The 57,671-nt window shown below is 45.6% G+C and carries 51 protein-coding genes and 1 other RNA gene (1 of these 52 only partly in view); 38 read left to right on the top strand and 14 right to left on the bottom strand.

The genetic code is table 11. The annotated features are described in order from the left end of the window. Together glnE and hldE are read left to right on the top strand one after the other, a co-directional pair. Positions 1 to 65, top strand: the final stretch of a protein-coding gene (glnE, locus tag AB4138_RS00475) for a bifunctional [glutamate--ammonia ligase]-adenylyl-L-tyrosine phosphorylase/[glutamate--ammonia-ligase] adenylyltransferase (RefSeq protein ID WP_372304643.1). The gene continues 2,785 nt to the left of window position 1, outside the view; 65 of the gene's 2,850 nt are visible here — the last part of the coding sequence; its start codon lies off the left edge, out of view; the stop codon is at positions 63 to 65. 121 nt (positions 66 to 186) lie between these two features. Continuing rightward, entirely contained in the window at positions 187 to 1,617 is a 1,431-nt protein-coding gene (gene hldE, locus AB4138_RS00470) for a bifunctional D-glycero-beta-D-manno-heptose-7-phosphate kinase/D-glycero-beta-D-manno-heptose 1-phosphate adenylyltransferase HldE (RefSeq protein WP_017069485.1), read from the top strand. A gap of 121 nt (positions 1,618 to 1,738) precedes the next feature. Here hldE and tolC read toward each other — a convergent pair whose 3' ends face one another. Continuing rightward, complete coding sequence (gene tolC, locus AB4138_RS00465; RefSeq protein WP_132762217.1) at positions 1,739 to 3,058, bottom strand: outer membrane channel protein TolC; 1,320 nt, start codon at positions 3,056 to 3,058, stop codon at positions 1,739 to 1,741. A gap of 227 nt (positions 3,059 to 3,285) precedes the next feature. Between tolC and nudF the strand changes: the two genes are divergently transcribed. From nudF to parC, 6 genes are all read left to right on the top strand, one after another. Then, positions 3,286 to 3,915, top strand: coding sequence for an ADP-ribose diphosphatase (gene nudF / locus AB4138_RS00460; protein ID WP_017061425.1), 630 nt, complete (start codon positions 3,286 to 3,288; stop codon positions 3,913 to 3,915). Between the two features lie 4 nt (positions 3,916 to 3,919). Then, positions 3,920 to 4,360, top strand: coding sequence for a DUF1249 family protein (locus AB4138_RS00455; protein WP_008222561.1), 441 nt, complete (start codon positions 3,920 to 3,922; stop codon positions 4,358 to 4,360). A gap of 59 nt (positions 4,361 to 4,419) precedes the next feature. Next, positions 4,420 to 5,244, top strand: a complete 825-nt coding sequence (gene cpdA / locus AB4138_RS00450; RefSeq protein WP_372304641.1) for a 3',5'-cyclic-AMP phosphodiesterase — start codon at positions 4,420 to 4,422, stop codon at positions 5,242 to 5,244. 15 nt (positions 5,245 to 5,259) lie between these two features. Next, positions 5,260 to 5,865, top strand: coding sequence for an esterase YqiA (gene yqiA / locus AB4138_RS00445; protein ID WP_017061427.1), 606 nt, complete (start codon positions 5,260 to 5,262; stop codon positions 5,863 to 5,865). Between the two features lie 239 nt (positions 5,866 to 6,104). Beyond that, entirely contained in the window at positions 6,105 to 7,985 is a 1,881-nt protein-coding gene (gene parE, locus AB4138_RS00440; RefSeq protein ID WP_017061428.1) for a DNA topoisomerase IV subunit B, read from the top strand. 3 nt (positions 7,986 to 7,988) lie between these two features. Further along, positions 7,989 to 10,247 carry a DNA topoisomerase IV subunit A gene (parC, locus tag AB4138_RS00435; RefSeq protein WP_017067236.1) on the top strand — a complete coding sequence of 753 codons (2,259 nt, stop codon included), beginning with the start codon at positions 7,989 to 7,991 and terminating at the stop codon, positions 10,245 to 10,247. A gap of 102 nt (positions 10,248 to 10,349) precedes the next feature. Here the strand turns inward: parC and degS are convergent, their stop codons facing one another. The 3 genes from degS to zapG form a co-directional block, all read right to left on the bottom strand. Next, a complete protein-coding gene (gene degS / locus AB4138_RS00430; protein WP_017061430.1) occupies positions 10,350 to 11,414 on the bottom strand; it encodes an outer membrane-stress sensor serine endopeptidase DegS in 1,065 nt (354 codons plus the stop codon). A gap of 158 nt (positions 11,415 to 11,572) precedes the next feature. After that, positions 11,573 to 12,928, bottom strand: coding sequence for a Do family serine endopeptidase (locus tag AB4138_RS00425; RefSeq protein ID WP_017061431.1), 1,356 nt, complete (start codon positions 12,926 to 12,928; stop codon positions 11,573 to 11,575). Between the two features lie 126 nt (positions 12,929 to 13,054). Continuing rightward, a complete protein-coding gene (gene zapG / locus AB4138_RS00420) occupies positions 13,055 to 13,510 on the bottom strand; it encodes a Z-ring associated protein ZapG (protein WP_017061432.1) in 456 nt (151 codons plus the stop codon). A 219-nt stretch (positions 13,511 to 13,729) separates the two neighbouring features. On the opposite strand from zapG, the gene zapE reads away from it, so the two are divergent. From zapE to sspB, 8 genes are all read left to right on the top strand, one after another. Then, positions 13,730 to 14,833 (top strand): cell division protein ZapE, encoded by a 1,104-nt coding sequence (gene zapE / locus AB4138_RS00415; protein ID WP_017061433.1) that lies wholly within the window; start codon positions 13,730 to 13,732, stop codon positions 14,831 to 14,833. Positions 14,834 to 15,080: 247 nt separating this feature from the next. Continuing rightward, complete coding sequence (gene rplM, locus AB4138_RS00410; RefSeq protein ID WP_010434689.1) at positions 15,081 to 15,509, top strand: 50S ribosomal protein L13; 429 nt, start codon at positions 15,081 to 15,083, stop codon at positions 15,507 to 15,509. Between the two features lie 13 nt (positions 15,510 to 15,522). Beyond that, a complete protein-coding gene (gene rpsI / locus AB4138_RS00405) occupies positions 15,523 to 15,915 on the top strand; it encodes a 30S ribosomal protein S9 (RefSeq protein ID WP_004740758.1) in 393 nt (130 codons plus the stop codon). A gap of 330 nt (positions 15,916 to 16,245) precedes the next feature. Further along, positions 16,246 to 16,836 carry a ubiquinol-cytochrome c reductase iron-sulfur subunit gene (petA, locus tag AB4138_RS00400; RefSeq protein WP_017061434.1) on the top strand — a complete coding sequence of 197 codons (591 nt, stop codon included), beginning with the start codon at positions 16,246 to 16,248 and terminating at the stop codon, positions 16,834 to 16,836. Then, complete coding sequence (locus AB4138_RS00395) at positions 16,836 to 18,101, top strand: cytochrome bc complex cytochrome b subunit (RefSeq protein ID WP_017061435.1); 1,266 nt, start codon at positions 16,836 to 16,838, stop codon at positions 18,099 to 18,101. The genes petA and AB4138_RS00395 overlap by 1 nt, the downstream gene beginning before the upstream one ends. Continuing rightward, a complete protein-coding gene (locus tag AB4138_RS00390; RefSeq protein ID WP_017061436.1) occupies positions 18,098 to 18,835 on the top strand; it encodes a cytochrome c1 in 738 nt (245 codons plus the stop codon). The genes AB4138_RS00395 and AB4138_RS00390 overlap by 4 nt, the downstream gene beginning before the upstream one ends. A 97-nt stretch (positions 18,836 to 18,932) precedes the next feature. Continuing rightward, positions 18,933 to 19,568, top strand: a complete 636-nt coding sequence (gene sspA, locus AB4138_RS00385; protein ID WP_009848943.1) for a stringent starvation protein SspA — start codon at positions 18,933 to 18,935, stop codon at positions 19,566 to 19,568. Between the two features lie 6 nt (positions 19,569 to 19,574). After that, complete coding sequence (sspB, locus tag AB4138_RS00380) at positions 19,575 to 20,069, top strand: ClpXP protease specificity-enhancing factor (protein ID WP_017072808.1); 495 nt, start codon at positions 19,575 to 19,577, stop codon at positions 20,067 to 20,069. A gap of 254 nt (positions 20,070 to 20,323) precedes the next feature. Here sspB and AB4138_RS00375 read toward each other — a convergent pair whose 3' ends face one another. The 4 genes from AB4138_RS00375 to AB4138_RS00360 are packed head-to-tail and all read right to left on the bottom strand — an operon-like array spanning position 20,324 to position 23,741. Beyond that, positions 20,324 to 20,929 carry a BON domain-containing protein gene (locus tag AB4138_RS00375; RefSeq protein ID WP_017062905.1) on the bottom strand — a complete coding sequence of 202 codons (606 nt, stop codon included), beginning with the start codon at positions 20,927 to 20,929 and terminating at the stop codon, positions 20,324 to 20,326. A gap of 16 nt (positions 20,930 to 20,945) precedes the next feature. Beyond that, complete coding sequence (locus AB4138_RS00370; protein WP_004729817.1) at positions 20,946 to 21,536, bottom strand: phosphoheptose isomerase; 591 nt, start codon at positions 21,534 to 21,536, stop codon at positions 20,946 to 20,948. 2 nt (positions 21,537 to 21,538) lie between these two features. After that, a complete protein-coding gene (locus AB4138_RS00365; RefSeq protein ID WP_017059277.1) occupies positions 21,539 to 21,937 on the bottom strand; it encodes a YraN family protein in 399 nt (132 codons plus the stop codon). After that, the gene (locus AB4138_RS00360; protein ID WP_372304639.1) at positions 21,924 to 23,741 is read right to left on the bottom strand and encodes a penicillin-binding protein activator; all 1,818 of its coding nucleotides are present in this window, start codon (positions 23,739 to 23,741) and stop codon (positions 21,924 to 21,926) included. Before AB4138_RS00360 ends, AB4138_RS00365 begins: the two co-directional genes overlap by 14 nt. A gap of 61 nt (positions 23,742 to 23,802) precedes the next feature. On the opposite strand from AB4138_RS00360, the gene rsmI reads away from it, so the two are divergent. The 22 genes from rsmI to AB4138_RS00250 all read left to right on the top strand — a co-directional run bounded on the left by rsmI (position 23,803) and on the right by AB4138_RS00250 (position 52,803). Continuing rightward, positions 23,803 to 24,669 carry a 16S rRNA (cytidine(1402)-2'-O)-methyltransferase gene (gene rsmI, locus AB4138_RS00355; protein WP_017066241.1) on the top strand — a complete coding sequence of 289 codons (867 nt, stop codon included), beginning with the start codon at positions 23,803 to 23,805 and terminating at the stop codon, positions 24,667 to 24,669. 176 nt (positions 24,670 to 24,845) lie between these two features. Continuing rightward, an RNA gene (gene rnpB, locus AB4138_RS00350) (RNase P RNA component class A) lies at positions 24,846 to 25,285 on the top strand. 228 nt (positions 25,286 to 25,513) lie between these two features. Further along, the gene (rsmH, locus tag AB4138_RS00345; RefSeq protein ID WP_017066240.1) at positions 25,514 to 26,464 is read left to right on the top strand and encodes a 16S rRNA (cytosine(1402)-N(4))-methyltransferase RsmH; all 951 of its coding nucleotides are present in this window, start codon (positions 25,514 to 25,516) and stop codon (positions 26,462 to 26,464) included. A 3-nt stretch (positions 26,465 to 26,467) separates the two neighbouring features. Beyond that, positions 26,468 to 26,785: a cell division protein FtsL gene (gene ftsL / locus AB4138_RS00340; protein WP_017062901.1), complete on the top strand. Its 318-nt coding sequence runs from the start codon at positions 26,468 to 26,470 to the stop codon at positions 26,783 to 26,785. Beyond that, positions 26,782 to 28,539, top strand: coding sequence for a penicillin-binding transpeptidase domain-containing protein (locus AB4138_RS00335; RefSeq protein WP_136982232.1), 1,758 nt, complete (start codon positions 26,782 to 26,784; stop codon positions 28,537 to 28,539). The genes ftsL and AB4138_RS00335 overlap by 4 nt, the downstream gene beginning before the upstream one ends. 18 nt (positions 28,540 to 28,557) lie before the next feature. After that, entirely contained in the window at positions 28,558 to 30,042 is a 1,485-nt protein-coding gene (murE, locus tag AB4138_RS00330; protein ID WP_017059282.1) for a UDP-N-acetylmuramoyl-L-alanyl-D-glutamate--2,6-diaminopimelate ligase, read from the top strand. Continuing rightward, entirely contained in the window at positions 30,042 to 31,415 is a 1,374-nt protein-coding gene (gene murF, locus AB4138_RS00325; protein ID WP_017070828.1) for a UDP-N-acetylmuramoyl-tripeptide--D-alanyl-D-alanine ligase, read from the top strand. Before murE ends, murF begins: the two co-directional genes overlap by 1 nt. After that, entirely contained in the window at positions 31,412 to 32,494 is a 1,083-nt protein-coding gene (gene mraY, locus AB4138_RS00320) for a phospho-N-acetylmuramoyl-pentapeptide-transferase (RefSeq protein ID WP_017059284.1), read from the top strand. Before murF ends, mraY begins: the two co-directional genes overlap by 4 nt. A 57-nt stretch (positions 32,495 to 32,551) precedes the next feature. Further along, a complete protein-coding gene (gene murD / locus AB4138_RS00315; protein WP_065584710.1) occupies positions 32,552 to 33,868 on the top strand; it encodes a UDP-N-acetylmuramoyl-L-alanine--D-glutamate ligase in 1,317 nt (438 codons plus the stop codon). Positions 33,869 to 33,890: 22 nt separating this feature from the next. Next, a complete protein-coding gene (ftsW, locus tag AB4138_RS00310) occupies positions 33,891 to 35,087 on the top strand; it encodes a cell division protein FtsW (RefSeq protein WP_065584711.1) in 1,197 nt (398 codons plus the stop codon). 12 nt (positions 35,088 to 35,099) lie between these two features. After that, positions 35,100 to 36,161, top strand: coding sequence for an undecaprenyldiphospho-muramoylpentapeptide beta-N-acetylglucosaminyltransferase (gene murG / locus AB4138_RS00305; RefSeq protein WP_017062898.1), 1,062 nt, complete (start codon positions 35,100 to 35,102; stop codon positions 36,159 to 36,161). A 13-nt stretch (positions 36,162 to 36,174) separates the two neighbouring features. Then, a complete protein-coding gene (gene murC, locus AB4138_RS00300) occupies positions 36,175 to 37,635 on the top strand; it encodes a UDP-N-acetylmuramate--L-alanine ligase (protein ID WP_017059288.1) in 1,461 nt (486 codons plus the stop codon). Between the two features lie 278 nt (positions 37,636 to 37,913). Continuing rightward, positions 37,914 to 38,606: a cell division protein FtsQ/DivIB gene (locus tag AB4138_RS00295; protein ID WP_017059290.1), complete on the top strand. Its 693-nt coding sequence runs from the start codon at positions 37,914 to 37,916 to the stop codon at positions 38,604 to 38,606. Further along, a complete protein-coding gene (ftsA, locus tag AB4138_RS00290; RefSeq protein ID WP_010434747.1) occupies positions 38,599 to 39,867 on the top strand; it encodes a cell division protein FtsA in 1,269 nt (422 codons plus the stop codon). Before AB4138_RS00295 ends, ftsA begins: the two co-directional genes overlap by 8 nt. A gap of 31 nt (positions 39,868 to 39,898) precedes the next feature. Then, complete coding sequence (gene ftsZ / locus AB4138_RS00285; RefSeq protein WP_017059291.1) at positions 39,899 to 41,128, top strand: cell division protein FtsZ; 1,230 nt, start codon at positions 39,899 to 39,901, stop codon at positions 41,126 to 41,128. Between the two features lie 96 nt (positions 41,129 to 41,224). Beyond that, the gene (lpxC, locus tag AB4138_RS00280; RefSeq protein ID WP_010434751.1) at positions 41,225 to 42,142 is read left to right on the top strand and encodes a UDP-3-O-acyl-N-acetylglucosamine deacetylase; all 918 of its coding nucleotides are present in this window, start codon (positions 41,225 to 41,227) and stop codon (positions 42,140 to 42,142) included. 390 nt (positions 42,143 to 42,532) lie between these two features. Beyond that, positions 42,533 to 45,259 carry a preprotein translocase subunit SecA gene (secA, locus tag AB4138_RS00275; protein WP_017066234.1) on the top strand — a complete coding sequence of 909 codons (2,727 nt, stop codon included), beginning with the start codon at positions 42,533 to 42,535 and terminating at the stop codon, positions 45,257 to 45,259. A 348-nt stretch (positions 45,260 to 45,607) separates the two neighbouring features. Next, entirely contained in the window at positions 45,608 to 46,006 is a 399-nt protein-coding gene (mutT, locus tag AB4138_RS00270) for an 8-oxo-dGTP diphosphatase MutT (protein ID WP_017062897.1), read from the top strand. Between the two features lie 92 nt (positions 46,007 to 46,098). Continuing rightward, positions 46,099 to 46,923, top strand: coding sequence for a 4-hydroxy-tetrahydrodipicolinate reductase (dapB, locus tag AB4138_RS00265; protein WP_020628676.1), 825 nt, complete (start codon positions 46,099 to 46,101; stop codon positions 46,921 to 46,923). A gap of 503 nt (positions 46,924 to 47,426) precedes the next feature. Then, positions 47,427 to 48,581 (top strand): glutamine-hydrolyzing carbamoyl-phosphate synthase small subunit, encoded by a 1,155-nt coding sequence (gene carA / locus AB4138_RS00260; protein WP_010434758.1) that lies wholly within the window; start codon positions 47,427 to 47,429, stop codon positions 48,579 to 48,581. 16 nt (positions 48,582 to 48,597) lie between these two features. After that, a complete protein-coding gene (gene carB / locus AB4138_RS00255; RefSeq protein ID WP_017059294.1) occupies positions 48,598 to 51,828 on the top strand; it encodes a carbamoyl-phosphate synthase large subunit in 3,231 nt (1,076 codons plus the stop codon). 195 nt (positions 51,829 to 52,023) lie between these two features. Beyond that, a complete protein-coding gene (locus tag AB4138_RS00250; protein WP_017059295.1) occupies positions 52,024 to 52,803 on the top strand; it encodes a TSUP family transporter in 780 nt (259 codons plus the stop codon). Here AB4138_RS00250 and AB4138_RS00245 read toward each other — a convergent pair. The 6 genes from AB4138_RS00245 to AB4138_RS00220 all read right to left on the bottom strand — a co-directional run bounded on the left by AB4138_RS00245 (position 52,754) and on the right by AB4138_RS00220 (position 57,582). Beyond that, entirely contained in the window at positions 52,754 to 53,599 is an 846-nt protein-coding gene (locus AB4138_RS00245) for a LysR family transcriptional regulator (RefSeq protein WP_372117793.1), read from the bottom strand. The two genes, AB4138_RS00250 and AB4138_RS00245, sit on opposite strands and share 50 nt — an antisense overlap. A 204-nt stretch (positions 53,600 to 53,803) precedes the next feature. Beyond that, positions 53,804 to 54,421: a TRIC cation channel family protein gene (locus AB4138_RS00240; protein ID WP_017062893.1), complete on the bottom strand. Its 618-nt coding sequence runs from the start codon at positions 54,419 to 54,421 to the stop codon at positions 53,804 to 53,806. Between the two features lie 74 nt (positions 54,422 to 54,495). Further along, entirely contained in the window at positions 54,496 to 55,365 is an 870-nt protein-coding gene (gene btuF / locus AB4138_RS00235; RefSeq protein WP_372102404.1) for a vitamin B12 ABC transporter substrate-binding protein BtuF, read from the bottom strand. 1 nt (position 55,366) lies between these two features. Beyond that, on the bottom strand, positions 55,367 to 56,320 hold the full coding sequence (locus AB4138_RS00230) for a cobalamin biosynthesis family protein (RefSeq protein ID WP_372051999.1): 954 nt from the start codon (positions 56,318 to 56,320) through the stop codon (positions 55,367 to 55,369). Between the two features lie 10 nt (positions 56,321 to 56,330). Beyond that, complete coding sequence (mtnN, locus tag AB4138_RS00225) at positions 56,331 to 57,026, bottom strand: 5'-methylthioadenosine/S-adenosylhomocysteine nucleosidase (protein ID WP_012603226.1); 696 nt, start codon at positions 57,024 to 57,026, stop codon at positions 56,331 to 56,333. A 127-nt stretch (positions 57,027 to 57,153) separates the two neighbouring features. After that, positions 57,154 to 57,582 (bottom strand): DUF1499 domain-containing protein, encoded by a 429-nt coding sequence (locus AB4138_RS00220; RefSeq protein ID WP_017070085.1) that lies wholly within the window; start codon positions 57,580 to 57,582, stop codon positions 57,154 to 57,156. Positions 57,583 to 57,671: the final 89 nt, after the last annotated feature.

The following is a 57,671-nucleotide window of genomic DNA, read 5'->3' as shown; positions in this document are numbered from 1 at the left end:
TTGAAAAGTTCGAAATGGAAAGAGAACATGTTGTTCAGGCATGGAAGCAGTGGATGGAAGCATAATTCAGTCATAGCGTAGCGAGTGCTATGTTTATCTTGATAGGCTTTTACTCATTTATCTGTAGTTTAGCCACTGTAATCAGTGTGCTAGACTCTAGCCAGATTCGATTTTTGGAGCTCAACAATGAAACCAATTCTACCTGACTACAGCCAATCAGGTGTTCTTATTGTCGGTGACGTAATGCTTGACCGTTACTGGTATGGCCCAACTGGCCGTATTTCACCAGAAGCACCAGTCCCCGTTGTGAAAGTAGAAAATAACGAAGAGCGTCCTGGTGGTGCTGCCAACGTAGCAATGAACATTGCCTCTCTTGGTGGGCATGCTCATGTTGTTGGTTTGACTGGTAAAGATGAGCCTGCTGAGGTGTTGAAAAGCACTTTAGGTGCTCTGAAGGTTAAGTGTGATTTCGTTGAGTTAGAAGACTATCCAACCATCACCAAACTACGAGTGATGAGCCGTGGTCAGCAGTTGATTCGCTTGGATTTTGAAGACAAATTCGAAAACACCAACCCAGAGCTTATTCTGTCTCGCATGGAGCAAGCCCTACCAAATGTACGTTCGGTTATCTTGTCAGATTACGCGAAAGGTGCATTAGAGCATGTACAGAGCTTCATTCAAAAAGCACGCGCAGCCAATGTTCCTGTATTCATCGATCCCAAAGGCGCGGATTTAGAGCGCTACCGTGGTGCGACATTACTTACACCAAACATGGCAGAGTTTGAGCTGGTTGCAGGTAAAGTGAAATCAGAAGAAGATCTTATCGAGAAGGGTATTGCCTTGATCGAGAAGTATGACTTTGAAGCTCTATTGGTGACTCGCAGTGAAAATGGTATGACTTTATTACGTAAAGGTCAGGCACCATTCCACTTGCCAACCCAAGCGAAAGAAGTGTACGACGTAACTGGTGCTGGTGATACGGTTATCTCAGTACTGGCTGCGTCTGTTGCAGCTGGTAAGCCATTGGATGAGGCGTGTGCACTAGCGAACGCTGCAGCTGGTGTCGTTGTTGGTAAGCTAGGTACGTCAACGTTATCCACGATAGAGCTAGCTGAAGCGATTCACGGCAGTCAAGACACAGACTACGGTGTGATCTCAGAAGCGGCACTGGTTGAAGCGGTGAAGCGTGCTCGTGCGAAAGGCGAGAAGGTAGTTATGACCAATGGCTGCTTTGATATTCTACATGCTGGTCATGTTTCTTACATGAATCACGCGGCTGAGCTGGGCGATCGTTTGATCGTTGCGGTAAATACCGATGAATCAGTGAAACGCTTGAAAGGCCCTGGTCGCCCTGTGAACCCAACTGATCGTCGTATGGCGGTATTGGCTGGCTTAGGTGCAGTTGATTGGGTTGTGCCATTCTCTGAAGATACCCCTCAACGTTTAATCTCTGAGGTACTGCCAAGCATTCTTGTGAAAGGTGGTGATTACAAGCCTGAAGAGATTGCTGGTGGTGCGGAAGTGATTGCTGCTGGTGGTGAAGTGAAAGTACTTAACTTTGAAGATGGTTGCTCTACCACTGAAATCATTAAAGCGATTAAAGGTGGTCGAGGCTAGTTTTTAGTTTTTAGTTTTTGGCGTTAAGCTTTTAGTTAGGCAGTAAATCTCGCTTTAATCGATAATAAAAATGCCGCTCAATGAGCGGCATTTTTGTAACGGTAACTTGAGTAATTAAGAGTTACTTACTTGCTACTTTTAGACCTGCGTTTACATCAACAATGTCTTGTTCGCTTAGCGTACCAACTGCTTGACGAAGCTGAAGTACACTTAGGATGTAGTTGTAACGAGCATCTGAAAGGTTTTTGTTCGCATCATATAGACGACGAGTCGAATCTAGTACGTCAACGATAGTACGAGTACCTACATCAAAACCAGCTTCTGTTGCTTCTAGAGCAGACTGAGCAGAAACTACAGACTGTTCGTAAGCGCGTAGAGCACCGATCGAAGCGCTGATGTTGTTGTTGAATGCACGTACGTCTTTTACAACGCTACGGTAAGTTGCTTCTAGATCTTCACTTGCTGCAACGTAGTTGTATTCAGCCTGTTTAGTCAATGAAGTTGTGTTACCACCTGTGTATAGAGGTACAACTAAGTTCAAACCGATGTTTAGGTTGTCAGAGTCGTAATCATTTGTGCTGTTAGAACTGTCGGTCTGTTCTGCAAGACCGTAGCTACCATCTAACGTTAAGCTTGGTAGGTGGCCAGAGCTTGCTAGAGAGATGTTATCTTTTGCTACGTCTTGAGAGATACGTGCAGCCAATAAGCTAAGGTTCTTTTGTTCTGCTTGTTCAACAAGTGCAACAGCAGACTCAGAAGATTTGCTTGCTGAGAAACGATCAGTATCTAGGATGCTTAGGTTAGAGTGTTCCTGACCTGTAATCTCACGTAGACCTTCGTAGCTATTCGTTAGGTCGTTCTCTGCAAGAACTTCATCAGCCAAAACGCCATCGTACTGAGCTTGTGCATCGTGTACATCGGTGATTGCTGAAAGACCAACTTCAAAACGTTGCTTAGTTTGTTCTAGTTGACGAGCAACCGCTGCTTTTTCTGCACGAACAAACTCTAGGTTATCTTGAGCTCTAAGTACTTCGAAGTATGCTGTTGCAACACGAAGGATCAAAGCTTGTTGTTCTGCCGCGTAAGCTGAATCAGATTGACGAGCAGTTTTCTCTGCCGTATCTAGAGTGATCCAAGAAGAACGCTGGTAAAGCTCTTGACTGAAACCAATTCCAACACCCCATTGGTTGTTGTCATTACTTGCGTCTTTATAGTCACCACGATTAATGTCGTAGTTTGCTGTTAGGTTGATTTGCGGTAACAAAGAGCTACGACTTGACGTTACTGCTTCAAAAGCGGCATCGCGCTGCGCTGCTGAACGAAGAAGTTGTGGGTCGTTCTGTTTTGCTTGGTCGTAAACTTCAGCTAGCGTATCAGCAAAAGCTGACGAACTCAGGCTGCCAATTGCTGCACTGATAAATAGTGGAAGCAGTTTTTTCATTTTCCTATTCCTGCCTTTTATGGAATTTTCTTTAGAAGAGTTTAACCCAGTTTGGTGGTAATTTACTCGAAACTTTGCACTTTTTTACAGTTAACTGTCCACTTGTGCAATATTTATTTTTTAAAGCTTAACTTTAATTATAAATTTTATATAAAAAGTTGAGCCTTATCCTTGGTAGTTAACTCGGACAATGAGTAAACTATAAAGATCACTTAGTGAGGTACCAAATGCAACAGTATGACAATCAACGACATGAGTTTACTCCGCAAGATGTGGAAATAGTCTCAAAAGAGACGCTGTTTCGTGGTTTTTTCAAAATGGTCAAGTACACATTTAAACATAGACTATTTGAGGGAGGCTGGAGCCAACCAATAGAGCGTGAGATGTTTGAGCGTGGACATGCTGCCGCTTTGCTACCTTATGATCCTGTGCGTGATGAAGTGGTGATCGTCGAACAGATCCGTGTCGGAGCCCTAGAGCATGAGAACCCATGGCAATACGAAATTGTTGCTGGGATCATTGATACGGACGAATCGCCACAAGACGTCGCTCGTCGTGAAGCAATGGAAGAAGCCGGAGTCGAAGTCGGATCTGTATTGCCTATTACTTCGTATTATCCTTCATCTGGTGGTTGCTCTGAAAAGCTCGACGTCTTTGTTGGCTGTGTTGATGCAACGACAGCCAAAGGGGTACACGGATTGGACTACGAAGGTGAAGACATTCGTGTACAAGTGATGAGTCGCGAAGCTGCTTATCAGTTGGTAAAAGATGGTGTATTTGAAAATGGAGCCACGATCATTGCGCTACAGTGGCTACAATTGAACTACCAAGAATTACAGTCAGAGTGGATAGATTAACGTCATGCCAAATATCGCGGTCAAAAAACCGTATCATGTTGATCTTGCTGAATTGATGCGAGTTTACGAGACTAACTATGCCAAACTGAACGCTTTGTTACCGGTTGGGCATGAGGTTGGTGACGTTCGCTGTTACCAAGCCGTTAATATGGTGTATCAATTGACAGTGAATGAGGTCACAAAATACACCACATTAATAGATATATGTCAGAGTGATGCGATGCCAGTGTTTCCTTTGCCAAAAATGTCTGTCAGGCTATATCACGACGCTCGAGTTGCAGAAGTGTGCGCTAGCGGGGATTTTTCGCGAGTCAAAGCGAAATATGACTACCCCAACACTAAGCTTCTGCAAAAGGACGAGAAATTTCAATTGAATAAATTTCTTGGGGAATGGTTAACGTTTTGTTTAAAAACGGGTATCAGCCGAACCCCAATTGCCTTTTAATTGAGCCTATTTATCAACACTTTTAAAGTCTAAACAGTAACGTATCTGGATTTGTTATTTTGGAATTATCACGCACTTCAAAATTTGATGAGAGCACTATTAAGCTTGTGCAGCTAACGGACACGCATTTATTTGCGCCGAGCAATGGCAGCTTATTAAGCATCAACACTCAAGATAGCTTTCGTGCTGTAGTCGATGGCATTGTTAGTCAGGGCTTTGACTATCAAGCGATTTTAGCAACCGGTGATATATCTCAAGATCACAGTGCTGAGTCGTACCAGAAATTTGAGTCAGGGATTCAGCCTTTGGAAAAGCCATGCTATTGGCTGCCAGGGAACCATGACTTTAAGCCTAATATGGGCAGTGTTTTACCATCACCACAAATACAGTGTGTTGAGCATGTCTTGCTAGGCGATAACTGGCAGATGGTGATGCTAGACTCGCAGGTGGTTGGTGTGCCTCATGGTCGCCTCAGCGATCAACAGCTTGACCTATTAGAACAGAAGCTGACGGAGTTCCCTGAACGTAATACCTTGGTTCTATTGCACCACCATCCATTGTTGGTTGGCAGCGCATGGTTAGATCAACATAACCTAAAAGACGCCGATCAATTTTGGGATGTGGTTCAACAGCACACCAATGTTAAAGCCGTACTGTGTGGTCACGTTCATCAAGACATGAACCGAGATCATCATGGTGTACAAGTCATGGCAACACCGTCGACTTGTGTGCAATTCAAACCTAACTCAGATGACTTCGCGGTTGATACTTTGTCTCCGGGCTGGAGAGAGATTGAATTACATCAAGACGGTACCGTTAGCACGCAAGTTCGTCGTCTGCCTCATGGGCAGTTCTTGCCTGATTTTAAGGCTGCTGGTTACTAATGAAGGCGGTTATTGATGCCAGGCTCTAATCAACAAGCTAATAAGCCATCGCTGCTTCTCTATATTCACGGATTTAACAGCTCATCACGTTCTCATAAAGCGAATGTGATGGCAGATTACTGTGCGGAGCATCGCGCTGATATTAAAGTCGTAACCCCTCAACTGCCGAGTTTCCCTCAACAAGCGGCACTTCATTTACAGCAGCTGGTGGAGCAATACAAAGAGCAATATCAAATAGCGTTGGTCGGTAGCTCGCTGGGTGGCTATCTTTCAACATGGCTGAATAGCCACTATGGTTTTAAAGCGGTGGTTGTAAACCCAGCAGTGAAGCCGTATGAGCTTCTTGCTGACTATTTAGGTGAACAAGTAAACCCATACACAGATGAACGATATGTACTGGAAACAAAACATATTGATGAACTGAAGGCGTTAGAGGTTTCGGCTATCGCTAAGCCGAGCGACTTCTGGTTACTTCAGCAAACGGAAGACGAAGTTCTGGATTACCGACAAGCGGTAGAGAAGTACCAAGGTGCAACACAGACAGTAGAAGAGGGCGGGGATCATAGCTTTGTTGATTTTGAACGCTACCCACAACAAATCATCACCTTTCTAAATCTTTAATCTGTTCCACCAACCAAGTGATTTTCTCTTGTTTGCCTGTTATTTCATCTATCAATGGTGAAATATCATAGTTTGATGTCTTAGTTTTTGAACTAGCTTGACATCATTACTCAGCTTCCAGACTATATTCCCCAATACTTCGCTCGTTCGCTCTACTATGACGGTTCATAGTAATGATTCTGCTTTAGTGAAACTGGAGCCAGCGAACTGACGCAAACTTTTTGAGTAAACTCCGTATTATGACTGAACAATATAATGCAAAAGACCTCGAGGTACTTGAAGGTCTCGACCCTGTGCGACACCGCCCGGGAATGTATACCGAGACAGAAAGACCTAACCACCTTGCCCAAGAAGTCATTGATAACTCGGTCGATGAAGCACTAGCGGGACACGCTAAGAAGATCAAAGTGGTACTTCATGCAGACCAATCGTTAGAAGTTACCGATGACGGCCGTGGTATGCCTGTCGATATCCACCCTGAAAAAGGGATCTCAGGTGTTGAGCTGATTTTAACTAAGCTCCACTCTGGCGGTAAATTCTCGAATAACAACTATAAGTTCTCTGGTGGTCTGCACGGTGTAGGTATCTCGGTTGTAAACGCGCTGTCAAAACGTGTTGAAGTGACCGTACGCCGAGAAGGTCAGGTTCACGAGATCGCACTTGAAGGCGGTCATGCAGTAACAGAGCTTACTGTGACGGGCACTTGTGGTCATCGTAACAGTGGTACATCAGTACATTTCTGGCCTGATCCTAAGTACTTCGATAGCCCTAAATTCTCGACACTTCGTCTGATTAACAACCTACGTGCAAAAGCAGTGCTTTGCCCAGGTTTAGAAATTACCTTTATCGACAAAGTCGGTGGTGAAGAGCATAAATGGTTCTATGAAGATGGTCTAAAAGACTACCTTGCCGAAGGCGTGAAAGGTTACACCTTGCTGCCTGAAGAACCGTATGTTGGCGAATTCGTTGCTGAAACAGAAATGGCAAACTGGGCGATCATCTGGCAGCCAGAAGGCGGCGACATGATCACCGAAAGTTACGTGAACTTAGTACCGACTAAACAAGGTGGTACACACGTAAACGGTCTTCGCCAAGGTCTTCTTGATGCAATGCGTGAGTTCTGTGAATTCCGTAATTTGCTGCCGCGTGGCGTTAAGCTAACGGGCGACGATATCTTCGATCGCTGTTCGTACGTACTGTCGGTGAAGATGCAAGATCCGCAGTTTGCTGGTCAAACAAAAGAGCGCTTGTCTTCACGTCAAACTGCTGCGTTTGTGTCTGGTGTGGTAAAAGATGCGTTTAGCCTGTGGTTGAACGAAAAGCCACAACTGGCAGAACAGCTAGCAGAAGCTTGTATTGCGAATGCCCACCGCCGTATGCGCGCAAGCAAAAAGGTTGTGCGTAAGAAAATCGCTTCAGGCCCAGCACTGCCGGGTAAGCTAACTGACTGTTCAGTTCAAGACTTAAGCCGTACTGAAATCTTCTTCGTGGAAGGGGACTCGGCGGGTGGTTCTGCTAAACAAGCACGTGATCGTGAGTTCCAAGCAGTTATGCCACTTCGCGGTAAGATCCTAAATACATGGGAAGTGTCAGCAGACCAAGTATTGGCTTCGCAAGAAGTGCACGACATCTCGGTGGCTCTAGGCATCGACCCGGACAACGATGATTTATCCGGCCTGCGTTACGGTAAGATCTGTATCCTTGCCGATGCGGACTCGGATGGTCTTCATATCGCGACACTGCTGTGTGCTTTGTTTACTCGCCATTTCCATGCATTAGTTGAAGCGGGTCATATCTATGTGGCAATGCCTCCTCTGTATCGTATCGATTGCGGTAAAGAAGTGTTCTACGCACTTGATGACGCAGAGAAAGACGGTGTGCTTGAGCGACTATCGCAGAAGAAAGCCAAGATCAACGTGCAACGATTCAAAGGTCTGGGTGAAATGAACCCACTTCAGTTGCGTGAAACCACCATGGATCCAAACACTCGTCGCCTTGTGCAGTTAACGATTGATGACAGCGAAGCAACCAACGAGATGATGGACATGCTGCTTGGTAAGAAACGTGCAGATGATCGCCGTACATGGCTACAGACTAACGGTGATATGGCCGAGGTATAATGGATGTCTAACGAAATTACATATGATGGCGTTGAACAGCTGCCAATGCGCAAGTTCACCGAAGATGCCTACTTAAATTACTCAATGTACGTGATCATGGATCGTGCATTGCCGTATATCGGTGATGGCTTGAAGCCAGTACAGCGTCGTATTATCTACGCGATGTCTGAGCTAGGCTTATCGGCTGCATCGAAATACAAAAAATCAGCACGTACCGTTGGTGACGTATTAGGTAAGTATCACCCACATGGTGACTCTGCTTGTTACGAAGCGATGGTATTGATGGCGCAGCCTTTCTCTTACCGCTACCCATTGGTCGATGGTCAAGGTAACTGGGGTGCTCCTGATGATCCGAAATCGTTCGCTGCGATGCGTTATACCGAAGCCAAATTATCTAAGTTTGCTGAGGTTCTTCTAGGTGAACTAGGTCAAGGCACTGTTGACTGGCAACCAAACTTTGATGGCACGATGAAAGAGCCTCAAATGTTGCCTGCTCGCCTACCTCACATCCTACTTAACGGTATTACAGGTATCGCGGTAGGTATGGCGACCGATATTCCACCACACAACGTGCGTGAAGTCGCTAATGCAGCCATTCACCTAATTGATACGCCTAAGTCTGAGCTTTCAGACGTGATGGGTTTCATTCAAGGTCCAGATTACCCGACTGAAGCTGAGATTATCTCCCCGAAATCGGACATCGAAAAGATCTACCGTACTGGACGTGGCAGCATCAAGATGCGCGCGGTTTGGCACAAGGAAGGCTCTGATATTGTTATCACGGCTTTACCTCATCAAGTGTCAGGTGCGAAGTTACTTGAGCAAATCGCTAACCAGATGCGCGCTAAGAAGCTGCCAATGGTTGACGACTTGCGAGATGAATCGGATCACGAGAACCCAACGCGTATCGTTGTCGTTCCTCGTTCGAATCGTATCGACTGTGACCAATTGATGAGTCACCTGTTCGCGTCGACGGATCTAGAGAAAAACTTCCGCGTTAACTTGAACATGATTGGTTTAGATAATCGTCCTCAAGTTAAAGGCTTAGTTCAAATCCTGAAAGAGTGGATCGAGTTCCGTCGCACAACGGTTCGCCGTCGTTTGCAGTACCGTTTAGATAAAGTACTGGCACGCTTGCACATCTTAGAAGGTTTGCTTGCTGCTTATCTTAATATCGATGAAGTGATTGAGATCATTCGTACAGAAGACGAACCATGTCCTGTCCTAATGAGCCGTTTCAACATTTCTGAAATTCAAGCCAATGCGATTCTTGATATTAAACTTCGTAACTTAGCTAAGTTAGAAGAGTTTAAAATCCGAGCGGAACAAGAAGAGCTTGAAGCTGAACGTGAGAAGCTTGAAAAGCTACTCGGTTCAGAGCGTCGCTTGAATACGCTGATCAAGAAAGAAATCCAAGCAGATGCGGATAAATACGGCGATGATCGTCGTTCACCTCTGATTGAGCGCGCTGAAGCGAAAGCGCTAACAGAGCGCGACTTAGTACCAAGCGAACCAATCACGGTTGTGTTGTCTGAGAAAGGTTGGATTCGTCATGCCAAGGGGCATGAAGTTGACGCTGAAGGTTTGAACTACAAATCGGGTGATAAATTCTTAGCGAGTGCTAAGGGTAAGAGTAACCAACAAGCGGTGTTCCTCGGCAGTGATGGTCGAAGCTACTCCCTTGAGTCACATTCATTACCGTCGGCGCGAAGCCAAGGTGAGCCAATTACAGGCCGCTTGAACGTCAGCCCAGGTACTTCTATTCGCCAAGTGGTGATGGGAGAGAATGAACAATTATGGTTAGTCGGTTCTGATGCAGGTTATGGTTTTGTTTGTAAGGGTAGCGATCTGCTGTCCAAGAACAAGAGCGGTAAAGCCTTGGTTAACTTGCCACAAGCTTCTGAAGTGATGATGCCAAGCCCTATTGCTGACTTGGACAGTAATCAGATTCTGGCGATTACTAACCAAGGTCGTATGTTGTTGTTCCCGATTAAAGATCTCCCTCAGCTGAGCAAAGGTAAAGGCAACAAGATCATCAACATCCCTTCTGCGAAAGCAAAAGAGCGTGAAGAGTTTGTCTCACATCTTATGGCTATCCCAGAGAATGCGACGCTGACTATCTACGCCGGTAAACGTAAGCTTGGTTTGAAACCTGCGGATCTTGAAAACTTCCGTGGTGAACGTGGTCGTCGTGGTGGTCTACTGCCTAGAGGACTACAGCGAGTGACTCGCATCGATATCGAAGAGCAAAGTGAATCGTAGAGATACTTGAAACAATCTTTAGATAAAAGAAAACCCAGCCTATGAGCTGGGTTTTTTGTACTTGTGTATTAGCAGCTTGAATCATTGCTTACAGAGTTTGCTCTACAGGCGAGTATCTTCGGCGATGGTCACCTTTAAGGTTTTGCTTTCACCTTGGCGCAATATACCCACATCGATAACTGTACCAGGTCGCAGGTCGGTAACGATGTCCATTACACTCTGGCGACCATTTACTTGGTTATCGTTGATACTGACAATAATGTCTTGAGCTTCAAAACCCGCATCGGCAGCCGGACCATTAGGGTCTATCCCCAACACAACGATCCCGCCGATATTCTTAGTACCCAACATGCGTGAGGTGACTGAGTTGATGTCTTGTCCATCGATACCAATATAGCCACGAATCACACGACCATCGGCGATGATCTTTTCCATGATTTTATTAGCAAGCGGATAGGGGATAGCGAATGAGATCCCATAGGTTTCCATGTCGGTAGCTTGCTGGAAAGAGGCGGTATTGATACCGACTAGCTCACCTTGTGAGTTCACCAGTGCGCCACCTGAGTTACCTTCATTGATTGCCGCATCGGTCTGGATAAAGGCTTGATGGCCATCGGCACTGATCGAAGAACGGCCGGTTGCAGAGATGATACCAAAGGTTGTTGTTTGACCTAGGTTGTATGGGTTACCGATAGCCAGTACAACATCACCGACATTGGCTTTGTAATTAGGATTGAGTGGGATCACCGGTAGATTATCACCGCTGACTCTAAGTATCGCGATATCGGTGCGTTTGTCTGAACCGACAAGTTGCGCAGCTGCTACTCGGCCATCTTGAAGTGCCACAACTATTTGGTCTGCTTGAGCCACCACATGGAAGTTGGTAATGATGTAGCCTTTCTCGCTAACAATCACCCCAGAGCCCAAACCTTGTGTGAGCAGTTTGTTTCGATCGCTTTCAGCGTATTTACGGCTATAAATGTTAACCACTGCAGGCGCCGCGCGGCGAACTGCTTGGTTAAATGAAATCTGAAGAGAGCCAATATTATCGACTTTAGGGCTAGTGACGTCAGCGACAATCGCTGGTCTTAAGCTCGGGAAGGCGAGAAGAATAAGCGCCGCTGAAACGAGTCCAAGGGAAATAGAACGAAATAGAAAGGACAGCATGTTTCCCTCTTCAACAAGTAAGGTGTGAAGCCTCCATCAATGGATGACTGATTTGATTACAAGTGAAGCATAGCATTTTGATTGATCTAAAGAAAAGGGAGACTGAGTAAGTTTAAAGCAAACTTACTGAGCCTCCCTGTAATTGCGCTGACGTAAGACTATCGAATCACAAGATAGATAGTTCGGTCGCCTCGCTGGATATTAAGCGCCAGTACACCAGGTTGTTTTTCAAGAATCTCTCTAAACTCAGCAAGGTTCTTAACGGGCTGGCGGTTTACTCCGATGATGATGTCATCTTTCAGGAGTTGATAGGCTTCGGCTGGTGAACCTTGAGCAACATTCGATACCTTGACGCCCGTTGCAGAGTCACTCTCTGTTGTGTTGGTTAACTCAGCACCAGCTAGTCCTTCATGGAGCTTCTCAGCTTGTGTTTTATTATTGGTGGATTCACCAAGCGTCACATCAAAGGTTTTGCTCTTACCGTCACGAACCACACCCAGTTCAATCTGCTTACCAGCGCCGAGTGTTGCGACCTTAGCTCTTAACTCGCTGAAGGTATCAATGCGTTTGCCATTAATAGAGACAATAATATCGCCCGCTTTCAGTCCTGCTTTATCGGCTGCGCTGTCAGGGACGATTTGGCTAACAAAGGCGCCCTTGCTTGATTCATAACCGAGTGCTTCTGCCAATTCAGAGGTCACTTCTCCGCCTTGAACGCCAAGCATGCCGCGTTTTACTTCACCGAAGTCGAGAATTTGTTCTGTCAGGTTTGTCATCATATTAGAAGGGATTGCAAAGCCGATACCGACATTACCTCCGTTAGGGCCAAGAATGGCGGTGTTGATACCAATTAGCTCACCGTTAAGGTTCACTAGCGCACCACCAGAGTTGCCGCTGTTGATTGCTGCATCGGTTTGAATGAAGTTTTCAAAGTTTTCTAGATTCAGGCCGCTACGGCCGAGTGCAGAAACAATACCGGATGTCACGGTTTGCCCAAGTCCGAATGGGTTACCGATCGCGACACTAAAATCACCAACTCTTAGTTTGTCTGAGTCTGCGACTTTTATCTGGGTCAGGTTTTTGGCTTCTTCTAATTTTAGCAGTGCGATATCAGACATCTGGTCGCCGCCGATTAGCTCAGCATCGTACTCTCGACCATCATGCAGTTTTACTTTGATATCGTCCGCACCATTAATGACATGGTAATTGGTCACGATATGACCTTTCTCGGCGTCAATGATGACACCAGAGCCTAATCCGCGGAAGGGACGCTCTCGTGTTTGTTCTGGACCAAAAAAGAATTGAAATTGTTCAGGGATTTGCTGACGTTGTACCTGTTTGCCTTCTACGGCAATACTAACCACAGCGGGGGTCACTTGTTCAAGCATAGGAGCAAGGCTCGGTAATTGTTCATTACCCACACTTAATGGCAGTGCGGCTGTTGCTTTAATGGGGGTGATGATTGAACTTAAGCTTAAAGTTAGCACTGATAAAGCAAGCAAAGGTTTTTTCATCATAAACTCCTCTCTAGTTAAGGTCTTAACCCTCTTATACGTTTAATAAGTATGATAAGTTTCAAATGACCTGAGTGAAAGTTATGACTCAAAAACCTTTGTAAAGTTCACAGAAGTGTTAAATGTTTACGATGCTTTTGCTGTAACAACATCGGGAGCATTCATGATTTCTTTCTTCTGCTCTGTAAATAAACCGGTTGCGCCATTAGCGTAATCTTTCGGTTGTTCCTCAAGTGTCGCCTCTTTTACTGAAGGCTTCTCTTGTGGCTTGTCCGAATGGGCAGCGGCTGTTTTCACAAACGGGTTATCTTGCTCTGGCAGGTTAGGAATCAGCTCTGAGCTTGTTTTTTCCATGTGTTGGTACAGTTTTGTGTAGTCTTTACCTAATGTGTCCAACATTTCTGCTGATTTCGCAAAGTGATCAGCCAGCTCTTGTCGCTGCTGCTCAAGGGCAAACTTTGCGCTATCCAATTCTTTCTGTACGTTCTTTTGTTTTTTGTATTCAGGTGTCATGAGACGAGAAATAGCGACCCCTAAAATAACTCCGACTAGTAAACCGGCAACGGCATACATCCAAGGCATAACAGCTCCTTATTATTGTTTTTTAACATGTTTGTTACTGCTTAGTTACACGTGATACGGCTCCATGGTACTATGAGAAAGCCGCAGTATAAAGAGAAATGCGTGTGCGCTAGTTAGCAGTTTGATGCTGCATTATTCACCACATCACGTTATTCCTCGTACTGTTTGGGCTCATTTTTAGTTGTTGTCTGATATTGCTTTCATTGTGGAAATGTCGTCATGAATCCCATTAAAAAATACGAACAAGATATAAAAGAACATGGATTTCAAAGAGATCCAGCACAAGAGCAAGCCGTAAAATCTTTAGATGAACTCTTTCATCAATTTCAAGATTACATGAATACGCCCATTCCTCAACTGACTCGCTTCCAGAAATTACTAGGCAAAAAGCCAGAACTGCCACAACCACCGAAAGGTCTCTATTTTTGGGGTGGCGTAGGGCGAGGAAAAACGTACCTAATGGATACGTTCTATGATGCCTTACCGACCACTAAAAAAATGCGTGTTCACTTTCACCGCTTTATGTATCGAGTTCATGATGAGCTAAAGGCGCTAGGTAATGTGAGTGATCCATTGCCTTTAGTCGCAGACAAGTTGAAGGAAGAAGCGGACATTATCTGTTTCGACGAATTCTTTGTTTCAGACATCACCGATGCGATGATCCTAGGAACCTTGTTCCAAGAGTTATTCGCTCGAAACGCTATCTTGGTTGCGACCTCTAATATTCCACCTGCGGATCTGTATCGCAACGGGTTACAGCGAGCGCGTTTCTTACCTGCCATCAAGCTCATTCAAGACAACTGTCATATCCTTAATGTCGATAGTGGTATTGACTATCGTCTACGTACCTTAGAACAGGCTGAGATTTACCATTACCCGCTAGATAGCCAAGCGAATATTAATCTCGAAAAGTATTACGCTCAGCTCGTTGGTGAAGATAAAGAGAAGCTTAAGCAGATAGAGGTTAACCACCGTCAATTAGATGTAGTCGAAGCGAGTGATGGCGTACTGCATGGCACCTTTGCTCAGCTTTGTCAGTCGGCTCGTAGCCAGAACGACTATATTGAGTTGTCTCGGGTTTATCACACAGTTCTATTGGCGGATGTATTGCAAATGGGCGCGACTTCAGATGACGCTGCGAGGCGCTTCATTGCATTAGTTGATGAGTTCTACGAGCGCAATGTGAAGCTGATTATTTCAGCGGAAGTGGAGCTAGAAAAGCTATACACCCATGGTCAGCTAGAGTTTGAATTTAAACGTTGTCAGTCGCGTTTAATTGAAATGCAGAGCCATGAATATTTGGCAAAAGAACACTTAAGTTAGCTTTGATTATCTCGAATAAGAAATAGAATTAAAAAAATCGTGATTTTGTTCAAAAAGAGGTGATTTTTTCTTCGCTCTTCTCTATAATCCTGCGACCTACCGTTACTGCGGGCCTCTAGCGATGAGTAAAATCACGTTATGCCAAGAGTTTTCCAACACTCGAAGGGGTGATGAATGGTAACTCTTAGACAGTGGGAATACGCGAGTATTCCTTAAGTGTAAATTTTTTAAATAGGTAATTATTAGCATGAAAACTTTCGTTGCTAAACCAGAAACTGTAAAACGCGACTGGTATGTTGTAGACGCTGAAGGCAAAACTCTTGGCCGTCTAGCAAGTGAAATCGCTTCTCGCCTACGCGGCAAGCACAAAGCAGAATACACTCCTCACGTAGACACTGGTGATTACATCATCGTTGTTAACGCTGAGAAAGTTGCTGTAACTGGTAACAAAGCTAAGGGTAAGGTTTACTACCGTCACTCAGAGTTCCCAGGTGGTCTTAAAACTATCACTTTTGAAAAGCTAATTGCTAAGAAACCAGAAATGGTTCTAGAACTAGCAGTTAAAGGTATGCTTCCACGTGGTCCTCTAGGCCGCGCGATGTACCGTAAGCTTAAAGTGTACGCTGGTACTGAGCACAACCATGTTGCTCAACAGCCACAAGTACTAGACATCTAAGGGGATTATGAAAATGGCAGAGAATCAATACTACGGCACTGGTCGTCGCAAAAGCTCAGCAGCTCGTGTTTTCATCAAACCAGGCTCTGGTGAGATCGTAATCAACAAGCGTAGCCTTGATGTTTACTTCGGTCGTCCAACTTCTCGTATGGTTGTTAAGCAACCTCTTGAGCTAGTTGAACTAACTGAGAAACTTGACCTTTACATCACTGTTTCTGGTGGTGGTATTTCTGGTCAAGCTGGCGCAATCCGCCACGGTATCACTCGCGCTCTTATGGAGTACGATGAAACTCTACGTCCTGCTCTACGTGCAGCTGGCTACGTTACTCGTGACGCTCGTTGCGTTGAACGTAAGAAAGTTGGTCTACGTAAAGCACGTCGTAAACCTCAATTCTCTAAGCGTTAATTTTTCTTTACGAAAAAGTACACGCCCCCAGTTTTACGACTGGAATTGTGGTTCAAAGCTCGGCTATATGCCGGGCTTTTTGTTTTTATACCCCCTCTAAACGCTTTCCCTTCCTCGTTTTATTTCCAAATTCTTATATTTTGAAAGCTTTTGTAACCCAATGTGCGCTTTGCCTCATGATTGTTACAAAAAGGTAGCTTTATCTTGTCAAAAAGTAGGGTTTTATTTATCATTTGCCGTCAATAAATAGAACTAAATACATATTTTGTTAGCCATGCTCTTTAATCGGAATTATTTCAATCCACAAGGAGCAAATGGGAGAATGTTTGGATGAGCAACGCGCCTTTAAATAACGGTCGCAGGCGTTTCTTAACCGCAACAACAGCCGTTGTTGGTGGTTTAGGAGCAGCTGCTGTAGCCGTGCCTTTTATTAAATCATGGAATCCGAGTGCCAAGGCGAAAGCTGCGGGCGCGCCGGTGGAAGTGGAAGTCAGTAAGTTAGAACCGGGACAAATGGTTCGTGTCGAGTGGCAAGGTAAACCTGTATGGGTTGTACGCCGTGCTGAGTCGGTACTAGAAAACCTAAAATCGATCGGTGGTCAACTTCGTGACCCTCAATCTGAAGCTGAACAACAACCAGAATACGCACAGAACGAGTTCCGTTCAATTAAGCCGGAATTCTTCGTTGCTGTTGGTTTCTGTACGCACTTAGGTTGTTCTCCAACTTACCTGCCGGATTCTTTTGCAGAACAAGTTCAGGGTGTTAAGTCTGGTTTCTTCTGTCCTTGTCATGGTTCAAAGTTTGATATGGCAGGTCGAGTATTCCAAGGCGTACCAGCTCCATTGAATCTTGTTGTACCAAAGCATATGTATTTGAGTGACACTAAGATCATGATCGGTGTGGACGAGGGAGACGCGTAATGCAAGGATTGCTTGATTGGGTAGAGAAACGTCTACCCGCGATGAATGCGTATAAAAAGCATTTATCTGAATACCCAATGCCTAAGAACTTTAACTTTTGGTACCTTTTCGGTTCTTTGGCAATGTTGGTATTGGTTAACCAAATCCTTACGGGTATTTGGCTAACAATGAACTACGTACCGTCAGGTGAGGGTGCATTTGCTTCTGTTGAATACATCATGCGTGATGTGGAATACGGTTGGCTACTACGTTACATGCACTCAACAGGTGCTTCGGCATTCTTCGTTGTTATCTACCTGCACATGTTCCGTGGCCTAATCTATGGTTCTTACCAAAAGCCTCGTGAGCTACTTTGGATCTTCGGTATGTTGATCTTCTTAGTGCTTATGGCTGAGGCTTTCATGGGTTACCTACTACCATGGGGTCAAATGTCTTACTGGGGTGCTCAGGTAATCATTTCTCTGTTTGGTGCGATCCCTGTTATCGGTGATGACCTAACGCTTTGGATCCGTGGTGACTACATCATCTCTGGTGCAACGCTGAACCGTTTCTTCGCACTGCACGTTATCGCTCTACCAATTGTACTTCTGCTGCTTATCGTACTTCACGTACTAGCACTGCACGAAGTGGGTTCGAACAACCCAGACGGTATTGAGACGAAACTTCCTAAAGGCACAATGGGCGACGACTACAAAACGCAGTTCCCATTCCACAAGGATTACACTAAGAAATACGACATCATTGACTCTATTCCTTTCCACCCATACGGGACCGTGAAAGATATGGTTGGTGTGGCCGGTTTCCTATTCTTCTTCTGTTATGTGCTGTTCTTTAACCCAGAGATGGGTGGATTCTTCCTTGAGCCGCCAAACTTTGAAGCTGCTAACCCACTGAAAACACCAGAGCACATCGCTCCGGTATGGTACTTCACGCCGTTTTACGCAATTCTGCGTGCTGTTCCTGATAAGTTGCTAGGTGTTGTAGCAATGGGCGCATCTATTGTTGTGCTATTCCTACTACCATGGTTCGACCGTTGTAAAGTGCGTTCTTACCGTTACCGTAGCAAACTGCATTTGATTAACATCATCCAATTCACAATAAGCTTTATTGCGCTTGGTGTACTTGGTGCGCTTCCAGCAACGCCAACATACACGCTACTGGCTCAAATCTTTAGCTTAGGTTACTTCATGTTCTTCGTTCTACTGTGGTTCTACAGTAAAAATGAAGCGACGAAACCATTACCAGAAAGGGTGACATTCAAATGAAAAAGTGGATTGTAATTTTATTTGCTATGTTGCCGTCACTGGTGATGGCAGCGGGTGCAAACGTACCATTAGACAAAGCGAACAATGATTTAACAGACAAAGCTTCATTGCAAAATGGCGCTAAGATGTTCATGAACTACTGTTTCGCTTGTCACTCAACGCAGTACCAGCGCTATGAACGTGTTGCGAATGATTTAGAGATCCCCGTTGATCTTATGAAGGAAAATCTGATTTTCGACCCTGAAGCGAAAATCGGTGACTTGATGGTTAATGCTATGCCTTCTGATCAAGCGGCAAGTTGGTTTGGTGCTCCGCCACCAGACCTAACATTGGTTGCTCGTGTTCGTGGCGCAGACTGGCTGTACACTTACCTTCGTACTTTCTATGAAGATCCGTCTCGTCCATTTGGCGTGAACAACATTGTTTTCCCAAGCGTTGGTATGCCGCACGTTCTTGAAGAACTGCAAGGTATCCCAACACCAATCTACGATACTCATATGGTAGATGGCGAGGAAGTGACGGTTGTTGTTGGCACTGAGACTGACGGCTCTGGCGAATTAAGTGCTGGTGAATACGACGAAGCAGTTCGTGACCTTGTTAACTTTTTGGTTTACTCGGGCGACCCAGTTCAACTTGAGCGTCACGCTATGGGTTGGTGGGTAATGGCCTTCTTAGTAATCTTCACTATCATCGTGATTTTGCTGAAGAAAGAGTATTGGCGTGATGTGCACTAATTGTGCTATAATACCGTGCTAATTCCCAAATTATGTTAATGTTCAATGGAGGCTTTAGGCCTCCATTGTTTTTATTTAAAGTGTACTGGAGGGCTCCATGGCTGTAGCTGCCAATAAACGTTCTGTAATGACTCTTTTCTCAAGTGCTTCTGATATGTATAGCCATCAGGTGCGCATCGTTCTTGCTGAAAAAGGCGTAAGTGTTGAAGTTGAGTTGGTTGATGAAAAAAATCTACCAGCAGAGCTTGTTGAACTGAACCCGTACAAATCAGTACCTACTCTTGTTGATCGTGAGCTTGCTCTATATGACTCGAAGATCATCATGGAATACCTAGATGAGCGTTTCCCTCACCCACCGTTGATGCCTGTATACCCGGTTGCTCGTGGTAACAGCCGTCTAATGATGTACCGCATTGAGCGTAACTGGTATTCAGTTGCAGAGAAGATCGTTAAAGGCAACGCTGAAGAATCTGAAGCAGCTCGCGTTAAACTGCGCAACGACCTACTGACTCTTGCTCCTATCTTCGCTGAGTATGAATACTTCATGAGCGAAGAGTTTAGCCTAATTGATTGTTACCTAGCTCCGCTATTATGGCGTTTACCTGAGCTTGGTATCGAACTAATTGGTCCTGGTTCTAAAGAGCTTAAGATTTACATGAACCGCGTATTCGAACGTGATTCATTCCTAGCTTCTCTAACTGAAGCTGAGCGTGAGATGCGACTCGTTCGCTAAGCGTTTATGGATATTTCTAATATGACTCCACGCCGACCATACATGCTTCGTGCATTTTATGAGTGGCTGGTTGATAACGAACTAACTCCACACCTTGTTGTTGAAGCAACATTACCGGGTGTGCGAGTTCCAGAAGAGTTTGTTCAAGATGGTCAGATCATTCTGAACATCGCGCCTCGTGCGGTTGGACAACTTGAACTGGGTAACGAAGCTGTGACGTTTAGTGCTCGCTTTAGTGGTCGTCCACACTCTGTGATCGTTCCGCTTTACGCAGTACAAGCGATTTATGCTCGTGAAAATGGTGCTGGTACCATGTTTGAACCTGAAGAGGCTTACATGGAAGCGTTTGAAGAAGGGATTGAAGAAAGTCCTTTTGAAGAACCAGAAAAAGGCCCATCTTTGAGCGTAGCAACGGCAGACGTAGATGCTGAAGAGCCAGACTCAGATCCTGAGCCACCTCGTCCAGCGAAAGGTCGCCCAAGCCTTCGTGTTATCAAATAACGTTAGTTATACCAATCACAGTAAGTAAGTGATCAGAAATAGCGCAGGAAAAAAGCTTGAGAGCAAGGCGGAATTTTTTGATAAGTAGTTATTCTACAATCAAAAATTCTAACGCAGTTATCGAAATTTTTAACAAGCTAGAATGATAGATTATTTACTACGATTGGTATTAGATAACGAACCAAATAAAAAAGCAGCGACTCGTCGCTGCTTTTTCTTTTCTGCTATATCGCATTTAGTTGACTGGCTTACGGCTAGTTAACAGCCGTCTCTTCTTCACCGTATTCAAACGCTCGAATAACCTGTTTTACGCCAGATATGTTACGCGCAACTTCTGTCGCGATATCGGCATGCTCTCTAGTCACGAGTCCAAGTAGGAATACTTCTGAATCCTCAGTAATCACTTTTACTTTGATGCCGTTAAGCTCAGCATTCGCAAGCAGAGCTGATTTCACCTTAGTGGTAATCCAGCTGTCTTTACTGATAGCACTTACAGACAAAGGTTCTTTCACTCGAACTTGATTGTGGATGCTCTCAACGCCAGCCACTTCTTTGGCTTGGTTTTCAAAAGCGCGACGTTCTGAATCTGTGGTTGCTTGCCCCATCAACACCACTGAACCTCGGTATGAGCTTGCGGTGACACGTACATTGCCACGGAATGGTTGTTTATTGGTAATCGCTGCAACTTCAAATTCGATGTTGTTGTCGTTCCAAATCTCTTTGGTTGTTCGCGTATCTGTGACTAGGTTTGCAGTAGTTGCAGCACCAGCAATGAAAATGCCAGCACAACCAGACAGAGACAGTGTAAGTAGCGAAACATTAATCAGCTTAAACAGCCTCATAGAGGTTAATGATTTCATTGTGATGCTCCGTATATCACTCTTCGTGGGCAGGGAAGAGTACTTGATCGATTAGGTCACATAGGCAGTGCAGTGTCACCATGTGTACTTCATGAATGCGCGCTGTACGGTGTGACGGGATACGAATCTCTACATCGTGTTCACCAAGCAAACCTGCCATCTCACCACCATCTTTACCGGTAAAGGCGATGATGGTCATGTCGCGAGTTACCGCCGCTTCCATTGCCTTGATGATGTTCTTGCTGTTACCGCTAGTCGAGATAGCCAACAGAATATCGCCAGTTTGACCGAATGCACGCACCTGCTTAGAGAAGATCTCTTCATAGTGGTAGTCGTTAGCCACAGCCGTTAGCGTGGTGTTGTCTGCTGTGAGTGCCATTGCTGGAAGGCTAGGGCGCTCTGTTTCAAACCGGTTGAGTAGGCACGATACAAATTGCTGAGCATTCGACGCCGAACCACCATTACCACAACAAAGAATTTTGTTTCCGTTAAGCAAGGTCGCAACCATTGCTTGAGCGGCATGCGTGATTGCGTCAGGCAGAGCTTCTGCAGCCGCAATTTGGATTTGAATACTTTCTGTGAAACTTTCTTTAATGCTGTCTAGCATGTTTATCCTTGGGTAATCGCGTTTTGAATCCAGTCGATAGTGTCATTCGGCCCTTCAATGGCAACAATATCAAACCTGAAATCTGTAGAGTGCACCGACAAGCCTTGCTGCATAAGCCAAACATTGGCTGTTTTGAGCAGTTTCTGTGACTTCTTGGCAGTCACCATTTCAGCGGCATGTCCGTAGCGGGTTTGCTTGCGGTATTTTACCTCAGCAAACACAACCGTATTGTTATGGCGCATTATAAGATCAATCTCGCCACATTTTGCTATGAAGTTTTCTTCTATTAACGATAAACCGTGGTTAATCAGATAAGATTTTGCCACGGCCTCGTATTTATCACCCACTTGTTTGTGGGTGATGGTTGGTTTGGATAGGAACTTTCGGCTAAAAAGCCCCATGCTCTGCCCAGCTGATTTCACGTTGAACCACACAGTTGTTATCGATGGTTAGCACACCCGTTTCACCTGGAATGCTGTAACCCTGTACGGCTTTCATCTGTGGCAGTGCATCCATTAGGTAGTATGCATCCATTCCCAGTGCTTGCAGACGCTTTTGGCCGTTTGAGTGTGCAGGCCATAGGTCGTTTAGCTCTTTATTAAGCTCGTTTTTGTTCTCAACCAATAGTGGGATGTCGCTGTAGAACACGCCGGTTAGGTCTTCATACTGCTTATCACCGCTGTTGCTGCGTGAGTTTGAGAAAAGAGCGGGCTGGCTAGCATCAGGGTTAATTGCAACTTCAATGAAGGGTTTGATTAGCGTTAGCTCTGAGTTCTTAGCCACAATGTAGACAGAATCGATATCACGACGGCTGCGTGGCTCTGTTTCTAGGTCTAGGTTCAGTAACCCATCCATTTGAGCGATACGTTGTTGGCTATCTTGCAAGCCAAATACCTGATTCACATTACGTTGCAGTTGGCGTTTGTCAGAGAACAAGCTGATAGCCACATCGTTGCTGCTGTATTTTTTCCACTCTTCTTTAAACGCTTGCTCAACACGCTCACCTAAACGTCCTCTTGGCGCAAGGATAAGCGGATACTTGTAGCCTTGAGCAAATAGGTGTTTCGCTGCCTGAGCAACTTCTTGTTCAGGCGATAGAGCGAGATAGCAAATATTGGTATCAGGTTCTAGTTGCGTTGGAATGTTCAGAGCTAAAGCTGGAATCGAATTCTCGTGGTTTTTCTGCGCTTGCTGAAGTTTAGTGATGTTACTCTTGATCAGCGGGCCAACGATGAAATCAACATTGTTCTCTTCCAGTGTCGCTTTAATCTCAGCGGCACTTTGCACGTTGGTATCCATTACCGTCAGCGTTGCATCTTCTTCGCGCTCTTTGTCATTCATCATCGCAAAGATGAAACCGTCACGCACAAGTTGTGCCTGCTTGCCGTACTTACCGGTTAGAGGCAGTAATAGTGCAGTGCTGGTTGGCTTGCTGATCTCTAGCGCCAAGATGTCAGTGATCGCCTGAGGTGTATATGTTGCTGCTGGGTGCTGAGAATTCTCTGCTAGCCAATCAGACAGGGTTTCCTGCAGGTTTGGAAGGTTTGAATTCAGCGTCTTCATGTAAATCGCCAGCTGTAACCAACCTGCAAGAACGTCTTCTGTAGGCGACGTCTTAAGCTCTAGAATCTCATATTGAGAGTAGCTATTTAGGTTCTGCCAAATACGGTCAGCAGCTTGCTGTTGGAGCTCGTCGTCAGCGTCTAGATATTCTGAATAAAGAACTAACTCACGGCTTGCTTCAAAATACTCGCTTTGCATTTCAGAAATGTTCGCGCGTAGCTCGTGATAATCTTTCCACTGCTCGTTCGGAAGTTTCCACCAAGGCTGGAAGTTCAGTTGGCTATAAGCTTGTTCAGGCTGCGAGTTATTCACCAGCAGTTGAGCGCGCGCTAATTGCCATTCCGCTTGTTGCGTTTCGCTCAGCTCTTGTTTTGCTAAGCGTTTAATCAGCAGAGTTGCTTGATCGGTTTTTCCAACTTGCACAGAAGCCTTAAGCGCCATGATTAACCAGTCGTTTTGTAGACTTCCTTTGCTACTATCCGCCTGCATCATGTAACTTTCAGTTGATTGCGCTGGATCTAGTGTAATATCAACGCTCGTTGGTGCTTGAGGACCTGAAGAACAAGCCGCCAATGTAATTGCTAATGCAATTGGAGTTAGTAAGCGTGGTACACTGAGTCTCTTATGGTTCATCGTTGCCATGAGTTCTTTAAATTCCGTATAAATTTGTATCTATATTAATCGTTGAAGTGATGGTAAACAAATGACAGATAACAAAACCTTGCTCACAGAGAGCCCAACTCTCTACATTGTGCCAACCCCAATCGGAAATTTGGGAGATATCACTCAAAGAGCAATTGAAATTTTATCAAGTGTCGATGTTATTGCAGCCGAAGACACACGCCACACGGGTAAGCTGCTTGCTCACTTCAATATATCAACCAGAACGTTCGCTTTACATGATCATAATGAACAAACTAAAGCACAAGTTCTAGTCGAAAGATTATTAGAAGGTCAGTCTATCGCATTAGTCTCTGATGCGGGTACTCCTTTAATTAGTGACCCAGGTTACCATCTTGTCTCACAATGTCGTCAAGCGGGTGTGAGAGTTGTGCCACTTCCTGGTGCTTGTGCTGTGATTACCGCGTTGAGTGCTTCTGGTTTACCGTCAGATCGTTTCAGTTTTGAGGGCTTCTTGCCACCAAAGAGCAAAGGTCGTAAAGACAAGTTCTTAGAGATCGCAAAGGCAGAGCGCACATGCATCTTCTATGAATCACCACACCGTATTTCAGATTCTCTACAAGATATGCTCGAGATTCTTGGCCCTGACCGTGAGGTTGTATTGGCGCGTGAGCTAACCAAAACCTTCGAAACCATCCAAGGGCTGCCACTTGGTGAACTTATTGAGTGGATTGAAGAAGACGCGAACCGTAAACGCGGTGAGATGGTGTTACTGATTCACGGCCACCGTGAAGAAGCGAGCACAGAACTGCCAGACGAAGCGACTCGCACACTAGGCATTCTAACCAAAGAGCTGCCTCTTAAAAAAGCGGCGGCGATGACGGCAGAAATCTATAATCTGAAAAAGAACGCGTTATACAAATGGGGCCTAGAGCATCTAGACCACTAGAAACCTCTTTATAGAGTAGCTAACCTGTATTGAAAAGCTTGTGAGGAGTGATGGTATTGCCGTTATTCCTCTTTTTTTGTCTGAATTGTGTAAAATTCACGCAGTTGCTTAGAGGTTTGCACCATATTTGTGATCTCGCTAGACACTGCACCCTAATCTCTATACAATCCGCCCTCGGAGTTGAACGGGTAATCGCTGCTTTGCTGATGTCCTTCGGGAGACTGACGTTGAGGTCCTTCGGGAAACTGACGTTGAAGTCCTTCGGGAGACTGGTAGAGGGGAGGAACGTCCGGGCTCCATAGAGCAGGGTGCCAGATAACGTCTGGGGGGCGCGAGCCCACGACAAGTGCAGCAGAGAGAAGACCGCCGATGGCCTCATTTCTTCGGAAGGGGCACAGGTAAGGCTGAAAGGGTGCGGTAAGAGCGCACCGTGCGACTGGCAACAGTTCGTAGCAAGGTAAACTCCACCCGGAGCAAGATCAAATAGGCCCTCACATTGCGTTGCTCGCGTATGGGGGCGGGTAGATTGCTTGAGCCTGTGAGCGATTGCAGGCCTAGACGAATGGTTACCGCCGCGCAAGCGGAACAGAACCCGGCGTATGTGTCAACTCCACCTATATAAAGAACCCATCATTACTTAACGGTAGTGATGGGTTTTTTGCTTTATATTGACGTAAATTATTTAGATTTCCTTAGAATCCTTCACCCTGATATGAGCTTGGGTCAAAAATTCCCAAAGCCTATACACAATATGGTGGAGATACGGCGTGAAATCAGTACACTAAAACGTTAATAGAACAAATTATTGCCGAACTAATGGCTCAATCCACTCACTGAGAAGACTATGACAGAAGCATTCAAACATATTTCAGTATTGCTTAACGAATCTATTGACGGACTTGCGATCAAACCTGACGGTACCTACATCGATGGTACTTTTGGCCGTGGTGGTCACAGCCGTACAATCCTGTCTAAACTGGGCGAGAATGGACGACTCTTTAGTATTGACCGCGATCCACAAGCGATTGCAGAAGCGCAAAAGATTGATGACCCTCGTTTTACGATTATTCACGGCCCGTTCTCAGGTATGGCTGAATATGCAGAGCGTTATGACTTAGTCGGTCAAGTGGATGGTGTGTTACTGGATCTAGGTGTTTCTTCACCACAGCTAGATGACGCTGAGCGTGGCTTTAGCTTCATGAAAGACGGTCCGCTTGATATGCGTATGGACCCAACAACCGGTATTCCTGTCTCTCAGTGGTTAGTTGAAGCCGATCTTGATGACATCACATGGGTTATCCGTGAGTTCGGTGAAGACAAACACGCTCGTCGTATCGCGAAAGGCATCATCGCTTATCAAGAGAATGAAGAGAACGAACCTCTAACGCGCACTGGTCAGTTGGCTAAGCTTATCTCGGATGTAGCTCCAAAAAGCTTCAAAGAGAAAAAGCACCCAGCAACACGTGCTTTCCAAGCCTTCCGTATCTACATCAACAGTGAACTTGAAGAGATCGATACAGCCCTGAAAGGCGCAGCAAGCATTCTTGCTCCTGAAGGCCGTTTGTCTGTTATTAGCTTTCACTCTCTTGAAGACCGCATGGTGAAGCGCTTTATCCGTAAAGAGAGCCAAGGTCCGCAAGTACCACATGGCCTGCCACTAACAGAAGAGCAGATCAAAGCGCTAGGCAGTGCTGATCTTAAGCCTGTTGGTAAAGCGATCAAGCCTTCTAAAGATGAAGTGGATGAGAATACTCGTTCGCGTAGCTCAGTATTACGAATCGCAGAAAAGCTATAGTCAATGAAGACCTCCAAACCTAACTTAGCCAAGATAATATTTTTTGATTTGATCTCCGTGGGTAAAGTCCCATTGGTGCTGCTTATCTGTATCTTCGCGAGCGCGATGGGGGTCGTTCTCACGACACACATGTCACGTCAGGCAATCACGCAAAAAGACATGGCATTGAGTGAGCGTGAACAGCTTGATAATGAATGGCGAAATTTAATGCTTGAAGAGACGGCTCTGGCTGAACATAGCCGCGTTCAAGCATCGGCAAAACGAGAGCTAGACATGAAACGTCCAGACTCCGACAAAGAAGTTGTGATCACACTGAAATGACCGGAAAAAAGGAAAAAGCCCCCGCGAAAGCCGTTAAGAAACCAACGAAAGAGCGAGTGAAGAGCGAAAAGGACTCGGATCCAATTCTGATTAAATGGCGTTTCAACGTCGTTATTGCTTTCGTGTTTCTTGCCTTTGCTGCGCTGGTTGGTCGTGTGGCTTACATCCAAATTATTGAACCAGATAACTTAATTCGTCAGGGCGACCTTCGCTCAGTCCGTGTTAAGGCCATTCCTTCTGCTCGCGGTATTATTTCAGACCGCAATGGCGAGCCGCTTGCTGTGAGTGTTCCAGTTGAAGCGGTATGGGCCGATCCTAAAACGATTTTCGATAAAAACGGCATGGCCCAAATTGAGCGTTGGTACGCGTTAGCCGATGTACTTGGCTTAGATCGACAATCGATGATCAACAAGATCTCCAGCGACAAATCTCGTCGTTTTATCTACCTACAAAGACAAGTTAGCCCAGCAATGGCGAAATACATCCGCGACTTAAAGCTGGTGGGTATTGGTCTTAAAGCAGAATCACGTCGTTATTACCCAGCCGGTGAAGTCAGCGCGCATCTTATTGGTGTGACCGGAATTGATGGACACGGCCTAGAAGGTGTCGAGCGCAGCTACGATAAGTGGCTCACGGGTGAAGCAGGTAAACGTACAATCCGTAAAGACCGTTACGGGCGAGTAGTTGAAAACATTGCACTAGAAGAGCGTGAAGAAGGTAAACCACTCGAATTGACCATCGATCAGCGCTTACAAGCCATCGCTTATCGAGCGATTAAACAGGCGGTAGCCGATCACAAGGCGACGTCTGGATCTGCCATCTTATTAGACGTAAAAACGGGTGCGGTTTTGGCCATGGTTAACGCACCGTCTTACAACCCAAACAATCGTGCTGATTTACAAAGCTTTAAGATGCGTAACCGCGTGATCACCGATGCTTTTGAGCCAGGTTCGACGGTTAAGCCGTTTGTTGTTCTTGCCGCTCTCGAAAATGGTACCGCGGATGCTGATACTGTAATTGATACGGGTAACGGCATCATGCAAATCGGTGGTAGCCGTGTACGTGATACTTCCAAAGTTGGTAAGGCAGACTTGGCGTTAATCCTTAAGAAGTCGAGTAACATAGGTGTGGCGAAGTTAGCACTGGATATGCCACTTGAAGCGCTACTGGGCATGTACAGTTCTGTTGGTCTTGGCGAGATGTCTGGGCTGAATCTAGTCGGTGAGACCGCGGGTATTTTCCCGAACCGTCGACGCTGGTCTAAGTTTGAAATCGCTACCTTATCCTTTGGTTATGGTCTAGCGATTACTCCGCTGCAATTGGCTCATGCCTATGCGACGTTAGCGAATCACGGTGTTTACGAACCTATCCATATCGTTAAAAGCAACGACCAAGATTTCTCAAAACAGATCATCAAGCGCGAAAATGCTGAGTTGGTTTTGAACATGCTAGAAGGCGTAACCCAAAAGGGCGGTACAGCGACAAGAGCTGCCGTGCCGGGTTACCGAGTAGCAGCAAAAACAGGTACATCTAGAAAAGCGATTTCCGGTGGTTATGGAGACGAGTACTTCGCCTATACCGCAGGTGTTGCTCCAGTGAGTGACCCAAGAGTCTCTTTGGTTGTGATGATCAATGAACCTCAAGGTGACCTCTACTATGGTGGCTCGGTCGCAGCCCCTGTTTTTTCTGAAATCATGAAGGGCGCACTGCAAATTCTGAATGTCCCTGCTGATGAAAACAAGTTTCAAGAATAGAGCCAATCAGGATTCAATATGAGTAATAGCCTCACGCTGTCATCTTTACTTTCTCCTTGGGGTGACTTTAGTTCACCTGAGCTGGATGCGATTGCCGTTGAACAGTTGGAGTTGGATAGTCGTGCCATCAAAGACGGCGATATTTTTGTTGCTGTAGTTGGGCATGCTGTTGATGGCCGTCGTTTCATTGACAAAGCGGTCTCACAGGGAGCCAATGCCGTTATCGCACAAGCTGATGCTGAAAAGGCCCATGGTCTGATTGAGTGGTTGGATGCTGTTCCGGTTGTTTACATTAAAGACCTTAACTTGGTGTTATCTGAGTTGGCCGGTCGTGTTTACTCGTCTCAGGCGACTAAGCTGATTGGTGTTACCGGCACCAATGGCAAAACCACTATCACCCAATTGATTGCTCAGTGGCTAGATTTAGTCGGCCAACGCTCTGCGGTAATGGGCACCACGGGTAACGGTTTTCTAGACAACCTTAAAACGGCGGCGAATACGACCGGTAGTGCGATTGAAATACAACGTACGCTGAGTGAGTTGGCTGAAGAAAACGCTGTTTATACCGCGATGGAAATCTCGTCTCATGGTTTGGTTCAAGGCCGAGTTAAGGCATTGGATTTTGAGGCTGGTGTATTTACTAACTTGAGCCGTGACCACTTGGATTACCACGGCACGATGCAAGAGTACGCTCTGGCTAAGAAGAGCTTGTTTACTCAGCATAAGTGTAAGCACGCTGTGATTAATGTTGATGATGAAGTCGGTAAAGCTTGGATGGCTGATCTGTCCAATGCAGTAGCTGTGTCATTGCTTCCGTTATCGGGCTACCAGCAGTCAGTATGGGCATCGGATGTTGCTTATGCAGAGACGGGTATCAAACTCGCTTTTGATGGTAGCTGGGGGCAGGGACAACTGTCTGTTCCTTTAATTGGCCAGTTCAACGCATCAAATGTATTGGTTGCTTTCGCGACCCTACTTGTACTAGGCATCGACAAGCAAACCTTGATCGACACAGCACCTCAATTGCAACCTGTGATTGGCCGTATGGAATTGTTCCAAGTACCAAACAAAGCGAAAGTGGTTGTCGACTACGCGCATACACCTGACGCATTAGAGAAAGCATTGGCAGCACTACGTGTACATTGCTCTGGAAAGCTATGGGCAATCTTTGGCTGCGGTGGTGATCGAGATACAGGCAAGCGCCCTATGATGGCGGTTACCGCAGAGCAGTTCGCCGATAACATTATTATTTCAGATGACAACCCTCGCAGTGAAGACCCGGCATTGATTGTTAAAGACATGCTGGCAGGTTTAAGTGAGCCTGAAGTCGCCTTTGTTGAACACGATCGCTTTCAGGCGGTTAAGTTTGCTCTAGAGCAGGCGGGTAATAACGACATTATTCTTCTGGCAGGTAAAGGCCATGAGGATTACCAAGTATTGAAAGACAAAACGATCCACTATTCGGATCGAGAGTCAGCACTACAACTTTTAGGTATTTCATAATGATTGATGTATCACTCGAGCAGATCTGCTCAGCGGTGTACGGTCAGCTGATAGAGGCTGGCAAATCGAGCAATAGTTTGATCAATGCGGTTTCTACCGATACTCGCACCGTTGAAGAAGGTGCACTGTTTGTTGCTCTTGTAGGTGAACGTTTTGATGCGCATGATTTTTGTGGTCAGGCTGTTGAGGCCAATGCGAGTGCGTTATTAGTTCAACGAAAACTTGACCTAAATATTACTCAAGTTGTTGTTGAAGACACTAAACTTGCTTTAGGTCAGCTAAGTGCTTGGATCCACAAACAATGTAACGTGCCAACCATGGCGATAACAGGAAGCTGTGGCAAAACGACCGTCAAAGAGATGGTCGCGAGTATTCTACAACAACGTGGCAAAGTGCTGTTTACAGCGGGTAACTTCAATAATGATATTGGAGTACCACTAACCTTGCTGCGCAGTGAACCCAATGACGACTATGCCGTGATAGAACTGGGCGCGAACCACATTGGTGAAATTGCCTATACCACGCAGCTTGTGAAACCACAGGTGGCCTTAGTGAATAACGTTGCTGCCGCGCATCTAGAGGGCTTTGGCTCAATTGATGGTGTTAAACAAGCGAAAGGCGAAATTTTTCAGGGGCTTGCTGCTGGTGATACTGCTATTGTTAACCTAGAGAGCAATGGTGGTGACTTCTGGAAAGATGTGCTTGCAGACAAAAACGTACTGACCTTTTCTGAAAGTGATGACACGGCGGATTACTTTTCGACGAATATTCGCATCAACGAGCAGGGTGAAGCTTGCTTTGATATGCAGACCCCGCAAGGCGCTATCGATGTCGAACTTGGCATTATTGGTCAGCACAATGTAGCCAACGCATTAGCCGCAGCAGCACTGAGCATTCAATTCGGTGCCACGCTTGCAGAAATTAAAAGCGGTTTAGCGAATCTTATCTCAGTTAAAGGCCGAGTTGAGGTTCAACAATTAAGTCAGAATATCAAGCTGATAGATGACAGTTACAACGCCAGTGTACCGGCAATGAAGGCTGCAGCTAAATTGTTGTCGAGCTTCAAAGGTCAGCGTTGGTTGATTTTAGGCAATATGGCTGAGTTAGGCGATGAAAGCCTTGCACTTCACCGTCAAGTCGGTGAATATGCTGCCCCATTCGCTTTTGAGCATGTACTCACTTACGGTGATGATACCAAGGTGATTAGTGAAGTGTGTAACGGCACTCACTTTGCAACGCATGAAGCGATGATCGCGCACATAGAGCAGCACTTGAGCTTGCCAGAAAACGCGCCACATACCTTGTTGGTAAAAGGCGCCAATAGTGCAGGAATGAGTAAAATAGCCGCTGCTTTAAAGGAGAACTTTTCATGATAATTTGGCTTGCAGAGCTACTACAGCCACACTTTTCTTTTTTCCGTTTGTTCGAATACTTATCGTTTCGTGCAATCGCGAGCATTTTGACGGCTTTATGTCTGTCGCTGTGGATGGGACCTCGTTTAATTGAGCGTCTGCAAATGCTGCAAATTGGCCAAGTTGTTCGTAACGACGGCCCAGAGTCTCACTTTAGTAAGCGTGGCACACCAACTATGGGTGGTGTGATGATCCTTGCTGCGATCATTATTACAGTCTTGCTTTGGGCTGACTTATCAAACCCTTACGTTTGGGCCGTACTTGTCGTGCTAGGCGGTTACGGTGCAGTTGGTTTTGTTGATGATTATCGTAAAGTCGTTCGTAAGAACACTGATGGCTTGATTGCGCGTTGGAAGTACTTCTGGCAATCGGCTATTGCATTGGTTGTGGCGTTTGCTCTGTATGCTCATGGGCAAGACACTGCTGCGACACAATTAGTGGTGCCTTTCTTTAAAGATGTGATGCCACAACTTGGCCTGCTGTACATCGTGCTGACTTACTTTGTTATTGTGGGTACCAGTAACGCGGTAAACCTAACTGATGGCCTAGATGGCTTGGCGATTATGCCAACGGTTATGGTTGCTGCGGGTTTTGCTGTTATCGCTTGGGCGACAGGTAACGTTAACTTTGCAGCATACCTACACATTCCATACATCCCATACACCTCTGAACTGGTGGTGGTATGTACTGCTATCGTTGGTGCAGGCCTTGGCTTCCTATGGTTTAACACTTACCCAGCACAAGTATTCATGGGCGATGTTGGCTCTCTAGCACTGGGTGGTGCGTTAGGTGTGATTGCGGTACTCGTTCGTCAAGAGTTGGTACTAGTGATCATGGGTGGTGTGTTTGTAATGGAGACTCTGTCAGTGATTCTGCAGGTGGGCTCTTACAAATTGCGTGGTCAGCGTATTTTCCGCATGGCACCGATTCACCACCACTATGAACTTAAAGGTTGGCCAGAGCCGCGTGTTATCGTGCGTTTTTGGATAATCTCAATGGTATTAGTACTGGTTGGCCTAGCCACACTGAAAGTTCGTTAATCCTGTATGAGCCTCTGAATAGGGGCTCTTTAAAACTATTAAGAGCATCTTGTTTAAATGGAACGTTGGCAAAATATTCAAAATGTAGTGGTTGTGGGGCTCGGTATTACCGGGCTCTCTGTCGTTAAACATCTCGTAAAATATCAGCCCCATACTTGCGTAAAGGTAATTGATACGCGAGAGCTACCACCAGGAAAGGAATCTTTGCCTGAGTCGGTTGAGCTGCATTCTGGAAGCTGGAATAGCCAATGGCTAGCTGAGGCTGATCTGGTGGTTGCTAACCCAGGCATTGCTTTAGCGACACCTGAAATTCAAGATGTGCTTCAAGCGGGTACGCCTGTCGTTGGCGACATCGAGCTGTTTGGTTGGGCTGTAGATAAGCCTGTTGTGGCGATTACTGGTTCAAACGGTAAGAGTACCGTGACTGATCTGACTGGTGTGCTTGCTAAGGCTGCTGGGCTTAATGTTGGCGTTGGCGGCAATATTGGCATTCCTGCCCTAGACCTTCTAGAACTTGATGCGGATTTATATGTCCTTGAACTTTCAAGTTTTCAGTTAGAAACTACATCGAATTTAAAACTTGCCGCTGCGGCATTCTTAAATCTGTCTGAAGATCATATGGATCGCTATCAAGGCATGGCTGATTACCGTGAGGCCAAGTTAAGAATCTTTAATAACGCGCAGTGTGCGACTGTTAATCGTGAAGACAAAGAGACTTACCCTGACCAGACAATGCCATTGTTGACTTTTGGCCTAGATAACCAAGAGTTTGGTGTATCAACGATTGATAGTACTGAGTGGTTGGTCGATCACGGTAAACCTGTCCTTGCTACCCAAGATTTAACATTGGTTGGACGTCACAATGTGGCGAATGCGTTAGTCTCACTTGCACTATTGAAGCAAGTTGGTATCGACTACAGCAAAAGTCTTGATGCTTTGAAGGCCTATAACGGTTTGACGCATCGTTGCCAAGTCGTGGCTGACAAGCGCGAAATCAAATGGGTTAATGACTCCAAAGCAACGAATGTAGCCAGCACATTGGCAGCCCTGTCTGGGTTGGAGTATCAAGGTACGTTATATCTTTTGGTTGGCGGCGTTGGTAAAGGTGCTGACTTTAGTGAGCTTGAACCCGTATTGGCGCAACTTGAGCGTGTTCAGCTGTGTTGTTTCGGTGAAGATGCAGATCAATTCATGCCTCTGCACCCATCGGCACAAAAGTTCGATACCATGCAGCAGATAATCGAATCTATCTCGCCACAGCTGGTGGCTGGAGATATGGTGATGCTGTCTCCGGCGTGCGCAAGCTTCGATCAATTTAATAATTTCATGGCAAGAGGTGATGCGTTCACTGAGCTTGCTCATGAGTATGCTTAACGTGTTGAAGGACTAACATTCAGTGCAAAGAGTCAAAGAGATTAATCAATCCATCTGGCAGTGGCTAAACCGTGCTACTCCCGAGGCGCTTTACGATCGTCAATTGGTGTGGATTGCTCTTGGGCTAATGCTGACAGGTTTGGTGATGGTGACGTCTGCTTCGTTCCCCATCAGTGCTCGTTTAACCGATCAGCCGTTTCACTTTATGTTCCGTCATGCCATCTTCCTTGTATTGGCGTTAGGTGTCTCTAGCGTCATATTGCAAATCCCGATGCAACGCTGGTTTCAATACAGTATGTATCTACTGGGCTTGTCCTTCTTCTTGCTGATTGTGGTATTAGCCGTCGGTAAGTCGGTTAACGGCGCATCGCGTTGGATCCCATTAGGGCTATTTAACTTACAACCCGCTGAAGTCGCCAAGTTATCGCTGTTTATCTTTATGGCGGGCTACTTGGTTCGGAAGCAAGATGAAGTGAGAAAAACCTTCTTCGGTGGTTTTGGTAAACCGATCATGGTATTCGGCGCTTTTGCCGTGCTGCTGCTAGGCCAGCCCGATTTAGGTACTGTGGTCGTAATGCTAGTGACCCTGTTCGGCATGCTATTCATTGCTGGTGCCAAGCTTTCACAGTTTATCGCCTTGATGGTGGCAGGTATTGCCGCGGTCGTCGGTTTGATTGTTATAGAACCTTATCGTGTTCGACGTGTTACCTCATTCTGGGAACCTTGGAACGACCCGTTCGGCAGTGGTTACCAGTTAACTCAGTCATTGATGGCGTTTGGCCGTGGTGATTGGATGGGGCAAGGGCTTGGTAACTCGATTCAAAAACTCGAATACTTACCAGAAGCGCATACCGATTTTGTATTTGCTGTGTTGGCTGAAGAGCTTGGCTTTGTCGGTGTTACCTTAGTATTAATGTTGATCTTCAGCTTGGTGTTAAAAGCCATTCTGATAGGTAAAAAAGCCTTTGAACACGATCAAGTGTTCAGCGGCTATCTGGCTTTTGGTATTGGTATTTGGTTTGCGTTTCAGACGCTTGTTAACGTAGGTGCTGCATCTGGCATCGTTCCGACCAAAGGTCTAACCCTACCGCTAATCAGTTATGGTGGTTCGAGTTTAATTGTTATGTCTGTGGCGGTATCAATGCTGCTGCGCATTGACCACGAATGCCGAATGCAACAAAAAGAACAAGCTGATAGTCAAAACGAATTAGTAGAATAAGAATCTAACGTGATGAAACAAAACAAAAAACTTTTAGTGATGGCTGGTGGTACTGGCGGTCACGTTTTCCCAGGGTTAGCAGTAGCGAAAAAGCTTCAGCAACAAGGTTGGGAAATTCGCTGGTTAGGCACAGCAGACAGAATGGAAGCGGATTTAGTGCCAAAGCATGGCATTGAAATCGACTTCATCAAAGTGAAAGGCCTGCGTGGTCAAGGCATTAGCAAGTTAATTAAAGCGCCGTTCCAGATTATTAATGCCATACTTCAAGCAAGGCAACACATCAAAGCATGGCAGCCTGATGTGGTACTTGGTATGGGTGGCTACGTGAGTGGCCCGGGTGGTATCGCGGCATGGTTGTCTGGCATTCCAGTGGTTCTCCATGAACAAAATGCAGTGGCAGGTTTAACCAACCAATGGCTGTCTAAGATTGCTAAAAAGGTTTTCCAAGCTTTCCCTGGTGCTTTCCCTACCGCAGAAGTGGTGGGTAACCCAGTACGCGAAGATGTGGTTGCCTTAGCTGAACCCGAGCAACGCATGGCTGAGCGTGATGGTGACATCCGCATCTTGGTTATGGGCGGCAGTCAGGGCGCAAAAATCCTAAACGATACCTTGCCAGTAACGATGGCGCAGCTTGGTGAAGGCTTCACTGTGATGCACCAAGCGGGTAAGAACAATCAACAACAAGTTATTGAGCAATACAAATCACATTCTGTTGGTAATGTTCAAGTGACTGAATTTATTGATGATGTGGCGCAAGCTTATGAGTGGGCAGATCTATTAGTGTGTCGCTCAGGTGCATTAACCGTATCAGAAGTGTCTGCGGCAGGTGTCGGTTCTATCTTCGTTCCGTTTATGCACAAAGACAGACAACAAGCGTTGAATGCCGACCATTTAGTTGAATGTGGCGCAGCGTTAATGATTGAACAGCCTCAACTAACGGCTGATAAGCTAGCGAACACTATCGCGCAGCTTGATAGAAATGAATTAAAAATGATGGCAACAAAAGCTCGTCAAGCCGCCAAGCTTGATGCTGATGTGACCGTCGCTGAAGCGATTAAAGCTTTAGCAAAATAATGAGATTGAATTGATGACGATTGAACATACCCAAGACTTAGCGCAAATCCGTGCAATGGTGCCAGAGATGCGCCGTGTTAAATCTATCCACTTCATTGGTATTGGTGGTGCCGGAATGAGCGGGATTGCTGAAGTCTTGCTAAATGAAGGCTACCAGATCACGGGTTCTGATATTGCTCAAAACCCAGTGACTGATCGTTTAGTTAGCAAGGGTGCGACCGTTTATATCGGTCACCAAGCGAGTAACGTTGCCGACGCAAGTGTGGTGGTTGTTTCAACCGCTATCAACGAAGAAAACCCAGAAATTATTGCAGCTCGTGAAGCGCGCACACCGATCGTTCGTCGTGCAGAAATGCTGGCTGAGCTGATGCGTTTTCGTCACGGTATTGCTGTGGCAGGTACGCACGGTAAAACAACCACGACTGCGCTAGTGACACAGATTTACTCGGAAGCCGGCCTAGATCCAACCTTCGTAAACGGTGGTTTGGTTAAAAGTGCTGGCACTAACGCACGTTTAGGTTCAAGCCGTATTCTTATCGCTGAAGCCGATGAGAGTGATGCTTCATTTTTACATCTGCAACCTATGGTTAGTATCGTAACTAACATTGAAGCGGATCATATGGATACCTACGGCGGCGATTTCGAAACGCTAAAGCAGACATTTATCGATTTCCTACACAACCTGCCGTTCTACGGCCAGGCTGTGATGTGTGTAGATGATCCTGTTGTACGTGAACTTATCCCTCAGGTGAGCCGCCAAGTGATTACTTACGGCTTCTCTGAAGACGCAGATATTCGTATTGAAAACTACGTACAAGAAGGTCAACAAGGCAAGTTTACGGTTGTACGTGAAGGTAAAGCTAACTTAGATATCACGTTGAACATTCCAGGTCGCCACAACGCATTGAATGCATCGGCTGCGATTGCTGTTGCAACAGAAGATGACATCAGCGATGAAGCGATTCTCAAAGCGATGGCGGGAACGGAAGGCACGGGTCGCCGTTTCGATCACCTAGGTGAGTATGAAACAGGTAAAGGCGTTGCAATGCTGGTCGATGATTACGGTCATCACCCAACCGAAGTTGATGTGACGATTCAAGCTGCTCGTAGTGGCTGGACTGATAAACGTCTTGTTATGATCTTCCAACCGCACCGTTATAGCCGTACTCGCGATCTGTATGATGATTTCGCGAACGTTCTTGAGCAGGTTGATGTCCTAATTCTGTTAGATGTTTATTCTGCAGGTGAGAAACCTATTGCAGGGGCTGACGGACGTTCATTAAGTCGAACTATTCGTGGGCGTGGTAAGATAGACCCAATCTTTGTTGCCGATATCAACGCACTGCCATCGGCTTTAGCCAACGTAATTCAAGGCGGTGACCTTGTTTTAACGCAGGGTGCAGGCGATGTTGGTCGAGTAGCGAAGCAGTTGGAATCGTTACAGTTAGACATTAATAAAATGCAGAACGCGTAACAGAATACTGTCTACAGACTGTGGTCAATCGCTCACTTCTTGCGATTGACCTAAAATTGACCAAAAATCTTATTATCAACGTTTGATAGTTTGATTTTGCTCAGTATAATTCATAGGTTAAAGTAAGTGCTTTTACCTCTATTACGAAGATAGGGAATAGAATTGCGAACCAACGACAGGGAATGCGGGCTTTGGTAGAAAGTACTTTTAGCGAAAACCGCCACCTATTCAGTTTACCGTCGCTCAAGAAACACGCCTTAGGCGGGTCTTTTTTTGTCATGGTATTGCTATTCATTGGGTTTCTTTTCTATACCACACTAACTTGGATGTGGGACGATCAGCGATTGCCTCTCTCCAAAATAGTACTTCAAGGCGACTTAACTTACGTAACCGCTGGTGATGTTCAACATGCCTTTAGCGAGCTAGAGCACATTGGAACCTTCATGTCGCAAGACATCGGTGTGTTGCAAGACAGTTTAGAAGCGTTACCTTGGGTTTCAGTGGTCTCCATTCGTAAGCAGTGGCCAGACACAATAAAAGTATTTTTGACTGAGTACCATGCGGCAGCAATCTGGAACGGTAACATGCTGCTGAATGACGATGGTCAGGTGTTTAATGGTGATATCGGCCTGTTGAAGGGCGATAGAGTTAAGCTTTACGGCCCAGACGGCACCAGCCAAGAAGTGATAGAAAAGTGGCGACAGATAACCCCTTTGATTAACAGTCTAGGGTTAACCGTTACCTCTCTCGTTCTCAATGAGCGTCGCGCTTGGCAAATAATCCTAGATAACGGTATCCGTTTAGAACTAGGTAAAGATTCTTTAGATGAGCGTGTTGAACGCTTCATTTCGCTTTACAACGAACTTGGTAGTAAAGCGAATCAAGTGAGCTACATCGACCTCAGGTATGATACGGGAGCCGCTGTAGGCTGGTTTCCAGAGCAAGAGTTAGAAGAGAGCACAGATGACTAAGACCGCAGATGACAACATAATCGTTGGTCTTGATATAGGCACTGCGACCATATCAGCTCTGGTTGGTGAAATATTGCCTGATGGTCAAATCAATATCATTGGTTCTGGGCAAAGCCCATCCAGAGGTATGGATAAAGGTGGTGTAAACGACCTAGAGTCGGTAGTTAAGTCGGTTCAGCGAGCTATTGATCAAGCAGAGTTGATGGCGGAATGCCAAATCAGCAATGTATTTATCTCGCTATCGGGTAAACATATCGCAAGCCGAATTGAAAAAGGCATGGGCACTATCTCTGATGAAGAGGTGTCTCAAGACGATATGGATCGAGCGATCCATACCGCGAAATCAATTAAAATAGGTGATGAGCAGAGAATTCTGCACGTGATCCCACAAGAATTTACCATTGATTATCAAGAAGGGATTAAGAACCCACTTGGCTTATCTGGTGTTCGAATGGAAGTCAGTGTTCACCTAATTTCTTGCCATAGCGACATGGCGAGAAACATTATTAAAGCTGTTGAACGATGTGGTCTCACAGTAGAACAAATCGTGTTTTCAGGACTTGCCTCAAGCAATGCGGTAATTACTGAAGACGAGAGAGAGCTTGGAGTATGTGTTGTCGATATCGGTGCGGGTACAATGGATATTTCCATTTGGACTGGCGGCGCACTTCGACACACAGAAGTCTTTTCCTACGCAGGAAATGCAGTAACCAGTGATATTGCCTTCGCTTTCGGCACGCCAGTGAGCGATGCTGAAGAGATAAAAGTAAACCATGGTTGCGCTCTGAGTGAACTCGTAAGCAAGGATGACTCTGTTAACGTCCCAAGTGTTGGTGGTCGCCCATCGAGAAGTTTGCAACGACAAACTTTGTCGGAAGTGATTGAACCACGTTACACTGAACTTATGGGTCTCGTTAACCAAACTATTGATACGGTTCAATTACAGCTACGAGATGAAGGTATTAAACACCACCTTGCAGCTGGCGTCGTTCTCACTGGTGGAGCGGCACAAATTGACGGATTGGTAGAGTGTGCGGAACGTGTTTTCCGCAATCAAGTTCGAGTTGGTAAGCCGTTAGAAGTTAGTGGCTTAACTGACTATGTTAAAGAGCCGTATCATTCTACGGCGGTTGGTTTACTTCATTACGCAAGAGATTGTCAGATCAGTGATGAAGGTGATTACAGCGAACCTAAGCGTTCAGCACCTTCTATGTCTGGTTTATTTGGCAAATTGCGTAATTGGATACAAAAAGAGTTTTAACCTGAGTTGCAGGAAAAAACGGAGATAACACATGTTTGAACCGATGATGGAAATGTCTGACGATGCAGTAATTAAAGTCGTTGGAGTTGGTGGCGGTGGCGGTAACGCTGTTGAGCACATGGTACGTGAATCAATCGAAGGCGTAGAATTCATCAGTGTTAACACTGATGCACAAGCACTTCGTAAAACAAGCGTGAGCAGCGTGATCCAAATTGGTGGTGATATCACTAAAGGTTTGGGCGCTGGTGCAAACCCACAAGTAGGCCGTGATGCAGCTCTCGAAGATCGAGAAAGAATTAAAGAAGTTCTAACTGGCGCCGATATGGTATTTATCGCAGCTGGTATGGGCGGTGGGACTGGTACAGGTGCTGCTCCAGTTATTGCTGAAGTTGCGAAAGAGTTGGGTGTGCTGACGGTTGCTGTTGTAACTAAGCCATTTAGCTTTGAAGGCAAAAAGCGTTTAGCGTTTGCTGAGCAAGGTATTGAAGAGCTTTCTAAACATGTGGATTCATTAATTACGATTCCAAATGAAAAGCTACTTAAAGTACTTGGCCGCGGCGTAACACTGCTTGAAGCTTTCGCAAGTGCAAATGATGTACTTAAAAACGCTGTACAAGGTATCGCTGAGCTAATTACTCGCCCTGGTATGATTAACGTCGATTTCGCGGATGTTCGCACCGTAATGTCTGAGATGGGTCATGCAATGATGGGTAGCGGTATCGCAAAAGGTGAAGACCGTGCTGAAGAAGCTGCTGAAACAGCAATTTCTAGCCCACTACTAGAAGATATCGACCTAGCTGGCGCGCGTGGCGTTCTTGTGAACATCACTGCAGGCCTAGATATGCGTCTAGATGAGTTCGAAACAGTAGGTAATACAGTTAAGGCATTCGCATCTGATAATGCAACAGTTGTGATTGGTACTTCTCTAGACCCTGATATGACAGATGAAATCCGCGTAACTGTTGTTGCAACAGGTATCGGCACAGAGAAAAAACCAGACATTACATTAGTTGCTGGTGGTAAAGCTAAGGTTGCACCAACTCCTCAACCACAGGTAGCGGCTCAAACTGCACCAAAAGTGGAAGAGAAAGTGGCACAACCATTGCAAGAAAAAACTGAGGTTAAACCTCAAGTTAAGCCGCAACCAACAACGTCACCTGTTTCTTCAGGTACAGGCGCTAGCCAAAGTGCAGCACCTAAGGCTGAGAAAGAGAGTGGATACTTAGATATTCCAGCATTCTTACGACGTCAGGCTGATTAACAAATACCCAAAATTTGACTATCGTCGAATTAATGGTAAAATTCGCGGTCGGTAAATACTGACCGTGATTTGTAGCACTGATAACGAGGCAAGCAGATGATCAGACAACGTACTCTGAAAGAAATTGTGAAAACAACTGGTGTGGGTCTCCACTCTGGTCGTAAAGTCACACTTACTCTTCGCCCGGCAGCTGCAAATACAGGTATTGTTTATCGTCGTACAGATGTAAATCCACCTGTAGATTTCCCAGCTGATCCAGCGTCAGTTCGTGACACTATGCTATGTACAGCTCTTGTTAATGACGAAGGCGTACGTATCTCTACAGTGGAACACCTTAACGCAGCTTTAGCGGGTATGGGCATCGACAACATTATTGTTGAAGTAGATGCTCCTGAAATCCCAATTATGGATGGTAGCGCAAGCCCATTCGTATACTTGCTACAGCAAGCGGGTGTAGAAACACTGAATGCAGCGAAGCGTTTTATTCGTATCAAAAAGCCTATCCGTTTTGAAGATGGCGATAAGTGGGCAGAGTTTGTTCCATTTAACGGCTTCCGTATGGACTTTGAGATCGACTTTAACCACCCAGCAATTGAATCTGATGAGCAACGTTTGTTGTTTGATTTCTCTTCACAAGGTTTTGTGAAAGAAATCTCTCGCGCTCGTACTTTCGGCTTCATGCGCGACATTGAGTATCTACAATCTCAAAACCTAGTACTTGGTGGTAGCTTTGATAATGCTATCGTACTTGACGAATACCGAATTCTTAATGAAGAGGGTCTACGTTTTGACAATGAGTTCGTAACTCATAAAGTACTAGATGCGATTGGTGACTTGTACATGTGTGGACACGCTATTATTGGTGAGTTTCGTGCATACAAATCAGGTCACGGCCTAAACAACCAACTACTACGTGCAGTACTTGCTGACGCAGAAGCTTGGGAATGGGCAACATTCGAAGAAGAAGTAGGCTCTCCTGTTGCATTTGCTGAACCAGGAATGGTTCTAGCGTAATTGTTGTTTACAGCAATATAAGATTTCGAAAACCAGGTCATTGACCTGGTTTTTTTGTATCTATTTTCCAGATACAGTGTCGTCAACATCCGAAAGTTGTCTCCCAATGAGCTGCAGTCTGGCTAATCCATCAGCAATTAGAAAGAAAAGTTCCAAGCACATCAAACAAATGGGGTTATAAATGGTTGTTGGTGTGAAAATTACTTACACTAAAGGGCATTAATTTTAACTCAAGCCTTGAAAACTCTACTCTCAAGTACAATATCAAAGATACTAGATTTATCTCAGTATCCTTGGTTAGTAACTGAAGACTAGTTCATAGCTAGTAGAGACACTGACGGCATTTAAAATAGATCGCGGACGATCTGAGAACGAAGAGATTCCAAGCACATGATTACTAAGCTGCTGACAAAGGTAATTGGCAGTCGCAATGACAGAACACTGCGCCGCCTTAGAAAAATTGTAAAAGAAATTAATAACTACGAACCAACGTTTGAAGCTCTTTCAGACGAAGAGCTAAAAGCAAAAACGGTTGAGTTTCGTGAGCGCTTAGATAAAGGTGAATCGCTAGACCAACTTCTACCTGAAGCATTTGCTACGGTACGTGAAGCGTCTAAGCGTGTTTACGGCATGCGTCACTTTGACGTGCAAATGATTGGTGGCATGGTTCTAAATGCTGGCCAAATTGCAGAAATGCGTACTGGTGAAGGTAAGACTCTTACAGCAACCCTACCAGCTTATCTTAACGCCCTACCTAGCAAAGGTGTTCACGTAGTAACGGTGAACGACTACCTAGCGAAGCGTGATGCGGAAACAAACCGCCCATTATTTGAATTCCTTGGTATGACTGTTGGCGTAAACGTGCCAAACATGGCTCCACCAGAGAAGAAAGAAGCGTACCAAGCGGATATCCTATACGGAACAAACAACGAGTTTGGCTTCGATTACCTACGTGACAACATGGCTTTCCGTGCTGAAGATCGTGTTCAACGTGAGCGCTTCTTTGCTGTTGTCGATGAGGTTGACTCAATCTTAATCGATGAAGCTCGTACTCCACTTATTATCTCTGGCCCAGCTGAAGATAGTTCAGATCTTTACACGCGTATTAACACGTTGATCCCTAACCTTGAGCGCCAAGATAAAGAAGATTCTGAAGAGTACCGTGGTGAAGGTCACTACACCATGGACGAGAAATCGAAACAGGTTCACCTGACTGAAAACGGTCAAGAATTTGTAGAAGAGCTAATGGTCAAAAACGGCCTGATGGAAGAGGGTGACACGCTTTACTCTCCAACTAATATCAGCCTATTGCACCATGTTAATGCAGCGCTGCGTGCACACGTACTGTTTGAGAAAGACGTCGACTACATCGTTACTGAAGAAGGCGAAGTGGTTATCGTTGATGAACATACTGGTCGTACTATGCCAGGTCGTCGTTGGTCTGAAGGTTTACACCAAGCTGTTGAAGCTAAAGAAGGTGTGAAGATTCAGAATGAAAACCAGACGCTAGCATCGATTACATTCCAGAACTTCTTCCGTCTATACGAAAAACTGTCAGGTATGACAGGTACAGCCGATACAGAAGCTTTCGAATTTCAGTCTATCTACGGCCTAGAAACAGTGGTTATCCCAACCAACAAGCCTATGGTTCGTAACGATATGCCAGATGTGGTTTATCGTACCGAAGAAGACAAGTTCAATGCGATCATTGAAGACATCAAAGACCGTGTAGCTGCTGGTCAGCCATCATTGGTTGGTACGGTTTCTATCGAGAAGTCTGAACTACTGTCTAACGCACTGAAAAAAGCAAAAATTAAGCACAGCGTTCTAAATGCTAAATTCCACGAAATGGAAGCAGAGATCGTTGCACAAGCTGGTATGCCGAGTGCGGTAACTATCGCAACTAACATGGCTGGTCGTGGTACCGATATCGTATTAGGTGGTAGCTGGCAGGCACAAGTTGAGAAGCTAGAGAATCCAACCAAAGAGCAGATCGAGAAGATCAAAGCTGACTGGAGAGTAATCCACGATAAAGTGCTTGAGTCAGGTGGTCTGCACATCATTGGTACTGAGCGTCATGAATCTCGCCGTATCGACAACCAGCTACGTGGTCGTTCTGGTCGTCAAGGTGATGCGGGTTCTTCTCGTTTCTACCTATCAATGGAAGATTCTCTGCTACGTATCTTCACATCGGATCGTATGGCTGGTCTTATCCAAAGTGGTATGGACGAAGGCGAAGCGATCGAATCTAAGATGCTTTCTCGCTCAATTGAAAAAGCACAACGTAAAGTTGAAGGTCGTAACTTCGATATTCGTAAGCAGCTTCTTGAGTACGATGATGTAGCCAATGACCAACGTAAAGTGGTTTATGAGCTTCGTGATGAACTGATGAGCTCTGACGATATCAGCGAGATGATCGAACACAACCGTGAAGATGTATTGGCATCAGTGATTGATGAATACATCGCACCTCAGTCTCTTGAAGATATGTGGGATATCGCGGGTCTGCAAGATCGTCTGAAGAATGACTTCGATCTAGACTTTGATATTCAAGGTTGGTTAGACGAAGACGACAAGCTTTATGAAGAAGCATTGCGTGAGCGTATTCTTGCTATGGCGGTTGATTCGTACAAACAGAAAGAAGAAGTGGTTGGTGCTCAAGTACTGCGTAACTTCGAGAAATCTGTGATGCTACAAACGCTAGACGGCCTTTGGAAAGAGCACTTGGCTGCGATGGATCACCTTCGTCAAGGTATCCACTTACGTGGTTATGCTCAGAAGAACCCGAAACAAGAGTACAAGCGCGAGTCGTTTGAACTGTTTGAAGGCCTACTAGATGTACTGAAAACAGACGTTGTTACCATCCTTTCTAAAGTGCGCGTTCAGCAACAAGAAGAAGTTGAAAAGATGGAAGCTCAACGTCAAGCTCAAGCTGAAGAAGCGGCGCGTCGTGCACAAGCGCAACATGCAACAGCTGAAAACCAGCTAGCTGACGATGAAGCTGAAGCGGCATCTCCACAAACGGTAGTGCGTGACGAGCGTAAAGTTGGCCGTAACGAGCCATGCCCATGTGGTAGCGGTAAGAAGTACAAGCAGTGTCACGGTAAAATCGCGTAAGTTTAATGAATCGTTGCTGTAGCGCATGATAGCTGCGTTGGTGGTACTCACTTACAGTCGTAAGCTCCGTGCCACCGCCTTGCTCTCATACACTACAACTTAGCTTCATAAAACTGACAAATAGAATATAAAGAGTCGCTTAGGCGGCTCTTTTTGTATGTAAATTTCATGGCTTACTTTGTTACGCAAGGAAGTTGTCATTCCCTATAGCGAGGAGCGAGCGTAGTAGGGAATCTTGTTTAGTTAGGCTCGCGTAGTTTTAGATCCCCAACTCAGTCGTTCCTCTTTCTTGAGGATGACGTATTTAGGGACTATGTGAGTTCAGCGTTTTATTAAGGAACACCATCAATGAAAAGAATCCATATCGTAGCGGGTATTATCTTCAATCAAGATAAGTCACAGGTCTTTATCACTAAGCGTCCAGATGACAAGCACAAAGGTGGCTTCTGGGAATTTCCAGGTGGCAAGGTTGAAGAGGGCGAAACTATTGAGCAAGCGATGACTCGCGAGCTTGATGAAGAGGTCGGTATCAAGGTGACCGAGCAGTCTCTGTTTGAGCATCTTGAATTTGATTACACCGATAAGTCACTTAAGTTCGATTTCATTCTCGTGACTGATTTTGAAGAGCAGCCTTATGGTAAAGAAGGTCAGCAAGGTGAATGGGTAAGCCTAGAATCATTGAATCAATACGCCTTCCCAGAGGCAAATGTGCCAATTTTAGAGCGAGTAATAAAAGAGTTTTCGTAATTGCTAGCCTGAGTTTGAGATTGTTGTTAGTTTAAAGAGATTAATCGATTGAACGTTGCTGCAAGAGATAAGTGGCAACGGTAACCAAAACAATGGAGATATTCGCAGTGGTAAGAATTGCAATTGCAGGAGCAGCGGGCCGCATGGGCCGCAACTTGGTGAAAGCCGCTCATCATAATTCAGAAGCAAGTGTTGGAGCTGGTTCAGAGCGTCCAGAGTCATCTTTGGTCGGCGTAGATGTCGGCGAGTTATGCGGTGAAGGTCGTTTTGATGTTGCTTTAGTCGATGATTTGTCTAAAGCCATCGAAGAGTTTGATGTGATTGTCGATTTTACTGCCCCTGTTAGCACATTAGCGAATATTGAACTTTGTAAACGTCACGGTAAAAAACTGATCATCGGTACAACGGGCTTCTCTGAAGAAGAGAAGCAGGTGATTGATGCTGCTTCAAAAGAGATGGCTATCGTAATGGCACCTAACTACAGCGTTGGTGTGAACCTGGTCTTTAAGCTGCTAGAGAAGGCCGCTAAAGTGATGGGCGATTACTGTGATGTCGAGATCGTTGAGGCTCATCACCGTCATAAAGTCGATGCACCGTCAGGTACTGCGATTGGTATGGGCGAAGCTATTGCGGGTGCTATGGGCAATGAGCTGAACGATGTAGCTGTATGGTCACGCGAGGGTATTACTGGCGAGCGCACTAAAGATGAGATTGGTTTCGCGACGATTCGTGCCGGTGACATTATTGGTGAACACACCGCTATGTTTGCTGATATCGGTGAACGAGTGGAAATTACCCATAAAGCCACTGATCGAATGACCTTTGCTAATGGCGCAATCAAGGCCGCGGTTTGGTTAAATGATAAACCAGCAGGCTTTTATACCATGACGGATGTGCTTGGTTTGAATGACCTATAAATAGATATTTATGCGCTGGCAATTGCCGGCGCTTTCTTTATTTGGTGCATTTTCCTTAGTAATCTCACTTCTCCGATCTTCCTTCTACTTTCTTCTTATCGCCTTTTTGACTCCATTTCTATGCTGTTTATGTGGTCTTTAGTGTGTTTTTTGTTTTAGATCTTTAAATTGTCATGTTTTCTCTTGGTATTTATCGATTGCGTTTTGTTGCTGATATTTTTATCACTCTATGGTTGGCTAAAATGAGGAGTGAAAATTAGAAAATCGTAATATTCGAGCTAAATGCGCATGAAAGTTGAACTTTTGGAGCTTTGAGGGGGTAAATTGAATTAGTCCTTACAAATGTTTAATTTCTTTTGAGTTAAATGTTGACACGTATCACGCAGATCACTAAAATACCGCCAATTTGTCTAATTTCCATAAACACGCAGTTTTTGGTGTTGCAGGAAGGTAGATTTGCAAATTAAATCAATTTTAATGCATTTTTATTTCTGGAGGTTGTCTTGAAGAAGTCAGCACTACTCGTCCTAGAAGATGGGACAGTATTTCACGGTGAAGCCATTGGCGCTGTAGGTTCTGCAGTTGGTGAAGTCGTTTTTAATACCTCGATGACGGGGTACCAAGAAATCCTCACTGATCCTTCCTATTCTCAACAAATCGTTACCCTTACTTACCCTCACATTGGCAATACCGGAACCAATTCCGAAGACGAAGAATCTTCTTCAATCCACGCTCAAGGCCTTGTGATTCGCGATCTCCCTCTAATCGCTTCTAACTTCCGTAATGAACAATCCCTTTCTGATTACCTTAAGTCGCAAAACGTTGTTGGTATCGCTGATATCGATACTCGTAAGCTGACGCGTATTCTTCGTGAAAAAGGCGCACAGAACGGTTGTATCGTAGCTGGCTCTTCAGTAAACGATGGAAACCTAGACGAAGCTCTAGCTCTTGCTAAAGCAAAAGAATTCCCTGGCCTGAAAGGTATGGACCTTGCGAAAGAAGTTACAACAAAAGAAGCGTATCAATGGAAACAAGGTTCGTGGACGCTTACGGGTGGACTTCCTGAAGCGAAAGCAGACTCAGAATTGCCATACCACGTTGTTGCTTATGACTTCGGTGCAAAACGAAACATCCTACGAATGCTTGTTGACCGCGGCTGCCGCCTAACGGTTGTTCCTGCTGAGACTTCAGCTGAAGAAGTACTTGCTCTGAACCCAGACGGTGTTTTCCTTTCAAATGGCCCTGGTGACCCAGAACCATGTACTTACGCAATTGAAGCGACAAAAGTGTTCCTAGAAAAAGGCTTACCAATCTTCGGTATCTGTCTAGGTCACCAGATTCTTGCTCTTGCGTCAGGCGCTAAGACAGTGAAGATGAAGTTTGGTCACCACGGCGCAAACCACCCGGTTAAAGATTTAGATCGTGATGTTGTGATGATTACTTCGCAAAACCACGGCTTTGCTGCTGACGAAGAAACCCTTCCAGAGACACTACGTGCAACGCACAAATCACTATTTGATGGTTCTCTACAAGGTATTCACCGTACAGACAAACCAGCATTCAGCTTCCAAGGTCACCCTGAAGCGAGCCCAGGTCCAGAAGACGCAGCGCCGTTATTCGACCACTTTATTGAACTAATCAAACAGCACACAGCGTAATTCGGAGTAGTAGACAATGCCAAAACGTACTGACATTAAAAGTATTCTTATTCTAGGTGCTGGCCCGATCGTTATCGGCCAAGCATGTGAGTTCGATTACTCTGGTGCTCAAGCTTGTAAAGCGCTTCGCGAAGAAGGTTACCGAGTTATTCTTGTGAACTCGAACCCAGCGACAATCATGACTGACCCAGATATGGCAGATGCAACTTACATCGAGCCTATCCAATGGGAAGTTGTGCGTAACATCATCGCTAAAGAGAAGCCTGATGCAGTTCTACCTACTATGGGTGGCCAAACTGCATTGAACTGTGCTCTAGACCTAGAAAAGCACGGCGTTCTTGAAGAGTTCGGTGTTGAAATGATTGGTGCAACGGCTGACGCTATCGATAAAGCAGAAGACCGTTCACGCTTCGATAAAGCAATGAAAGCAATTGGCCTTGAGTGTCCAACTGCTGATACAGCGAAAACGATGGAAGAAGCTTACAAAGTTTTAGACATGGTTGGCTTCCCTTGTATCATTCGTCCATCGTTCACGATGGGTGGTACTGGTGGCGGTATCGCTTACAACAAAGAAGAATTTGAAGAAATCTGTCGTCGTGGTTTGGATCTATCTCCAACTAATGAACTTCTTATCGATGAATCACTTATCGGTTGGAAAGAGTACGAGATGGAAGTGGTTCGTGACAAAAACGACAACTGCATCATCGTATGTGCGATTGAAAACTTCGACCCAATGGGTATTCACACAGGTGACTCAATCACTGTGGCTCCAGCTCAAACGCTGACAGATAAAGAATACCAACTAATGCGTAACGCATCTCTAGCAGTACTGCGTGAGATTGGTGTTGAAACAGGTGGTTCAAACGTACAGTTTGGTATCAACCCGAAAGATGGCCGTATGGTTATCATCGAAATGAACCCACGTGTATCTCGCTCTTCTGCACTAGCATCTAAAGCAACAGGTTTCCCAATCGCTAAGATTGCAGCGAAACTGGCTGTTGGTTTCACGCTAGACGAGCTAATGAATGACATCACTGGCGGCGCAACTCCAGCATCATTCGAACCAACAATCGACTACGTAGTAACTAAGATTCCTCGTTTTAACTTCGAGAAGTTTGCAGGTGCTAACGACCGCCTAACGACGCAAATGAAGTCGGTTGGTGAAGTTATGGCTATCGGCCGTAACCAACAAGAATCTCTACAAAAAGCACTTCGCGGCCTAGAAGTTGGCGCGACTGGTTTTGACGAAATGGTAGACCTAGACGCACCAGATGCTCTAACGACTATCCGTCACGAACTTAAAGAAGCTGGCGCAGAGCGTATTTGGTACATCGCTGACGCATTCCGTGCTGGTATGTCGGTAGATGGTGTATTCAACCTAACGCAAATCGACCGTTGGTTCCTAGTTCAAATCGAAGACATCGTTAAGCTAGAGCAAGAACTTAAAGCGAAAGGCTTTGCTGGTCTAAATAAAGACGAGCTAAACAAGCTTAAGCGTAAAGGTTTTGCTGATGCGCGCCTATCTAAGATTCTAGGTGTAGCGGAAAGCGAAATCCGTCGTCTACGTGACCAATACGATATCCACCCGGTATACAAGCGTGTAGATACGTGTGCAGCTGAGTTCTCTTCAGATACGGCTTACATGTACTCATCTTACGATGACGAGTGTGAAGCAAACCCAACAGACAAAGAAAAAATCATGATTCTAGGCGGCGGTCCAAACCGTATCGGCCAAGGCATTGAATTTGACTACTGTTGTGTACACGCATCACTAGCGCTACGTGAAGATGGCTACGAAACTATCATGGTTAACTGTAACCCTGAGACAGTTTCTACAGACTACGATACGTCTGACCGTCTGTACTTCGAACCAGTAACTCTGGAAGACGTACTAGCAATCGCTCGTGTTGAGAAGCCAAAAGGCGTTATCGTTCAGTACGGTGGTCAAACGCCACTTAAACTGGCACGTGCTCTTGAAGCTGCTGGCGTACCAATCATCGGTACTAGCCCAGACGCAATCGACCGTGCAGAAGACCGTGAGCGTTTCCAAGTTGCTGTAGACCGTCTAGGCCTACTTCAACCAGAAAACGCGACAGTAACAACAATGGAGCAAGCGGTAGAGAAATCTCGTGAAATCGGCTTCCCACTGGTTGTACGTCCTTCTTACGTACTTGGTGGTCGTGCGATGGAAATCGTATACGACGAGCAAGACCTACGTCGCTACTTCAACGAAGCAGTTAGCGTATCAAACGAATCTCCAGTACTACTTGATAGCTTCCTAGATGACGCTGTTGAAGTAGACGTAGATGCGATTTGTGACGGTGAGCGCGTTGTAATCGGCGGTATTATGGAGCACATCGAGCAAGCGGGTGTTCACTCTGGTGACTCAGCATGTTCTCTTCCTGCATACACGCTAAGCCAAGAAATCCAAGACGTAATGCGCGAGCAAGTTGAAAAGCTAGCGTTCGAGTTGGGTGTTCGTGGTCTGATGAACACGCAGTTTGCTGTTAAGAACAATGAAGTGTACCTAATCGAGGTTAACCCTCGTGCAGCACGTACGGTTCCATTCGTATCTAAAGCAACTGGTGCGCCAATCGCTAAGATTGCCGCTCGTGTAATGGCGGGTCAATCTCTAGAGTCTCAAGGCTTTACGAAAGAAATCATCCCACCTTACTACTCAGTGAAAGAAGTTGTACTTCCATTCAACAAGTTCCCTGGTGTTGACCCACTGTTAGGCCCAGAAATGCGCTCTACTGGTGAAGTTATGGGTGTTGGTGCGACGTTCGCAGAAGCATACTCTAAAGCTGAATTGGGTTGTGGTAACATCTACCCAGAAGGCGGTCGTGCACTTCTTTCTGTTCGCGAAGGCGACAAAGAGCGTGTTGTTGACCTAGCATCTAAGCTATCTAAGCTTGGTTACCAGCTAGACGCAACTCACGGTACTGCGGTTATCCTTGGCGAAGCGGGCATCAACCCACGTCTAGTAAACAAGGTACACGAAGGTCGTCCTCACATTCTTGACCGTATCAAGAACAACGAGTACACGTACATCGTGAACACTGCAGCTGGCCGTCAAGCGATTGAAGATTCTAAAGTTCTTCGTCGTGGTGCACTTGCTGAGAAAGTTAACTACACGACTACGCTAAACGCTGCATTCGCGACTTGTATGGCGCACACTGCAGACGCGAAAACGTCAGTAACTTCAGTTCAAGAGCTACACGCTCAGGTTAAAGCTTCTCAAGCTTAATCGCCTAAAGTGTATCGCTGATATGCGGATATAAATGCTCAAAGCCCACTCCTCGGAGTGGGCTTTTTTATGTCTGTTATTCCGCGGTAGCTTAATGATGAATATTTGGAATAGGTTAGAATCTTGTGTTTCGTTATTGCTCGTCTGCTGTGAGTGGTAACTTGTCGCTACACAGGACTTTAAGGCGTTGGGTATATGGAAATCACTCTAGAAATATTGGCTATCTTGTTTGTTGTTGCAACGGCAGCAGGCTTTATTGATGCAATGGCTGGCGGCGGTGGGTTACTGACTCTACCTGCATTGCTAGCGGCTGGAGTTCCACCGACGCAGGCATTGGCAACTAACAAACTCCAAAGCTCATTTGGCAGCTTCTCTGCGAGTTGGTATTTCGTGCGCAACGGTATCGTCAGCATCAAAGAGATGCGCCTTGCTATCTTTTGTACCTTTATTGGCTCTGCAATTGGCGCTGAGTTAGTCCAGCACATTGATGCGAGCCTACTGACCAGTGTTATCCCACTGCTGCTTATCGCTATCTCTCTCTATTTCCTGTTGGCACCCCAAACTAGAGCGTCTGAAGGAAAACAGAAGATCTCTGAGGCGATGTTTGCTCTGTGTATTGGTGGCGGCGTGGGTTTCTATGATGGCTTTTTTGGCCCAGGAACAGGTTCTATCTTCACCGTCTGCTTTGTTGCTATTGGTCACTTCTCGTTAGTCGATGCTACGGCGCGTACTAAAGTACTTAACTTTACCTCGAATATCGCTGCCTTGATTTTCTTTATTTTGGCTGGCTTGCCTATTTGGGAGTTGGGATTAGTGATGGCGGTCGGTGGATTTATGGGCGCTCAGCTTGGCGCTAAAGTGGTGGTGACAAAAGGGCAAAAATGGATTCGCCCTCTTGTGATCGTGATGTCGATGCTAATGGCGTCTAAACTGCTTTGGGAACAGCATCAACAATCGATTCTATCAGTGTTTTAACTCGTGGAGACTGATAGCTATTCGGTCTGACACAGATATGAATCGGCCGAATTAAGCCTGCTAATTCGGTGAAGCTATACAGATATTGAGACTCAATATTGAGTGTTTTTACGATAGAGAGCGGGATCAACGCTGGCCCAGTCCCGCCCAATGCAAGTTGCGCCGCTGCGGTGTAGGCATCCATCTCCATCAAGGGTTTGATACCAAATTTTTCTAATACAGAAAGTTGATAAGAATTGGCTGGATTGGTCATGTCGTTAGTAATGACCATTGGAGGGAGATCCGTTAGCGGCGACTTACTCACTATGTAAAACGGTTCATCAAAAAGATGGAAGGTCATCAACCCATGATGTGGTGGCAGTAAGCCAGCACACAACCCCAAGGTCGCCTTGCCGGACTGCACCCGTTCGATAATTCTCGGCGTGTGGTTGGTGGTAATGGTGATGTACTTATCTTGCTGGATAAATTGGCCCATCATCTCACCTAAATAACCGGCTATCAGAGACTTAGTGCTGTCTAGGGTGATGAGAGTGGTATCTTCCAACTCTTGCTGTTCATAAATAAGCCCACGAAGTTCATTGAATGTCGGGCCAATACTCTCGATTAATGCTATCGCATCTGGCGTGAGTTTTATCTGTCGGCCACTCGGTTCAATGAGCTTTTTACCTAGCTTCTTTTCTAAATTCGCAATCCGTTTGCTGACCGCTGATTGGCTGATATAAAGCAAACTGCCTGTGCGGCTCATGGTCTTTGCTTTACTCAATACCAGTAGAGTTTCGATTCCTTCGAGTAGCATTGGGTTATATTCATGAAAGTTGGGAATGATTGTTTCAACTTACCTCAAACAACATTCATTCTCTAGTCTTGAAACTAAAGCTTTGAACCAAGTTAGGTATTTTTAGCTATGCTCGCACGTGTAGCGCGAGAGCATAATAATTGTGTTGGGGAGCTCAAATTAAGAAAGGCCCCTTTGCGGAGCCTTTCACTTTGTAACGTTAGCTTATTTGATGGCGAAGGTCGGCAATGATAAATGCCAACGAATAGCGCCAAGCCTTATCAATAGTGTTGAGAACACGCCGGCCAGAAATGCAGTTTCTGAATCGTGCCCCATGCTGATCGCCATGGTATGGAAAGTACCACCAATGATACAAGCGGTCGCGTAGACTTCACTTCTTAGAATCATAGGCACTTCACGGGCAAGTACGTCGCGGATAATACCGCCACCGCAGCCGGTGATGACACCCATGATGATCGCCACTAGTGCTGAATCTTGATAGATAAGTGCTTTTTCTACACCAATGCCAACAAACACCGCTAGGCCAATCGCATCACATACCGGCAATATCCACCAAGCCAGACGTTTCGGGCGTCTTACAATAATCATGGTCAGCAAACAGGTGATGATGATGACCCAAAGGTAGGTGGTATCGGTGATCCAAAACACGGGAGTTGCACCCAATGCCATGTCACGAATTGTGCCGCCGCCAATCGCGGTTACACTGCCTAGAACGGCGACGCCAAAGGGATCCATCTTAAGACGGCCAGCGACAAATACACCTGAGACGGCAAAGATGGCAGTGCCAAATAAATCGATAATATAAAGCAGCATGGAGTCCATGATACTGGTGCTCTTATAGTTAAAATTGTAGGGACAGGTCGGTGGCGAATTGTACGAAAAAACGCAGCAAATAGTTAGTGATTTTGCCTAGCTCTATCGAAGAAATCGCACACTTGTTGGATCGCTTTCAAAGTTCTCGTTGTCGGGCGATTAATCCAGTCTGAATTGAGGGACCAAATCTGATTTTGAGCGACTGCTGGGATTTCATCTTCCCATGTTTGCCACATGGTTCCATTCTCAATCGCGTGCTGAGAAGTGAAAATCACTTGCGGTTTTCTTAATACAACTTGTTCAATACCAACTTGCGGATATGGCGAGGCGCTGTCTTCAAAAATATTGTGGCCACCACAAAACTCAAACACCTCACTTGGCCAGTGTCCTTGAGCAACAGTGATGATCGGCTTTTCACTGAGCTGGTAGAAGTAGTTTACTGGCTCGGCATCTTTGTATTCTAGTCTCAACGCGTTGAGCTGCTCTCTGTATTGCTGAGCGTTATTTTCGCCAATGCTTGGATCGCTAGCGTATTCGCTCAGTTGTTCAATATTGGTTGCGATACTGTCTAGGCTTTTGGTCTTGGAGTAGTAAATATTAAAACCAAATTGCTCTAGTTTCGCGAGCTCTCTGGGCGGGTTTCCCGCTGGCCACGCAAGAATCAAATCAGGCTGAAGTGCGATGATCTTCTCAACCTTGATACCTTGATAGTTTGCTACTTTTTCAAGCTTATCGGCTTGTGGTGGGTAATCACTTCGTTCACTTACGGCGACAAGGTTGTTACCTAAACCTGCGCTGTACGCGAGTTCAGTGGCATGAGGAGCAAGGCTGACCACGCGTTGAGCCGGCTGTACTTGTTCTTGAGTCAGTGGTGCTTCTTCTGCAAATGATAAAGGCAGCCATAAGCTGGAAGACAAAATAGTAAGGCTTGTAACAAGTGCTGAAGGTTTCACTCTAAATCCCTTGGTGAATAAATAGTAAGGCTAGGCTTTGTAAAAAGATCCAGATAGCGATGCGACCAAAGAGTAGTTTCTGAACCTGAGATAGATGCAGAGCTGACGGTGCGATTCTTCCGCCTAATTTCGCGCGAATGGCTTTGGTGTTGTCGTAAATCGCAGGGCCACCTAATGATAACTCCAGCTTGTTGCCAACAGCCGTGATTAACCAGGCTGGGCCGGGTAGTGGCCAAGAGCGACTTTGGACTAGCATCATCTTAAATGTGTGCGTTGCTTTATCACCAAAGACGATCATCAAGGCAAATAAGCGCATTGGTATAAGTTCTAGGATAGCGACGATCTTGATTGCCGTTGAGCCGAAAGGAGAAAACTGCTTGCGACTTGGCGACCAAGCTCGAGCTAACTCGACCACAAGGCGATACATTAACGCAGCGATTCCACCACCAATGGCGTACCAGAACAACACACAAACTACGTTACGAGCGTAACCCATGATTATGGTTTCTGTGGCGGCTTTGCCGAGGCCAAGTGACGAAAGTGATTCGGTTTGACGATTGACAATCGGAGCCAGTAACTGACGAGCGGCCGCTTTATCTTCTCGGCCAAGTACTTTGATCAGTTGGTTAGCCAGCTTTTCATTATTGCGCCAATCAATCGCGAGTAATAACAGTGCCAATTCAAACAGTTGAGATTGCCAAACCAATGGTTGCAGTGCCAAGAGAATAACCAGAGTTGGCAGTACCATTAACCCCCAGGCTAATGTGCCTGAGATTAAGCTTTGGGAATAGTTGTGGTTGTTATTAACCTTGGTTGCTAAAAGTTCAGCAAACTTATGCCATAAGGTCGTGGGGTGTGCGGCATGGGGGATAGGTAAAATTAAATGAAAAAGCAGTGCTCCCCACATCACAAGGAGCACGCCATTTGCAAATACCTGATCAAACAGTGTTTGCATGTCTAGTCGCTTACTTTAGTAGGGCAACCATCTTGATAACCATTTCAGAAGAGCTTTGCGCTGCTAGTGGCAGGAACTCTTCGAAGCTCATTGGTGATTCTTTGTCTGCAACATCAGAGATTGCACGAACAACCACGAATGGTACTTGGAATTGGTGACAAGCTTGAGCGATAGCCGATGCTTCCATCTCTACAGCTACCACTGATGGGAAGTGCTTACGGATGAACTCTTGGCGTTCTGCTGTACAAACAAATGCGTCGCCAGTACAGATAAGGCCACGAACGGCGTGCTTATCTTCCATTTGTGCTAGTGCTTGTTCTGCAACAGCCATCAGCTTGTCGTCAGCTTTGAACGCTGCAGGTTGACCTGCCATTTGGCCGATTTCGTAACCGAAAGCCGTAACGTCTGCATCGTGGTGACGAACTTCAGTAGAGATAACCACATCGCCAAGGTTCAGTGTTGAATCAAAACCGCCAGCAGAGCCCGTGTTAAGAACGACATCTGGTTGGTATTCGCTTAGTAGGATTGAAGTACCAACAGCCGCTGCTACTTTACCAATGCCAGATTGAAGCAAAACAACGTCAACACCATTTAGCTGACCAGAGAAAAAGGTACAACCGCCTTTATTAACTTCAGTAATGTCTGAAATTGCTGCTTTTAGGATCGCAACTTCTTGCTCCATTGCGCCAATGATGCCGATTTTCATGTGTAGTCTCTTAATAAATAATATTTAAACAGTAGAGCGAAATTGTAGCATGGATAAGAAGTGTCGAGCGACTGCCCAGAGGCACTTCTCATCCGAATAGTAGTGATTTATCTGCGTATTCTTTTATCTATTTGATTAGGCCTTCGCTTTTCAAGCTAGCACGAAGTTGTTCAGCTCGTTTTCGGTTTACGCCAAAATCAGAATGGCCAGTACGAGACTCTGAACGCACGATCAGTTTGCCATCCGTGATCTTAAGCTCTAAGTCATCGACAAAACGCATGATGCGAGAGGTACATTCAACACGCAGATAATCTTCTGTTTTACTCGCGGTTTTCGATCCCGGTAAGGTTAGTGCAACCTGCTCAATCGCATCCAAGTTCGCTGAATCTGACAACTCAAACGCGGCCAATGCGTGCTGCTCACGGTCATCTTGAGTTGATACGCAGTTTGGTTTGTCTCCACAAGGTGATGAAGTTCTGTCTTTCATGTCCGTGATTCCTTGGCTGCAAGCGGTTAAAGTCAAAAGAGATAGAGAGAGGAGAGCGGCTTTTTTCATAGTGTTTCCTATGGCGTTGTTTTAATTTTAATTGTAGTTCTCGGTATTTGTTAATTTACGATTGTTTTACGTATTCTTTGTTATGCCGT

This window comes from Vibrio sp. 10N.286.52.C3 (assembly GCF_041468865.1).
Classification (GTDB): domain Bacteria; phylum Pseudomonadota; class Gammaproteobacteria; order Enterobacterales; family Vibrionaceae; genus Vibrio; species Vibrio crassostreae_C.
Note: the sequence above shows the minus strand (reverse complement) of the source record. Positions and strands in the feature narration are given on the sequence as shown.

Excerpts from the sequence above, each read along its gene's own strand:
- hldE (WP_017069485.1), top strand. The coding sequence starts at position 187 with ATGAAACCAATTCTACCTGACTACAGCCAATCAGGTGTTCTTATTGTC.
- tolC (WP_132762217.1), bottom strand. The coding sequence starts at position 3,058 with ATGAAAAAACTGCTTCCACTATTTATCAGTGCAGCAATTGGCAGCCTG.
- nudF (WP_017061425.1), top strand. The coding sequence starts at position 3,286 with ATGCAACAGTATGACAATCAACGACATGAGTTTACTCCGCAAGATGTG.
- AB4138_RS00455 (WP_008222561.1), top strand. The coding sequence starts at position 3,920 with ATGCCAAATATCGCGGTCAAAAAACCGTATCATGTTGATCTTGCTGAA.
- yqiA (WP_017061427.1), top strand. The coding sequence starts at position 5,260 with ATGCCAGGCTCTAATCAACAAGCTAATAAGCCATCGCTGCTTCTCTAT.
- parE (WP_017061428.1), top strand. The coding sequence starts at position 6,105 with ATGACTGAACAATATAATGCAAAAGACCTCGAGGTACTTGAAGGTCTC.
- parC (WP_017067236.1), top strand. The coding sequence starts at position 7,989 with ATGTCTAACGAAATTACATATGATGGCGTTGAACAGCTGCCAATGCGC.
- degS (WP_017061430.1), bottom strand. The coding sequence starts at position 11,414 with ATGCTGTCCTTTCTATTTCGTTCTATTTCCCTTGGACTCGTTTCAGCG.
- AB4138_RS00425 (WP_017061431.1), bottom strand. The coding sequence starts at position 12,928 with ATGAAAAAACCTTTGCTTGCTTTATCAGTGCTAACTTTAAGCTTAAGT.
- zapG (WP_017061432.1), bottom strand. The coding sequence starts at position 13,510 with ATGCCTTGGATGTATGCCGTTGCCGGTTTACTAGTCGGAGTTATTTTA.
- zapE (WP_017061433.1), top strand. The coding sequence starts at position 13,730 with ATGAATCCCATTAAAAAATACGAACAAGATATAAAAGAACATGGATTT.
- rplM (WP_010434689.1), top strand. The coding sequence starts at position 15,081 with ATGAAAACTTTCGTTGCTAAACCAGAAACTGTAAAACGCGACTGGTAT.
- rpsI (WP_004740758.1), top strand. The coding sequence starts at position 15,523 with ATGGCAGAGAATCAATACTACGGCACTGGTCGTCGCAAAAGCTCAGCA.
- petA (WP_017061434.1), top strand. The coding sequence starts at position 16,246 with ATGAGCAACGCGCCTTTAAATAACGGTCGCAGGCGTTTCTTAACCGCA.
- AB4138_RS00395 (WP_017061435.1), top strand. The coding sequence starts at position 16,836 with ATGCAAGGATTGCTTGATTGGGTAGAGAAACGTCTACCCGCGATGAAT.
- AB4138_RS00390 (WP_017061436.1), top strand. The coding sequence starts at position 18,098 with ATGAAAAAGTGGATTGTAATTTTATTTGCTATGTTGCCGTCACTGGTG.
- sspA (WP_009848943.1), top strand. The coding sequence starts at position 18,933 with ATGGCTGTAGCTGCCAATAAACGTTCTGTAATGACTCTTTTCTCAAGT.
- sspB (WP_017072808.1), top strand. The coding sequence starts at position 19,575 with ATGGATATTTCTAATATGACTCCACGCCGACCATACATGCTTCGTGCA.
- AB4138_RS00375 (WP_017062905.1), bottom strand. The coding sequence starts at position 20,929 with ATGAAATCATTAACCTCTATGAGGCTGTTTAAGCTGATTAATGTTTCG.
- AB4138_RS00370 (WP_004729817.1), bottom strand. The coding sequence starts at position 21,536 with ATGCTAGACAGCATTAAAGAAAGTTTCACAGAAAGTATTCAAATCCAA.
- AB4138_RS00365 (WP_017059277.1), bottom strand. The coding sequence starts at position 21,937 with ATGGGGCTTTTTAGCCGAAAGTTCCTATCCAAACCAACCATCACCCAC.
- AB4138_RS00360 (WP_372304639.1), bottom strand. The coding sequence starts at position 23,741 with ATGGCAACGATGAACCATAAGAGACTCAGTGTACCACGCTTACTAACT.
- rsmI (WP_017066241.1), top strand. The coding sequence starts at position 23,803 with ATGACAGATAACAAAACCTTGCTCACAGAGAGCCCAACTCTCTACATT.
- rsmH (WP_017066240.1), top strand. The coding sequence starts at position 25,514 with ATGACAGAAGCATTCAAACATATTTCAGTATTGCTTAACGAATCTATT.
- ftsL (WP_017062901.1), top strand. The coding sequence starts at position 26,468 with ATGAAGACCTCCAAACCTAACTTAGCCAAGATAATATTTTTTGATTTG.
- AB4138_RS00335 (WP_136982232.1), top strand. The coding sequence starts at position 26,782 with ATGACCGGAAAAAAGGAAAAAGCCCCCGCGAAAGCCGTTAAGAAACCA.
- murE (WP_017059282.1), top strand. The coding sequence starts at position 28,558 with ATGAGTAATAGCCTCACGCTGTCATCTTTACTTTCTCCTTGGGGTGAC.
- murF (WP_017070828.1), top strand. The coding sequence starts at position 30,042 with ATGATTGATGTATCACTCGAGCAGATCTGCTCAGCGGTGTACGGTCAG.
- mraY (WP_017059284.1), top strand. The coding sequence starts at position 31,412 with ATGATAATTTGGCTTGCAGAGCTACTACAGCCACACTTTTCTTTTTTC.
- murD (WP_065584710.1), top strand. The coding sequence starts at position 32,552 with ATGGAACGTTGGCAAAATATTCAAAATGTAGTGGTTGTGGGGCTCGGT.
- murG (WP_017062898.1), top strand. The coding sequence starts at position 35,100 with ATGAAACAAAACAAAAAACTTTTAGTGATGGCTGGTGGTACTGGCGGT.
- murC (WP_017059288.1), top strand. The coding sequence starts at position 36,175 with ATGACGATTGAACATACCCAAGACTTAGCGCAAATCCGTGCAATGGTG.
- AB4138_RS00295 (WP_017059290.1), top strand. The coding sequence starts at position 37,914 with ATGGTATTGCTATTCATTGGGTTTCTTTTCTATACCACACTAACTTGG.
- ftsA (WP_010434747.1), top strand. The coding sequence starts at position 38,599 with ATGACTAAGACCGCAGATGACAACATAATCGTTGGTCTTGATATAGGC.
- ftsZ (WP_017059291.1), top strand. The coding sequence starts at position 39,899 with ATGTTTGAACCGATGATGGAAATGTCTGACGATGCAGTAATTAAAGTC.
- lpxC (WP_010434751.1), top strand. The coding sequence starts at position 41,225 with ATGATCAGACAACGTACTCTGAAAGAAATTGTGAAAACAACTGGTGTG.
- secA (WP_017066234.1), top strand. The coding sequence starts at position 42,533 with ATGATTACTAAGCTGCTGACAAAGGTAATTGGCAGTCGCAATGACAGA.
- mutT (WP_017062897.1), top strand. The coding sequence starts at position 45,608 with ATGAAAAGAATCCATATCGTAGCGGGTATTATCTTCAATCAAGATAAG.
- dapB (WP_020628676.1), top strand. The coding sequence starts at position 46,099 with ATGGAGATATTCGCAGTGGTAAGAATTGCAATTGCAGGAGCAGCGGGC.
- carB (WP_017059294.1), top strand. The coding sequence starts at position 48,598 with ATGCCAAAACGTACTGACATTAAAAGTATTCTTATTCTAGGTGCTGGC.
- AB4138_RS00250 (WP_017059295.1), top strand. The coding sequence starts at position 52,024 with ATGGAAATCACTCTAGAAATATTGGCTATCTTGTTTGTTGTTGCAACG.
- AB4138_RS00245 (WP_372117793.1), bottom strand. The coding sequence starts at position 53,599 with ATGCTACTCGAAGGAATCGAAACTCTACTGGTATTGAGTAAAGCAAAG.
- AB4138_RS00240 (WP_017062893.1), bottom strand. The coding sequence starts at position 54,421 with ATGGACTCCATGCTGCTTTATATTATCGATTTATTTGGCACTGCCATC.
- AB4138_RS00230 (WP_372051999.1), bottom strand. The coding sequence starts at position 56,320 with ATGCAAACACTGTTTGATCAGGTATTTGCAAATGGCGTGCTCCTTGTG.
- mtnN (WP_012603226.1), bottom strand. The coding sequence starts at position 57,026 with ATGAAAATCGGCATCATTGGCGCAATGGAGCAAGAAGTTGCGATCCTA.
- AB4138_RS00220 (WP_017070085.1), bottom strand. The coding sequence starts at position 57,582 with ATGAAAAAAGCCGCTCTCCTCTCTCTATCTCTTTTGACTTTAACCGCT.